Origin of the sequence: Fodinicola feengrottensis (assembly GCF_010993775.1) — a bacterium.
GTDB lineage: Bacteria > Actinomycetota > Actinomycetes > Mycobacteriales > HKI-0501 > Fodinicola > Fodinicola feengrottensis.
The window spans coordinates 54236-95379 of the sequence record NZ_WOTO01000036.1; the positions used below are offsets into that span (position 1 = coordinate 54236).

47 protein-coding genes, 2 rRNA genes and 3 pseudogenes (1 of these 52 cut by a window edge) are annotated in these 41144 nt (G+C 65.4%); 26 read left to right on the forward strand and 26 right to left on the reverse strand.

Translation table 11 applies throughout. The features are described from left to right. The 3 genes from GNX96_RS29605 to GNX96_RS29615 form a co-directional block, all read left to right on the forward strand. Window positions 1–191 carry the final stretch of a nuclear transport factor 2 family protein gene (locus GNX96_RS29605; protein WP_163571239.1) on the forward strand. Its footprint begins 244 nt before the window's first position, so only the last 191 of its 435 coding nucleotides appear in the window; the start codon falls outside the window, past its left edge; the stop codon is at window positions 189–191. A 105-nt stretch (window positions 192–296) separates the two neighbouring features. Next, window positions 297–854 carry a DinB family protein gene (locus GNX96_RS29610; RefSeq protein ID WP_163571240.1) on the forward strand — a complete coding sequence of 186 codons (558 nt, stop codon included), beginning with the start codon at window positions 297–299 and terminating at the stop codon, window positions 852–854. After that, window positions 854–1831 (forward strand): winged helix DNA-binding domain-containing protein, encoded by a 978-nt coding sequence (locus tag GNX96_RS29615; RefSeq protein WP_279581809.1) that lies wholly within the window; start codon window positions 854–856, stop codon window positions 1829–1831. The genes GNX96_RS29610 and GNX96_RS29615 overlap by 1 nt, the downstream gene beginning before the upstream one ends. 120 nt (window positions 1832–1951) lie before the next feature. On the opposite strand, the gene manD is transcribed toward GNX96_RS29615, so the two are convergent. Genes manD through GNX96_RS29625 form a run of 3 tightly spaced genes read right to left on the reverse strand, consistent with a single transcriptional unit; the run spans window position 1952 to window position 5537 of the window. After that, entirely contained in the window at window positions 1952–4504 is a 2553-nt protein-coding gene (manD, locus tag GNX96_RS29620; protein ID WP_163571241.1) for a D-mannonate dehydratase ManD, read from the reverse strand. Next, the gene (locus tag GNX96_RS56145) at window positions 4501–4629 is read right to left on the reverse strand and encodes a hypothetical protein (RefSeq protein ID WP_279581810.1); all 129 of its coding nucleotides are present in this window, start codon (window positions 4627–4629) and stop codon (window positions 4501–4503) included. The genes manD and GNX96_RS56145 overlap by 4 nt, the downstream gene beginning before the upstream one ends. Then, entirely contained in the window at window positions 4626–5537 is a 912-nt protein-coding gene (locus tag GNX96_RS29625; protein ID WP_279581811.1) for an alcohol dehydrogenase catalytic domain-containing protein, read from the reverse strand. Before GNX96_RS29625 ends, GNX96_RS56145 begins: the two co-directional genes overlap by 4 nt. Window positions 5538–5622: 85 nt before the next feature. Here GNX96_RS29625 and GNX96_RS29630 point away from each other — a divergent pair, with 85 nt between their 5' ends. The 7 genes from GNX96_RS29630 to GNX96_RS61540 all read left to right on the forward strand — a co-directional run bounded on the left by GNX96_RS29630 (window position 5623) and on the right by GNX96_RS61540 (window position 10137). Next, window positions 5623–5802, forward strand: coding sequence for a GntR family transcriptional regulator (locus tag GNX96_RS29630; protein WP_163571242.1), 180 nt, complete (start codon window positions 5623–5625; stop codon window positions 5800–5802). 1 nt (window position 5803) lies between these two features. Beyond that, window positions 5804–6337, forward strand: a complete 534-nt coding sequence (locus GNX96_RS29635) for a GntR family transcriptional regulator (RefSeq protein WP_279581812.1) — start codon at window positions 5804–5806, stop codon at window positions 6335–6337. A gap of 44 nt (window positions 6338–6381) precedes the next feature. Then, window positions 6382–7899 carry an MFS transporter gene (locus tag GNX96_RS29640; protein WP_163571244.1) on the forward strand — a complete coding sequence of 506 codons (1518 nt, stop codon included), beginning with the start codon at window positions 6382–6384 and terminating at the stop codon, window positions 7897–7899. Window positions 7900–7907: 8 nt separating this feature from the next. Further along, on the forward strand, window positions 7908–8264 hold the full coding sequence (locus GNX96_RS29645) for an MmcQ/YjbR family DNA-binding protein (protein WP_279581813.1): 357 nt from the start codon (window positions 7908–7910) through the stop codon (window positions 8262–8264). A gap of 67 nt (window positions 8265–8331) precedes the next feature. Further along, window positions 8332–8781: a DUF5709 domain-containing protein gene (locus GNX96_RS29650; protein ID WP_279581814.1), complete on the forward strand. Its 450-nt coding sequence runs from the start codon at window positions 8332–8334 to the stop codon at window positions 8779–8781. A gap of 29 nt (window positions 8782–8810) precedes the next feature. Continuing rightward, a complete protein-coding gene (locus GNX96_RS29655; RefSeq protein WP_279581815.1) occupies window positions 8811–9827 on the forward strand; it encodes a hydroxyacid-oxoacid transhydrogenase in 1017 nt (338 codons plus the stop codon). Next, window positions 9769–10137: an iron-containing alcohol dehydrogenase gene (locus tag GNX96_RS61540; RefSeq protein WP_313885814.1), complete on the forward strand. Its 369-nt coding sequence runs from the start codon at window positions 9769–9771 to the stop codon at window positions 10135–10137. Before GNX96_RS29655 ends, GNX96_RS61540 begins: the two co-directional genes overlap by 59 nt. Here GNX96_RS61540 and GNX96_RS29660 read toward each other — a convergent pair. After that, window positions 10099–10554, reverse strand: coding sequence for a MarR family winged helix-turn-helix transcriptional regulator (locus GNX96_RS29660; RefSeq protein WP_163571246.1), 456 nt, complete (start codon window positions 10552–10554; stop codon window positions 10099–10101). The genes GNX96_RS61540 and GNX96_RS29660 overlap by 39 nt on opposite strands. 101 nt (window positions 10555–10655) lie before the next feature. On the opposite strand from GNX96_RS29660, the gene GNX96_RS29665 reads away from it, so the two are divergent. Further along, window positions 10656–11108, forward strand: coding sequence for a MarR family winged helix-turn-helix transcriptional regulator (locus GNX96_RS29665; protein WP_163571248.1), 453 nt, complete (start codon window positions 10656–10658; stop codon window positions 11106–11108). Between the two features lie 26 nt (window positions 11109–11134). On the opposite strand, the gene GNX96_RS29670 is transcribed toward GNX96_RS29665, so the two are convergent. The 3 genes from GNX96_RS29670 to GNX96_RS56150 are packed head-to-tail and all read right to left on the reverse strand — an operon-like array spanning window position 11135 to window position 13022. Further along, window positions 11135–12094 (reverse strand): NAD(P)-dependent alcohol dehydrogenase, encoded by a 960-nt coding sequence (locus GNX96_RS29670; protein ID WP_279581834.1) that lies wholly within the window; start codon window positions 12092–12094, stop codon window positions 11135–11137. Between the two features lie 5 nt (window positions 12095–12099). Then, the gene (locus GNX96_RS29675; protein WP_163571251.1) at window positions 12100–12333 is read right to left on the reverse strand and encodes a helix-turn-helix transcriptional regulator; all 234 of its coding nucleotides are present in this window, start codon (window positions 12331–12333) and stop codon (window positions 12100–12102) included. A gap of 2 nt (window positions 12334–12335) precedes the next feature. After that, on the reverse strand, window positions 12336–13022 hold the full coding sequence (locus GNX96_RS56150) for a hypothetical protein (RefSeq protein ID WP_279581816.1): 687 nt from the start codon (window positions 13020–13022) through the stop codon (window positions 12336–12338). Window positions 13023–13121: 99 nt separating this feature from the next. Between GNX96_RS56150 and GNX96_RS29685 the strand changes: the two genes are divergently transcribed. Continuing rightward, window positions 13122–14954: an FG-GAP-like repeat-containing protein gene (locus tag GNX96_RS29685; RefSeq protein WP_163571252.1), complete on the forward strand. Its 1833-nt coding sequence runs from the start codon at window positions 13122–13124 to the stop codon at window positions 14952–14954. 606 nt (window positions 14955–15560) lie between these two features. Here GNX96_RS29685 and GNX96_RS65120 read toward each other — a convergent pair. After that, entirely contained in the window at window positions 15561–15752 is a 192-nt protein-coding gene (locus GNX96_RS65120; protein WP_163571253.1) for an HNH endonuclease, read from the reverse strand. Next, window positions 15677–16804 carry a DUF222 domain-containing protein gene (locus tag GNX96_RS29695; RefSeq protein ID WP_163571254.1) on the reverse strand — a complete coding sequence of 376 codons (1128 nt, stop codon included), beginning with the start codon at window positions 16802–16804 and terminating at the stop codon, window positions 15677–15679. Before GNX96_RS29695 ends, GNX96_RS65120 begins: the two co-directional genes overlap by 76 nt. Window positions 16805–17170: 366 nt before the next feature. On the opposite strand from GNX96_RS29695, the gene GNX96_RS29700 reads away from it, so the two are divergent. Further along, window positions 17171–17383 (forward strand): hypothetical protein, encoded by a 213-nt coding sequence (locus GNX96_RS29700; RefSeq protein ID WP_163571255.1) that lies wholly within the window; start codon window positions 17171–17173, stop codon window positions 17381–17383. Between the two features lie 152 nt (window positions 17384–17535). Here the strand turns inward: GNX96_RS29700 and GNX96_RS56155 are convergent, their stop codons facing one another. Both GNX96_RS56155 and GNX96_RS29705 read right to left on the reverse strand, forming a co-directional pair. Continuing rightward, window positions 17536–17667: a hypothetical protein gene (locus GNX96_RS56155; protein WP_279581817.1), complete on the reverse strand. Its 132-nt coding sequence runs from the start codon at window positions 17665–17667 to the stop codon at window positions 17536–17538. A 309-nt stretch (window positions 17668–17976) separates the two neighbouring features. Continuing rightward, entirely contained in the window at window positions 17977–19194 is a 1218-nt protein-coding gene (locus GNX96_RS29705; protein ID WP_279581818.1) for a cytochrome P450 family protein, read from the reverse strand. 81 nt (window positions 19195–19275) lie between these two features. Between GNX96_RS29705 and GNX96_RS29710 the strand changes: the two genes are divergently transcribed. From GNX96_RS29710 to GNX96_RS29720, 3 genes and pseudogenes are all read left to right on the forward strand, one after another. Beyond that, on the forward strand, window positions 19276–19878 hold the full coding sequence (locus GNX96_RS29710) for a TetR/AcrR family transcriptional regulator (protein ID WP_163571257.1): 603 nt from the start codon (window positions 19276–19278) through the stop codon (window positions 19876–19878). A gap of 73 nt (window positions 19879–19951) precedes the next feature. After that, a pseudogene (locus GNX96_RS29715) lies at window positions 19952–21569 on the forward strand (AMP-binding protein). Window positions 21570–21733: 164 nt separating this feature from the next. Continuing rightward, window positions 21734–23119, forward strand: coding sequence for an MFS transporter (locus GNX96_RS29720; RefSeq protein ID WP_279581819.1), 1386 nt, complete (start codon window positions 21734–21736; stop codon window positions 23117–23119). Window positions 23120–23135: 16 nt separating this feature from the next. On the opposite strand, the gene GNX96_RS29725 is transcribed toward GNX96_RS29720, so the two are convergent. Further along, window positions 23136–23759, reverse strand: coding sequence for a GTP cyclohydrolase II (locus GNX96_RS29725; protein WP_163571258.1), 624 nt, complete (start codon window positions 23757–23759; stop codon window positions 23136–23138). Window positions 23760–23852: 93 nt separating this feature from the next. Further along, window positions 23853–24167, reverse strand: coding sequence for a hypothetical protein (locus GNX96_RS29730; protein ID WP_163571260.1), 315 nt, complete (start codon window positions 24165–24167; stop codon window positions 23853–23855). A gap of 468 nt (window positions 24168–24635) precedes the next feature. Between GNX96_RS29730 and GNX96_RS56160 the strand changes: the two genes are divergently transcribed. After that, entirely contained in the window at window positions 24636–24851 is a 216-nt protein-coding gene (locus GNX96_RS56160; RefSeq protein ID WP_279581820.1) for a hypothetical protein, read from the forward strand. Here the strand turns inward: GNX96_RS56160 and GNX96_RS29735 are convergent. From GNX96_RS29735 to GNX96_RS29760, 9 genes are read right to left on the reverse strand one after another with little or no spacing between them, the layout of a single operon-like run. Further along, on the reverse strand, window positions 24812–25492 hold the full coding sequence (locus GNX96_RS29735) for a GntR family transcriptional regulator (RefSeq protein ID WP_279581821.1): 681 nt from the start codon (window positions 25490–25492) through the stop codon (window positions 24812–24814). The genes GNX96_RS56160 and GNX96_RS29735 overlap by 40 nt on opposite strands. Next, window positions 25489–25767 carry a proline racemase family protein gene (locus GNX96_RS56165; protein ID WP_279581822.1) on the reverse strand — a complete coding sequence of 93 codons (279 nt, stop codon included), beginning with the start codon at window positions 25765–25767 and terminating at the stop codon, window positions 25489–25491. Before GNX96_RS56165 ends, GNX96_RS29735 begins: the two co-directional genes overlap by 4 nt. Continuing rightward, the gene (locus tag GNX96_RS29740; RefSeq protein WP_279581823.1) at window positions 25761–26495 is read right to left on the reverse strand and encodes a proline racemase family protein; all 735 of its coding nucleotides are present in this window, start codon (window positions 26493–26495) and stop codon (window positions 25761–25763) included. Before GNX96_RS29740 ends, GNX96_RS56165 begins: the two co-directional genes overlap by 7 nt. 2 nt (window positions 26496–26497) lie before the next feature. Beyond that, complete coding sequence (locus GNX96_RS61545) at window positions 26498–26734, reverse strand: dihydrodipicolinate synthase family protein (RefSeq protein ID WP_313885816.1); 237 nt, start codon at window positions 26732–26734, stop codon at window positions 26498–26500. Beyond that, the gene (locus GNX96_RS29745) at window positions 26620–27393 is read right to left on the reverse strand and encodes a dihydrodipicolinate synthase family protein (RefSeq protein ID WP_313885815.1); all 774 of its coding nucleotides are present in this window, start codon (window positions 27391–27393) and stop codon (window positions 26620–26622) included. Before GNX96_RS29745 ends, GNX96_RS61545 begins: the two co-directional genes overlap by 115 nt. Next, window positions 27393–27902, reverse strand: a complete 510-nt coding sequence (locus GNX96_RS56170; protein WP_279581824.1) for a (2Fe-2S)-binding protein — start codon at window positions 27900–27902, stop codon at window positions 27393–27395. Before GNX96_RS56170 ends, GNX96_RS29745 begins: the two co-directional genes overlap by 1 nt. Further along, window positions 27886–28737, reverse strand: coding sequence for an NAD(P)/FAD-dependent oxidoreductase (locus GNX96_RS56175; protein ID WP_279581825.1), 852 nt, complete (start codon window positions 28735–28737; stop codon window positions 27886–27888). Before GNX96_RS56175 ends, GNX96_RS56170 begins: the two co-directional genes overlap by 17 nt. Beyond that, the gene (locus GNX96_RS29755) at window positions 28718–28987 is read right to left on the reverse strand and encodes a (2Fe-2S)-binding protein (RefSeq protein WP_163571262.1); all 270 of its coding nucleotides are present in this window, start codon (window positions 28985–28987) and stop codon (window positions 28718–28720) included. The genes GNX96_RS56175 and GNX96_RS29755 overlap by 20 nt, the downstream gene beginning before the upstream one ends. Then, window positions 28984–30126, reverse strand: a complete 1143-nt coding sequence (locus tag GNX96_RS29760) for an NAD(P)/FAD-dependent oxidoreductase (protein WP_279581826.1) — start codon at window positions 30124–30126, stop codon at window positions 28984–28986. The genes GNX96_RS29755 and GNX96_RS29760 overlap by 4 nt, the downstream gene beginning before the upstream one ends. A 587-nt stretch (window positions 30127–30713) precedes the next feature. Here GNX96_RS29760 and GNX96_RS29765 point away from each other — a divergent pair. Beyond that, on the forward strand, window positions 30714–31883 hold the full coding sequence (locus GNX96_RS29765; protein ID WP_163571266.1) for an MFS transporter: 1170 nt from the start codon (window positions 30714–30716) through the stop codon (window positions 31881–31883). A gap of 2 nt (window positions 31884–31885) precedes the next feature. Here GNX96_RS29765 and GNX96_RS29770 read toward each other — a convergent pair whose 3' ends face one another. Then, entirely contained in the window at window positions 31886–32131 is a 246-nt protein-coding gene (locus tag GNX96_RS29770; protein ID WP_279581827.1) for a GNAT family N-acetyltransferase, read from the reverse strand. Window positions 32132–32221: 90 nt separating this feature from the next. Between GNX96_RS29770 and GNX96_RS29775 the strand changes: the two genes are divergently transcribed. Genes GNX96_RS29775 through GNX96_RS29790 form a run of 4 tightly spaced genes read left to right on the forward strand, consistent with a single transcriptional unit; the run spans window position 32222 to window position 33872 of the window. Then, complete coding sequence (locus GNX96_RS29775) at window positions 32222–32383, forward strand: hypothetical protein (protein WP_279581828.1); 162 nt, start codon at window positions 32222–32224, stop codon at window positions 32381–32383. 54 nt (window positions 32384–32437) lie between these two features. After that, complete coding sequence (locus GNX96_RS29780) at window positions 32438–32842, forward strand: GntR family transcriptional regulator (protein ID WP_163571272.1); 405 nt, start codon at window positions 32438–32440, stop codon at window positions 32840–32842. Next, window positions 32839–33330, forward strand: a complete 492-nt coding sequence (locus GNX96_RS29785) for an aminotransferase class I/II-fold pyridoxal phosphate-dependent enzyme (RefSeq protein WP_163571274.1) — start codon at window positions 32839–32841, stop codon at window positions 33328–33330. Before GNX96_RS29780 ends, GNX96_RS29785 begins: the two co-directional genes overlap by 4 nt. Then, complete coding sequence (locus tag GNX96_RS29790; protein WP_163571276.1) at window positions 33270–33872, forward strand: aminotransferase class I/II-fold pyridoxal phosphate-dependent enzyme; 603 nt, start codon at window positions 33270–33272, stop codon at window positions 33870–33872. Before GNX96_RS29785 ends, GNX96_RS29790 begins: the two co-directional genes overlap by 61 nt. An 84-nt stretch (window positions 33873–33956) precedes the next feature. On the opposite strand, the pseudogene GNX96_RS29795 reads toward GNX96_RS29790, so the two are convergent. The 3 genes and pseudogenes from GNX96_RS29795 to GNX96_RS56180 all read right to left on the reverse strand — a co-directional run bounded on the left by GNX96_RS29795 (window position 33957) and on the right by GNX96_RS56180 (window position 36483). Beyond that, window positions 33957–35190 (reverse strand): annotated as a pseudogene (locus tag GNX96_RS29795) (NAD(P)/FAD-dependent oxidoreductase). 91 nt (window positions 35191–35281) lie between these two features. After that, entirely contained in the window at window positions 35282–36139 is an 858-nt protein-coding gene (locus GNX96_RS29800) for an FAD-dependent monooxygenase (protein WP_279581829.1), read from the reverse strand. Next, a complete protein-coding gene (locus GNX96_RS56180) occupies window positions 36082–36483 on the reverse strand; it encodes an FAD-dependent monooxygenase (protein ID WP_279581830.1) in 402 nt (133 codons plus the stop codon). Before GNX96_RS56180 ends, GNX96_RS29800 begins: the two co-directional genes overlap by 58 nt. Before the next feature lie 87 nt (window positions 36484–36570). Between GNX96_RS56180 and GNX96_RS29805 the strand changes: the two genes are divergently transcribed. The 4 genes and pseudogenes from GNX96_RS29805 to GNX96_RS29820 all read left to right on the forward strand — a co-directional run. Then, window positions 36571–37161 carry a TetR/AcrR family transcriptional regulator gene (locus GNX96_RS29805; RefSeq protein ID WP_279581831.1) on the forward strand — a complete coding sequence of 197 codons (591 nt, stop codon included), beginning with the start codon at window positions 36571–36573 and terminating at the stop codon, window positions 37159–37161. A gap of 33 nt (window positions 37162–37194) precedes the next feature. Next, a pseudogene (gene tyrS / locus GNX96_RS29810) lies at window positions 37195–38473 on the forward strand (tyrosine--tRNA ligase). A gap of 644 nt (window positions 38474–39117) precedes the next feature. Continuing rightward, window positions 39118–40633 (forward strand): 16S ribosomal RNA (locus GNX96_RS29815). Between the two features lie 357 nt (window positions 40634–40990). Continuing rightward, window positions 40991–41144 (forward strand): 23S ribosomal RNA (locus GNX96_RS29820); the annotation flags it as partial.

Below are 41144 nucleotides of genomic sequence, written 5' to 3' on the forward strand. Positions count from 1 at the left end.
AGGTGGTGGTGGCCGAGTTCAGCTACGAGTTCACCTATCCGGACGGGAAAGTCTTCCTGATGCCCGCGGTCATGGTGATGCGCGTACGAGACGGAAAGATCGTCGAGTCGCACGACTACTTCGACCCGATCCGCGGTGCGCGCGCCCGCGGTGCGCTACCCGATTTGGCCGCCGGCCTGGCAGTGAACTAATCCCGCGGTTTCCATTCGTACGAGAAGAGGACGCATGCTGACCGCTACTGCTGGGATGGTTGCCTCGTACCAGGAAATGCCCGCGACCAAAGGGGCCCGAACACCGTGACCACCACTACCGATGCCGAGCGGGTCGACCTGCTCGCCGCGCTCGCGACCGCCCGCGCCGCCCTGACCAGGACCATCGAAGGGATCAGCGACGAGCAGGCCGGCGAGCGCCCGACGGTCAGCGCTTTGTGTCTGGGCGGCCTGGTCAAACATGTGACGTCCACCGAGGCGCAGTGGCTTCGCTTCGTGGTCGAAGGGCCGTCGGCGATGAGCTATGACCTGCCCGACGGCGTCACCTGGGCGGACTTCGCGGCTGGTACGGCAAGCGAGTTCCCGCAGTGGGCCATCGACCGCGAGCAGGACTTCCAGATGCTGCCCGGTGAGACGGTGGGCGGGATTGTGCAGCGGTACGAACAAGTGGCCGCGACTACCGAAAAGATCATCGCGGGTGTTCCGGATCTGTCGGCGGGCCAGCCGTTGCCGGCGGCGCCGTGGCACCAGCCGGGCGCGACCTGGAGCGTGCGTACGGTCCTGATGCACGTCATCGCTGAGACCGCGCAGCACGCCGGCCATGCGGACATTCTGCGCGAGACACTCGACACCCCCAAGGCGTAATGACCACCCTCGACACTCGGGCGCTCAACCGTGCCACGCTCGCCCGACAGTTGCTCCTCGACCGCGCTGACCTGCCGGTTCTCGATGCCGTCGGGCACCTGTGCGGGCTGCAGGCCCAGCAGCCGCAGGAGCCTTTCGTCGGGTTGTGGTCACGGTTGAGCGCCTTCGACCCGGTGCTGCTATCGGACCTGGTGGTCCAGCGGCGGCTGGTGCGTACGCACCTGATGCGGCGCACTGTCCACCTCATGACCGCCGCCGACGTGCTGGCCTGGCGAGCCCGACACGACGCCATGCTGCGCCAGCGAGCACTCGGTGCGTACCGTCGCGAGTTCGCCGGGATCGATCTCGACGAGCTCGCGGCAGCCGCCCGGGCGGCGGTGGCCGACGGCGAGCCCCGTTCGATGGCCGAGGTGGCAGCGCTGCTGCTCGAGCAGCGCTGGCCGGCGCCGGGGCGGCGGGCGCTGGGCGAGGTGGTGGCCGCCGCGCTCGTCCCGATGGCGCAACTGCCCCCACGCGGGTTGTGGCGGCAGCAGGCCGGAGTGCGAAATGTGCCGCTTTCCCGCTGGTTGGGGCGCGAGATCGACCCGCTGGCCGCGGATGGCTCGGATCCGGTGGGGGAAGCGCTCGTACGACGTTATTTGGCCGCGTTTGGTCCAGCCACGACCACCGACCTGCGGGCCTGGTGCGGCCTCGCCGGGTTGCCCGCCGCGGTGGCCGCCGTACGTGCCGAGCTGGTCACCTTCCGGGACGAGCGCGGCCGCGAGTTGCTCGACTTGCCCGACGCGCCGCGCCCGGACCCCGACACTCCCGCTCCGGTGCGGTTCCTGCCGGCGTTCGACAACGCGCTCCTGGGCTATCAGGATCGTGGCCGGATCGTCGACGACGCGCACCGCGGCCTGTCGATCGCCGGCGCGCGCGCGTGGTGCTGGTCGACGGCCGAGTCGCCGCCACTTGGACAGTCGAGGCGGACACCGTGACAGTTACCGCGCTGCGCCGACTTTCTCCCGCTGACCGCACGCATGTTGTCGAAGAGGGCGGTGAAATCGCGCTCTTTTCTCTCCGGGCAGGAAAGCGACCGCGTATGTCTCGAGTGAGCACTACCAGTCGTGGATCGTGCCGTCGGCGAGGCGGTTGAAGGGCAGATAGGCCGGCGCGTACGGGTGGCGGGCGGCAGCTTCCTCGTCGAGGGTGACCCCGATGCCGGGTTGTTCGCCGGGATGAAGGTAGCCGTTCTGGAAAGTGAACGTCTGCTGGAAAACCTCGTTGGTCGCGGTGCCGTGCCGCATGTATTCCTGGATGCCGAAGTTGTGGATCGCGAGATCCAGGTGTAGTGCGGCGGCCATGCCGACCGGAGAAATGTCCGTGGGCCCGTGGATTCCTGACTTGATCTGGTATTGGGCCGCGAAATCCAGGATCTTGCGCATGGCGGTGATGCCGCCGGTGTGGGTGACCGCCGAGCGTACGTAGTCAATCAGCTGTTCCTGGATCAGCGTCTGGTAATCCCAGACGGTGTTGAAAATTTCACCGATCGCGAGCGGAGTGGTGGTGTGCTGGCGGACCAGCCGCAGCGCCGCCTGGTTTTCCGCCGGGGTGCAGTCTTCCAGCCAGAACAGGTCGTACGGCTCCAGTGCCTTGCCCAGTTTGGCCGCCTGAATAGGCGTCATGCGGTGGTGGCCGTCGTGCAGCAACGGCAGCTCGGGACCGAATTCGTTGCGTACGGACTCGAAAACCGTCGGCAGGTGGCGCAGATATGCGCGGGTGTCCCAGTCTTCCTCCGGCGGGAATGCCTGCCGCTGAGCCGGCTCATAGTCATATCGTTTGCCGTCGACGGAAGGCTGCGAGGCCACGCCATATACGGCTTTCAGACCTGGGACAGCGGTCTGGATCCGCATCGCGGTGTATCCCTGCTCGCGATGAGCCCGGATCGAGTCGAAAAGCTCCTCTGTCGTACGGCCGCTGGCATGTCCGTACGCCTGAATGCCGTTGCGGGATGCGCCGCCAAACAGTTGATAGAGCGGCATCCCGGCCATTTTCGCTTTGATGTCCCACAAAGCGACGTCCACAGCGGCGATGGCGGCCATCGTGACCGGGCCGCGCCGCCAATATGCCGAGCGGTAGAGGAACTGCCAGGTGTCCTCGATCCGGCCGGCGTCCCGGTCGATCAGCAGCGGTGCCACATGATCGGACAAGTAAGACGCGACCGACAGTTCGCGGCCGTTGAGGGTGGCGTCGCCGAGGCCGGTCACGCCGTCCTCGGTGGTCAGCTTGAGCGTGACGAAATTGCGGTCCGGGCTGGTGACAATCACGTCCGCGGCGCGGATTCTCATCGGTGATGACGCCTTTCCTCGATTTTCGGCGGCGGTGTGTGCGATAACCGCGGCGAGCGCACCCTGGTCGTCCCACTCCGGCACCACCTGGCGCAGCAGCACCGCGGCCGCCCCAGCCGGCAAGCTGCCGTCGGCGAGCCCGGCCGCGCCCGGATCTTGCCCGCCGGCCCGCAAATGGACCAGCCAGGCAGCGAGCAGCGTTGCCTGCCCGAGCGGTTGTTGACCGGCGTACGACCGTAAGACAGGAGCCATCCGTACGCGCAGTTTCTCTGAGCCATCCAGGGCGATCTTGGCCAGCTGGTGGTCGATGCGCGGATTTCCCCAACGTTCCAGCAGATCGGCCTTTGCTCGGCCGATTTCATCGCTGGTAAACGGCAAAAGCGGGCCGGCCTCGGTCCAGACCTGCTCGACCGCCTGTCGGCACACCGGATCGCCGATGGCATCGAAAACCGTCGCGTGCCCGCGAGCCAGGCCCAGGTAGGCCAGCATCGAGTGGGCGCCATTGAGAAGGAAAAGTTTGCGCATCTCGTACGGTCGCACATCGTCCACGAAACGCGCGCCGGCGAGCTCCCAAACCGGTCGGCCGGCCGGAAAGTCGCCGGCCAGCACCCAGTCGGTGAACGGCTCGGCGACCACTGGCACCCGGTCTGGCCGGCCGGTCAGCCGCTCGGCGGTGGCCAGGTCCGCCGGCTCGACTCCGGGCGTGATCCGGTCGACCATGGTGCAAACAAAGGAAATCTCGGCGGCGATCCAGCTGGCCAGGGTCGGATCGACGAGATCGGCGAATTCCAGCACCGCGCGCCGGGTCGTTTCTCCGTTGCCAGCGAGGTTGTCGCAGCTCACGATCGCAAGGGGACCGCAGCCGGCGCGCATCCTGGCGCGTAGGCCGGCGGCCAGTCGGGCGACCGCCGTACGCGGCTGTTCGCCGGCAAGGGTCGCTCGTACGTCCGCACGAATGTCGGCCGCCGCGGTGTCCAGACCGCCGTCCGAGCGCAACCGATAGCCCGCCTCGGTGACGGTCAACGTGACCAGGGCCGTCCGCGCATCCGCGAGATAGTGGTTCCACAGCTGGTGATTCGCGCCATCGGCTGCGACCGCGATGCTCGACACCGGCTCGGCCCGGTCTTCGTCGGCGGCCCGGATCAGCAAGGTGTACGCGCAGTCCTGCCGGGCGAGTTCGATGGCGGCATCGGGCCGGCGACCGGTGAAACTCGCGTAATGCCAAGGATCGCCGCCGGCCCTGTTCACCTGCTCGGTGTACCAGGCCTGGTGGGATCGGTGGAAAACTCCCAAACCCAGATGCACCAGCCGTGGCGCGGTCATAGGTGACCTGGTTCGCTGGTGAAGTCCAGGAGCACCTTGCCGGCTCCGCCGGCCCGGTCGCGAGCAACAGCGAAGGCCTCTTCTGCCTTGGCCACTTCGAAAACGTGAGTGATCAGGGGCGTCACGTCCAGGCCGGTAGCCAGAAAGTCAATCGCATCGGTGATCTCCCGGTCGAACCGGAATGAGCCGAGATAGCTGATTTCCTTACTGACCAGCGCGGAAAGGTCGACGGAGACCGCGCCAACCGGAAGATTTCCCACCTGCCGAGGGTCGCCCGCCGCGGCAGCCAGCGGACGACGTTGCTGAGCCCGGCCGGTGAACCGGACGCCTCGAAAGCGATTTCGGCCTCCGGCAACTCCGAAACAGTCGACGCGTCGATGGTTTCGTGTGCTCCCAAGGCTTTCGCGATCGCCAGCGGCGCCGATGCTATGTCCACCGCGTAAACCTGGGCCGCGCCCAGCCGCCGAGCGATAGCCACCACCAGTGCCCCGATCGGCCCGGTCCCGTTGACGAGTACGGTTTTGCCGGCCAGCTCGCCAGCCCGCCGGACGGCATGCAGCGCGACGCTCAACGGTTCGACCACCGCGGCCGACCGCAGATCGACCCAGGGTGGCAACGGCCGAATCTGGCTGGCCGGCACGACTTTGCGTCGTACGAAACCGCCGTCGGTGTGCGGATCGTGAGCGGCACTCCCGAAATAGCGCATCCGTACGCACAGATGGGCGAGTTGCCCCTGGCAATAGCGGCATTCTCCGCAGCCGGTGCCGGGATGGATGGTGACTGGCTGGCCAACACGTAAATCGAGGACATCGTCGGCGATTCGCGCTATTCGGCCGGAAAGTTCGTGACCCAGCACCAGCGGATGGCGCAGCACGCTGGTGCCGGCGCTGCCGTGCGAGACGTAATGCAGGTCAGAGCCGCAGATCCCGCCGTAGTCGACCTCGACGATCACCGATCCCGGCGGGCAGTGGGCGGGCTCGGGGACCTCGTCGATCCGCAGGTCCGCCACGCCGTGTACGACGACCGCTTTCACCGGCTCCCCTTCTCCATCCGTACGCCGTCATCGAACACTGCCATGGCAGTTGTGTCAACGGCGGCTCTCGGCCGATAATGCCCGGGTGACCAGAGCCGCGTCCGCCCGGGAAAGCGCCTATCAGGCGATCCGGCACGCGATCATCACCGGCGCGGACGCGCCCGGTGCGCTGCTGTCCGAGAACGAGCGCGCGGTGGCGCTGGGCCTCAGCCGTACGCCCGTCCGCGGGGCTGATGATGCTGCTCGCGCACGAAGGGCTGGTTGAGGTGCGGCCGCAGAGTGGGACGTATGTGAGCGCCATCGACCCGTCGCTGGTCCGGCAGGCGCAGTTCGTACGAGAGTCCATCGAAATCGCTTCATTGGCACAATGCGCGGCGAATTTCACCGCGAAGCATGAAAAGGAACTGCGCAGAATTCTTGCCGCGCAGGATCGTTGTCGGACCCGGGACGAATTCTATCCGTTGGATGAGGAGTTTCACCGTACGCTGCTGGATATCGCCGGCCACCAAACCGCCTGGGCCGCCGTGTCCGGTGCGAAGGCGCACCTGGACCGGGTGCGTTATATCGGACTGAAGGGCTACCGGCCCATTCGCGAGTATGCGGCCGATCACCGGCGGGTGGTGGACATGTTGGTGGCCGGCGATCTGGCCATGGCCCAGCAACGGTTGCGCGAGCATTTACGTTTCGTACTGACCGATTTCCAGCGCATCCAACGCGCTCTGCCGGAGCATTTCTTCACCGGCGACCAGACCACTGCTCGGCGGATCGCGCGCCCTCCCCGACAAAACAAGGCAAACTAGTGCTACCCGGACGTGGTTGACATCACTGCCATGGCAGTGCTTGGATGCCCGAAGTCTTTGTCCAGCAGTTGCGGGAGGCACCGATGGCCATGTCCCAAGGGGAGCTGCGCGCGCTCTCCGACGAGGCCGCGCAGCGAGTGATGAACCAGCCTGGTACGGCCAGCGGCAGTCGCGCTGGCTGGCTGATGATTTCCACGATTCTCATTGAGGCATGGGATCTCTATTCCATCTCCTTCCTGCTGATCTTCATCAAGAAGGATTTCGGCAGCGATCCGCTGCTGGTCGGCCTCGCCTCCGGTGCGGTTCAGTTGGGCGCGTTGATTGGCTGCTTCGCCGGCGGCTGGATCGCCGACAAGTTTGGCCGCAAGAAGGTCTTCATCACCACGATGATCCTGTTTGTGGTGCTGGCGCTCGCGCAAGGGTTCGTCACCAGCATGTGGGAGCTGATTTTCATCCGCTTCCTGCTCGGATTCCCGTTGGGCAGCGACATTTCCTCTGGGTACGCGTACATCATGGAGGCGATGCCCCGCGGCAAGCGGGAGGTGATGGGAAACCGCTGGCAGGGAATGTTCGCCATTGGCGAGATCGTCGCGATCGCTGTCATCACGGTGATGTTCTTCCTTGGCATCGACCACGAGACGCTGTGGCGCATCGGCCTCGCGCTCGGCGCGGTGCCGGCGCTGGCCCTGCTGCTGGGCCGGCTGAAGATCTCGGACACCGCGCTCTCGCTCATCCAGCGCGGAAAATTCACCAAGGCCAAGCAGGTGTCGCAGCAGATGTTCGGCGATTCGCTGGACATGTTGCCGGACGAGGACTTCCAGATCGATCGGCCGTCCACTCGCGACTTCCTGAAAAGCATCTGGGCCGACGAGACCCGCCGCGCGGGCCAGCATCTTCGCCTGGATCTCCAATGCCTGCCAAGGCGCGGAATTCGGTGCTTTCGGGTTCTACCTGCCGACCATTCTGGTGGTCGTCGGCATTTCCAAGAACAACGTGGTCGGCACCAACCTGCTGACGCTCGGGATCTACTGCATCGCCGCGGTCGCCGGTTTCGTCGGGCCGCTGATTACCCCGAAAATCGGCCATCGCGGGATCTCCCAGTGGGGGGATATGGCATCGCGTTCCTCTCGCTGCTGCTGGCCGCGGTGGCGATCTGGCTGGACCAGGGCATTTTGTTGCTGGTCGCGGCCGCCGCGCTGATGTGGGGCCACTACTGGGATGCGTCTAACGGCATGACCATTACGTCGATGGTCGCGCCGAGCCGGTACAAGGGGACCGCGTCCGGTTTCGGTTACATGTTCGTGAAACTCGCCGCGTTCGTCACGCTCGTACTCTTCCCGGTGCTGTTGGCCGCGGCCGGCACGGCTCTCGCGACCGCGATCGTTTCGGTCATCTCGCTGGTCGGTTTCCTCGCGGCCCGCTTCATCCTGCCGAGGTCTACGGGTACGTGGAGACCGAAGGCCCGGCGGCGGCCACCGCCGCTGCCTGATTCGGCGTTCGCCGCAACGCCCCGTTACTTGCGCCAGCCGCAAGCAGCGGGGCGTTGCGGACTTATACTGTGAGTGTGGCGGTGAGCAGTGACGAGTTCTTCCGAGTGTTGGGTGCGCTCGTCGACGTCCAGCGCGCCGAAGGCAGCCGGTACAGCTCTTTCAGCGTGAGAGGGAAGAAGTTCGGCTATTTCTGGCCACGTACGCAGACGGTCGGCCTGAAGCAGACGCTGTCCGAGCAGCGGGCGCTGGTGGCCGAGCGGCCGGCGGTTTTCGAAGAGCAGTTCAGCTCCGGCGGGTTCGGTTGGGTGGTGGTCTGTTTGGCCGGCGTCGAGCTGGACGAGCTGTCCGAGCTGGTCTTCGAGGCCTGGCGGCTCACCGCGCCAGCGGAGCTGCTCGCCACGGTGCCGGACCCGGCGCCCTCGGGGGAAGAGGTCTAGTCTCTGCGGGATGCCGGAACAAGCCCTAACATCCGCGGTAACCGCTTGATCGAAGGGATGTGACCAAGTGGCATCCGAGCAGAACGCGCTGCCGCCGGACGAGGACCCGGACTCGGGTCTGCTGTCGCCGCAGGAAAGCCTGGATGACGACGAGCTGGGCGGCGATGTCGACGACGGTTATTCGCCACCGGAGCGCCCTTCTGAGCTGACTGCCTGGGGGACCACCGCGAGGGAGGCCCGCGGGCACGAGGACGTTGGACGCCGGCTGGCCCGCGAGGTGCCGGACGTGAGCGACACAGATGACAGTGACGGACTGGGTGACAGCGCCGACACCGACGGTGAGCTCATCGACGACCAGGTCGGGGACGTACGCGCCGGCCGGCTGGCCTCGCCCGATGACGTCAGCGACGACGAGCCGGACTACTGGGCCCGCGATGTTGGCATCGACGGCGGCGGCGCCTCGGCGGAGGAAGCCGCCATGCACGTCATCCCGGAAAGCTACGAAGACCGCCGCTGATGGGAAGCATTACTGACGGAGGACAGCACGTGGCGCACAACCCGGAAAGCGTCTTCACGTACGGCGCGCCGCGGCTGAAGTTCGGAAGTGGGGCGGCCGACGAGATCGGCTACGACCTCAGCCTGACCGGCGCGAAGCGGGTGCTCATCGTCACCGACGCCGGTGTGGCCGCGTCCGGCAGTCCGCAGCGGGTCGCCGAGCGGATGAAGGAATTCGGCATCGAGGCGGTCATTTACCACCAGGTGCATATCGAGCCGACCGACGCCAGTCTGGAAGAGGCCGTTGCGTACGGGCGAGATTTGGGGCCCTGGGACGCGTTTGTCGCGGTCGGGGGCGGATCCAGCATCGACACCGCCAAGGCGATCAACCTGCTGACCACCAATCCCGGGACACTGCTGGACTACGTCAATGTTCCGGTGGGGCAGGGAAAGGCGCCGACCCAGCCGCTCATGCCGCTGGTCGCGGTGCCGACCACTACTACTGGCACGGGCAGTGAAAGCACCACTGTCTGCGTGCTGGACGTCCTTGATCTGAAGGTAAAAGCCGGCATCAGCCACGCATTGTTGCGGCCCACGCTGGCGGTCGTTGACCCGAGCCTGATGGTGAGTCAACCGGCCGGGGTGACCGCCTGCGCTGGCATGGACATTCTTTGCCACGCGCTGGAAAGCTACACGGCCCGGCCGTACACGACGTACGAGCGCAAGGCCGCCGACCAGCGGGTTCCTTACTGTGGTTCAAATCCGATCGCGGACATGTGGGCGGAGAAGGCACTTTCGTTGATGGCGACTTCCTTTCGGCGCGCGGTACGCGACGGTGGCGATGTCCAAGCGCGCGAGTCGATGGCACTGGCCGCGACTTTTGCCGGCATGGGCTTCGGAAACGCCGGTGTCCACATCCCGCACGCCAACGCGTACCCGATCGCCGGGCGTGTCAAGGACTTCCGTCCGAAGGACTACCCGAACGACGAGCCGATGAATCCCGCACGGCATGTCCGCGGCTTTGACCGCGCCGGAAGCCTTTCGCTTCACGTTCGATGCGGCCCCTGATCGTCATCTACGAGCCGCCACCTTACTGGCGCCCGATGCCGAACCGCCAGCGGACCCGGCTGCGTTCCTGCCCACTGTGTTGGCGGACCTGATGCATGACATCGGTATGCCCAATGGCATCGCCGAGGTCGGCTATCACGCCGGTGACATTGACGATCTGGTCGGCGGAGCGCTAAAAACAACAGCGCCTGCTCGCCATCGCACCGAAAGCCGTCACCGCCGAAGACCTCGCGGCGATCTTCAGCAGCTCCATGAACCTCTGGTAATCGGCTCAGTCTCGTACGGCTGCGGTGCCAATGACCCGGGTTAGCAGCGTGACGAGAGTCGTCCGTTCGTCGGGAGACAGCGCCGCCAGGAGCTGAGCCTGGGCGTCCGTCAGCAGCTTCCGCAGTGTCGCGAGGTGCTTTCTTCCGGCCGCTGTGATCGACACTATGTTGCGCCGGCGGTCGGCGGGGTCGGGCGTACGGGTGACGAAGCGTCGCTCGGCCAGGTCGTTGATCGTTTCGGTGACCTCGCTGCGATCGATGCGGGTGCAGCGACCCAGATCCGCCTGGCTCGACGGTCCGTTCTCGTCCAGGGTCGAGAGGAGGGTGTAGTGATACCGCCGAGAGCCGGTGTCCTTCAGTGCCAGATCAGTGATCCGGTTGGCGGAGATGGCCGCCAGGTTGAGCAGCCTGCTCGGCAGGGCGAGTCGCGTGGTGGGGGCGGCATCTTCGGCGAACTCCATGGCATCAAAGCTAACAGATAGTTGGCACCTCCAACAATCTCGGGTAGTGTTGGACACTCCAACGTTGGATGGTCCATCTAATCTCGTCCTGGAGGATTCACATGACCGAGCATCCCCTTCCTAGTTTTGGCCTGGCGCTCGGCGAGGCCGCCCGCAAAATCGGCAAGCTGCACCGTCGTGCCCTCGCCGAGGCCGGTTCCGACTTCCCGAGCTGGATGCTGTTGGTGCTGTTGAAAGAGAAGGTGACAGCGCTTGCTGTCGACGAGGTGGTCGCTGAGCTGGACCGACGCATGGATCTGGCCCGCCCAGCCGTGATCAACTTGCTGGAGCGTACCGCCGAATTGGGTTTTGTTGCCTATCATCCCGAAAATCCCACACCGATGGTGGCTCTCACTGAAGCTGGGGCAGCGCATTTCGAGAGTATGTACGCGTACGCCCGGAAAGCCACCGACGCGGCCATCGGCGGTATTGATCCGGAGATGGTGGAAACGGCGATACGCGTCCTTCTTGAAGTCGACAAGCGGGCAGCGTCACTGATGAGTGCCCCATTCTAGGAGATTCCTAGCTCAACAAATGGTGGTCAGAGGACGACGACTACTTTGCCGCTGGCATGTCCTTTGTGGACATAGCGAATCGCGTCCGGCGTTTCGGCTAGCGCGTACGTACGATCAATGACCGGGGTGATCTTGCGGTCCTCGATCAGCTCGCGCAGGATCATCAGGTCTTCCCTGTTCTCTTGCGGAAACACTCCACGCAGGTGTTGGCTGAGAAACATCGACAGGACGACCGCCCGGAGCAGGCGATCCATCCCGCCGAGCCAGCGCCGGCCCTCGCCGCCGACGATGACCAGAGTCCCGCGTGGTGCGAGGGAACGGCGGAGCCGGGACAGCGGCCGGTTGCCGGCGATGTCGAGGATGAGGTCGAAATGGCCGGTCCGATCGGTGAAGTCCTCGCGGGTGTAGTCGATGGTCTCGTCGGCGCCGAGCGAGCGGACCAGGTCGACTTTCGTCGTACTGCAGACGCCTGTGACGTGCGCTCCGAACGTTTTGGCAAGCTGTACGGCGAAAGTCCCGACGCCACCGGCGGCTCCGACGACCAGCACCCGTTGGCCGGCTCGCACCTGGCCGGCATCTCGGAGAGCTCGCAGCGCGGTGATGCCGGAGACCGGGACGGCGGCGGCCTGGTCGAAGCGAAGGCTCGCCGGCATCGGCGCGCATTTATCCGCTCGTACGCTCGCATACTCGGCGAATGAGCCTTCGCAGATCCCGAAGACCTCGGCACCGACGCGCAGATCGGTGACGTTTTCACCGACTGCCTCGACGGATCCGGCGACGTCTCGGCCGCGTACCCGCACTTTCGGCGCCCGCAAACCAAAGCCGATCACCCGCAACAGATACGGCTGGCCCGCCATCAGGTGCCACACGCCCGGGTCGACACCGGCGGCTCGTACCCGTACGAGCACCTCATCGGCACCTATAGGGGGCTTGTCGATGTCCCTGAACTCCAACACATCGGGGGAGCCGTACGTGTCCTGAACCATGGCTTTCACGATGTTTCTCCTGAGTTCTGCGGATAGTGGAAAACGTCGTCCAGCGGGACGTGGAAAACGTGCGCGATCTGGAAGGCCATCTCAAGGGACGGCGAATAGCGGCCCTGCTCGATCGCGATGACAGTTTGCCGCGTCACGCCGATGCGGTCGGCGAGCTCGGCCTGGGTCATCTGGCCGTGCGCCAAGCGCAGCGAGCGAATGATGTTCGTGACTCGGGTCGGCTTCACCATCTTCAGAAACCTCTGCGGTAGGCGAAAATCCGAGCCACTGAGCCAAGGATGGACGACAGCGCGAAGGCCAGGTAAACGGCGTTCGCGATCCAGAAATAGCTCACCTGGGTGATGCAGCAGCAGCAGCGCCGCGCCGCGACCGCGCCGATCACCACGAACGACTGACCGACGTGTTCGCCAAACCTGCCGATTTCCCGGTCACGTCGGTCCTTTTTGTTGGCATCTTGAGGAAAGATGACCGCCGTTGCGATGGTGAAGGCAACTGTCACGACAATGGCGCCGCCGATGGTCCATAGCATGGGTGCCACATAGGGCACCGCGGTGAGTGGGACCGTTCTGGTTTGCCCGAGAATCAGCACAAGATAGGTCGCGTATCCACAGATCGTGACCACGAGCATGATCCAGGCCCGTTTCTCCTCGTACGCCACGACGACCACTCCCGATGTTAAGAAACTTTGACAACACCCAAGGTAAGGCGACAGTGACGAGATGTCAAAGATTCTTAACATCGTCGGCAGATTCCGACTGGGCGGCGATACGGCCTTGACCGTCGCCATCCGCTGCCGTACGGTCCCGTCGGCCCACCGCCTTTCCGGGGAGAATCTGGTGAAACCTCTCAGCGTCGTACTGGCGGCAGTGCTGGTCATCGCCGGCCTGGGGTGGGCGCCGCCGGCGGCGACCGCGTCCACCGGGGCCAGTGCGGCGGGCTATGTGTCCCAACTGCCGGACCCGATCTTTTACCCGCGGCTCATTCGGCTGCTGCCCACAACGGCGCCGCGAACGGCACTTTGGTCGCATCCGCGACGCGAGGGTGGGGCGCGAGCGGCGACGGCGTCGGTCGCATCTTCAGCAGTACCGATGACGGCCGGACGTGGACGCGGACCGCCACCATCGCCGACCCAGCCTCGGCTGGCGGCGCGTTGTGCTGCACGACTTTGTACGAGTTGCCGGCCGCGGTGGGCGCGTACCCGGCGGGGACCCTGCTGTGGGCGACCTCGACCGGTTCGAGCCGCGGCACCGCGGAGCTGCGGCTGTGGACCAGCACGAATCAGGGCGGAACGTGGTCGTTCGCCGGCTCGATCGTCAGCGCGCCGAGCACGGCGGCCAGCAACCGCGCTTTCTGGGAGCCGGAGTTCGCCGTCACCAAGAATGCCGAACTCGCGGTCTATTACTCCGACGACCTCACCGCGCAGGCCCAGCACGACCAGAAACTCGCTGAGGCGCGGACCAGTGATCTCCATGACTGGTCCGAAAAACGCGATGTGGTGGCGAGCGCGACCCGGGCCAACCGGCCGGGCATGGCCGTCGTACGTAAGATCGGCGACGGCTCGTACGTGATGACCTACGAGTTCTGTGGCAGCTGGCAGGGAAACTGCGAGGTCCGCATGCGTACGTCGGCGGACGGCTGGGACTGGGGCGATCCCGCCACTGTTGGTTCGGTGCTCGGTGCCGACGGCGAGTACGCCGGGCACGCGCCGACGGTCGAGTGGCTGAATTCCGGAATTCCGGGCGGAACCTTGGTGGTGGTCGGCCAGTTCATGTACAACTCCAACGGTACGGTCGCCGCGGACAGCGGCCAGGTCATGTTGGTCAACGAATATGGCAGCTGGCGGCGAGCGCCCGCGCCCGTACGAGTGTCGAATGCCGCGGATGCCTGCGACAACTACAGTTCCCCGCTGCTGGCCTCGGCAGACGGGCAGCGCGTCGAGCAGCTCGCGGAAGCTGGTTGCACCGCGTATTTCGGCGTCGCGAACACCACCGTGGCCACGTCCGTACGAGCATCCCTTTCTGGCGACGGAAAAGCCGACATCGCCGGTATCGACACGGCCGGTGCCATTCGGGCGTGGATTAACGTCAAGGGATTCGACACCATGCCTTGGGGCGCCAGTCTGGCCGTCGCGTCGATGAGTACGGATCCGCGACGAACCAGGTTCGCGGACCTGGACGGCGACGGCAAAAAGGACATCATCTCGATCGAACCTGACCCGACCAACCCGAATGCGAGCCGGGTTTACGCGTGGCACAACGGACGTGGGTTTGCCTCGCCGCCCTGGGACGGCGCGAAAACCCTGATCGCCGAGATGGACGCCGACCCGGCGCGAACACAGTTCGCGGACCTCGACGGCGATGGCAAGGCCGACATCATCGCGATTGGCGCGGACGGCAACGTTACCGGGTGGCGCAACATCCGCGGGTTCGCCGAAAACCCGTGGGGCGGCAGCCAAACCCACTTGGCCGCACTCGACCCCGATCCGACCCGGATCAAGTTCGCCGATCTCGATGGCGACGGCAAGGCGGACCTGATTTCGGTGGGCCCGGACGGAAAGGTGCTCGCCTGGCACAATGTCCTGGGTTTCGCGCCGAATCCGTGGGCCGGCGGCCCGACCCAGATCGCCGCGATGGATCCGAACCCGGACCGGACCCAGTTTCGCCGATCTCGACGGCGACGGCAAAGCCGACATCGTCGGGATCGGCGCGGACGGGACCGTCACCGGATGGCGCAATGTCCTGGGTTTCGCGCCGAATCCGTGGGGCGCCAGCAGGCAGATCGCCCAGATGGACCTGGACCCGACCCGGACCTATCTTATTTAGTACCTCGTCAAGCAACGTTGGGTAGGTAATCGGGTCGGCGGATTTTGGAACCGCTCACAGGCTTCGTGAGCCACTCTCGACACGATCAGCCTTGACCCAGTTTCCCGCGTCTGAGTCACAATCCCCAGGTCCCGAGCCACCTGCGCGACCGTCTTGTCCGTCTCACGCACAATCCACACCGCTCCCGCACGGAACGCCGAATCGTACTTCCGCCGCATTTCCGGCATCCCTGGTGCCTGATCCTGAGGTTCCGGCGAAGGCGCGGTCGCGACAGTATTCCGTGTCTTGCAAGGTAAAGACTCTGGCTGAGTACGAGGAGTTGGATGAAGCGGACAGGGTGCCCTGCTGCGACGGGAAGGCTCGTATACGTCGCTGATCTTGGCGTGGCGGACTTAGCGGGACCAAGGAGCGCTGGCGGGGGGGCTGGTCGATCCCGCGGGGCGGCCTGCGGCCGACCCGCGGGATCGGGAGAACGTCCAGCTGCACAAGGAAAAAGAGCGCCTGGTCGGCGAGCTGGGCAAGGCTCGGCAGGTGATCGATATCCAGGGAAAACTCTCCGCACTGATGGAGCAACTCGCACATAGCAGGGTTGTGGGCCGCCGGGCGTGATAGTGCCCGGCGGCCGGGTGGATGTTCTATGTGGCGAGCTGGTTAATCCCGCGGATGGGTCTTCGTTCGCGGTCAACGTACGCGGGCGGTAGGAATTCAACGATTCCGTTGACGATGCGTACGTCCCAGCCGCCGTGGTGCACTAATCGATGGCAGCGGTCGCACAGGAGTACGCAATTGTCAAGGCAGGTATGCCCACCATCGGCCCAGTGCTGCACGTGGTGCCCTCTGTCCAGCGGGGTGGTCGGCCGCATCTGGCGCAGCCTTTGTCTCGCGCTATCAAGGCTTTGCGTAGGGCTGGTGTGATGAGTCGTTCGTTGCGTCCGACATCCAGGGGCACGCTGTCGCTGCCCAGCACCATCGGGATAATGTCCGCGTCACACGCGAGCCGGCGGACGCCTTCGGGGGAAATCGGTGCGCCGCTGTGTGGGTAGGCGACTCCGAGGCGGTCTCGGAGCGTGTCCCAGCTGATGGTGATGGTGAGATGCGGCCGCTCGGCGCCCTGGATGGGGAGTTTCCCGGAGTCCGCGATCAGATTCAGGGCTTCCGCGAGCGCGTCCCCGTTGCGCTCGGACACTGACCGCTGATCAGGGGTGCCATTCTCAGCCGGGCGGGGTTTAGTCAGGGGGCTCAGAATTTCACTGAACAAAGTGCCGGTTTCCCCGTCGAACGAGCCACTGAAGTTCAGGCGCCCGTCTGTCCCGGTGTGCAGGGACAGTTCGCGGCGTGGTGTCTCGTTTTCGTGTTCGGACGGCGCCGGTCCGTCAGGGTCCAGGTGATCATGGATCCGTCGGCCAACTTTGGCTAGGCCGGGTGCGGTGTACCGTTTCGCGTGCTCCACCAGCGACGCTTCGGCTTCCTCACGATCCTGGATGGTCACCCTGGCCGGGAGCCTGGTCACGACCCCAACAATCGTGTCGATCTGGGAGTCGGCGAGTTCCCCGCGGCGCATCGCCTCACTCGCTATGCTGAGTGTGGGTGCGAGTGTTTCCCCGGTCAGGGCTTGGCTGGGGCACAGGTTCAGGGCTCGTTTGTAGCGTCGGGATGCCTCTGTGGGGGACAGTCGCAGGAGGTCTTGCAGCATGCCCAGGGTGTTGCGGTGTCCGAGCGTCTTGCCGACGTTTCCTCGGTGGATCGCCGCGACAATGTCCAGCACTTCGACCTGCAGTAGCCGGACCGCTTTTTCTTTTGCCTGCAGCAGCTCACCGAGCTCGTCCGGGTCACACCTCCAGAGAGTTCTGGAGTGGTGGTCGTCGTCGCCGGCGGCCATGACATTAATTCTACCGCCGGCACCGACAATATGGCCGCGTATGGGTAATCAGGAATTGCATACTTTCACAATAACCTCAACGAAACATAGAGAGCGCGCGCGTTCAATTGAGGTTCTGGGGGAACCTCAGTTGGCGACGTTGGCCGGCTACGCCGCCTTGGCCGAGGACACTTGCGCCCTCATCCCACCCCCAAGTACTCAGGTCATCCCAACCATCAATTGGCACCGGATAAATCGACATAGTGCAGATATCGTTCCTTGACGTGCTCGACGTGTTCACCTTGCCAACGACCTCCAGGTCTGCTGCTACTTTAATGGTGCGGGCAGCCTTGTGTCCGCTCTGGCGCCGGACGAACGGATGAATGGATGACTTCGGCTGTTCCCCCGTATGTCATGAGCGTCGGCTGCGTCTTCCTGGCTGGCCTGAACGCTTACCAGGCCATTACGGGTCGGCGGCTGAGCAAGGCGCCGAGTGGGCGCGATCAGCAGACGATGAGGCGTCAGTCATCAATCGCGGCGGTCGTACTCGGCCTCGTTGCTGTCGTTGGTTTCGCCGTTGCGGCCGTGATGGGAAGCTGACCACGACCTGTTTCGTGAGTGTTGGGAGTCCTCTCGCGAGCCTGCTTCTGCCTTCGTCCTCTTGATCGACTTCGTGCAGGCCGACAGCCAGATCAGCACATCGACCCGAGCAGATGTCCCGCAGTGACAGAGTCGGCGTTAGCTCACAGTGCTCAAGGCGGTCTGTACGAGCGTGCCAGCGCGGCTTTCTGGACGATGAAGCTGGCTTCGTACACCGTTTCCTGGGCTGCCTCGTCGGGGTCGGGGTCCAGCGCGTAGTAGGCGAGGATGTGGGCTCGCGCCACTGGCGCCGTTCGTGATCCGGTTCGGTGGTGTCGGTGCCCTGCTGCTGGGCCTGTTGGATGCCCTCTTCGTGCATCAGGCGCTCACTCTCAGCTGGTCGCCGTTGGCCTCAGCCACTGCCGTAGCGGCGAGCCCCCGTACTGACCGGCGTGTAGTGCGGTCACCGTTTCTTGTGCACCGGCAATCGGGACTACGCCCAACACGTGAGTGGTGACGGCGGCGACCACCCGCCGTTGCGCGACCGGTCAGCGCCACCGAGATCGGGCGATGTCACGCGTCAGGCGGCGTAAATTACAACAAATCTACCTACACTAGTACCGAATCGGGAGCTCTTCGAGACCGCGGATGATGCTGGTGATTCCGTTGTCACGCCACCGCAACTTCTCGGGCGAGACGGCAAGGGCCAGGTCCGGGAAGCGGCGTACGAGCGTACCGATCGCGATCTGACCTTCGAGCCGGGCGAGCGGGGCACCGAGGCAGAAGTGCAGGCCGTGGCCGAAAGCGAGGTGGGATGGGGTGGCCCGGGTGATGTCGAGTTGGTCGCCTTGCGGCGCGTGCGCAGGGTCGTGGTCGGCGGCGGCCAGTACGACCGACACCATGCTGTTGGCCGGGATCGTCACGCCGGCGATTTCCACGTCCTGGACCGTGTAGCGCGGCGTGGCCCGCTCGACAGGACCGTCGAAGCGGAGCAGTTCCTCGATTGCCGGCACCACCAGCTCGGGTCGCTCGCGAAGCAGTTTCAGCTGGTCAGGGTGGCACAACAGGGCGAGCATGCCGTTCCCGATCAGGTTGACGGTGGTCTCGTGGCCGGCCACCAGCAGCAGCTGGATCATGCCGACCAGCTCGTCCTCGGACAGCCCGTCCCGTTCGTCCGCGGCCACCACCAGAGCGCTGACCAGATCGGGCAGCTCGTCCGGCGGCAGCGTCGGGTCCACTCGTACGCGAGCATTCGCCACCAGACCCGTCATGTAGTCGCGCATCCACCGACGGGCCTCGCGTTGTGCGGCTAATCCCTCGGGCGTCAACTCCGGCGAAATGCTCGCCCTGGTGTTCCGGTGAAAGTCGTGCCGATCGGCGAAGGGCACGCCCAGCAGCTCGCAGATAACCGTTACTGGCAACGGAAAAGCCAGCGCGGCGAGCAGATCCGCCTCGGTCCCGCCGGCCATTTCATCCAGCAGTGCGTCGGTGATTTGTTGGACTCGCGGCCGGAGCGCCTCCATCCGTCGCCGGGTGAAGGCGCTGGTGACCAGCCGGCGCAGCCGGGTGTGGTCCGGCGGGTCGGTGGACAGCAGGTTGACGCCGAGTGGGTTCTCGCTTTCGGTGACCAGGCCCAGGTCGCGCACCCACTGCGGCGCGTGCCGCGGATGCTTGGAAAGCCGCGGGTCGCTCAGCGCCGCGCGGGCGTCCTCGTACCGGCTGACCAGCCAGATCTCGGCGCCCATCGGCCCCTCGATCCGGTGCACCGGCGCTTGTTCACGCAATCGCTTGTACGCCTCGTACGGATCGGCCCGGTCAATGGCGACGGTCATCTCGACCTCCAGAATAGATACGGCTCCGTTGCTTATCGAGCCTATTGTCGTTCCCATAAGAAACGCAAGGGTTTCTTATTGGTGAGTAGAGTGCAGTGGGTGACATCGAGCCAGACAACTCGTACCCGCCGTCGCGGGCAGGCGTTGGAGGACGCGATCTTCCAGGCCGTCCTCGACGAACTCTCGACGGTCGGTTACGGCCGGATGACCATGGAAGGCGTAGCGGTCCGCGCTGGTACGGCCAAGTCCTCGCTTTATCGGCGCTGGGCCACCCTCGAGGACCTGGTCATCACGGCGGTGAACGAGTGGCTGCCGAACCCGCCGCCGCTGGCCGAGACCGGAGACCTGCGCGCCGACCTGGTCACCGCGATGACCAGGATGGCCGACACGCTGGCCGGCCCGATCGGGCGCGCGATCGGCAGCATCCTCGGTGACCTGCGCAAATCGCCCAGCCTGCAGGCTGCCGCCCGGGAGAAGGTGATCGAGCCACGGCAACGCGGTCTGCGGGCCATCTTCGAGAGCGCGGCGGCCCGCGGCGAGATCCGGGCCGGCGCGATCACCCCGATCGTGCTCAACGTCGGGCCGGCGATGGTGATGAGCCGTGGTCTGGTGCAGGGACTTCCGTTGTCCCGACGCGATATCGAGGACATCGTCGACCAGTTGATCCTGCCCGCCGTACGGTAACTACCGGGCAGCGGTCAGCTCCAGGTGCACGCCGGTCTTGAATTCCCGCCGGCGAGGTGGCCAGGATGTGCCCATGGCCGACGACACCTGGTTCACCCCGCTGACCCCGCTCGCCTTTCTGGACCGCTCGGCGCGGGTTTTCCCCGACAGGACGGCCATCGCGTACGGCGACCGACGGATCAGCTACGCCGATTTCGCGGCCGAGGCGACCCGGCTCGCGCACGCCCTGCGGGCCAGCGGCGTCAAGCCCGGCGACCGGGTGGCGTATCTGCTGCCCAACATCCCCGAGATGCTGGTCGCGCACTTCGGCGTACCGCTGGCCGAAGCCGTGCTGGTCGCGGTCAACACCCGGCTGGCCGGCCCCGAGGTCCGCCATATTTGCCAGCAATTCCGGCGCGAAACTGCTGTGGTGGTGGACGCGGGCCTGCATCCGACAATCGCGCCGGTGGCGGCCGAGTTGGGGATCGCGATCGTGACGGTCACCGACCCGGCGTCCGGGGCGGCCGCGGACCCGGCGGTCGGTGGCATGTCGTACGAGGAACTGCTGGCGCGCGGTGCGGACACGCCGTTGCCGTGGGCGGTGCGGGACGAGCGGGACACGATCTCGATCAACTACACGTCCGGGACCACCGGCCAGCCCAAGGGCGTGATGTATCACCACCGCGGCGCCTATTTGAACTCCCTGGCCGAAATCGTGCATTCGCAGCACACGCCGGAGTCGCGTTATCTTTGGACACTCCCGATGTTCCACTGCAACGGCTGGTGTACGACGTGGGCGGTCACCGCGATCGGTGGTACGCACGTGTGCCTGCGTTCCATAGACGCCAACGAAATCTGGCGGTTGCTCGACGAGGAAGGCATCACCCACCTCAATGGCGCCCCGACGGTCGGGTCACCATCGCCAACGCCCAGCCGGCCCACCAGCTCGACCGCGAAATCATCGTCACCACCGCTGGCGCGCCACCGAGCCCGACCGTCATCGGCCAACTGACGGAGTTGGGCGCCCGGCTGGTGCACGTGTACGGACTGACTGAGACCTACGGCCCGTACACCGTGTGCGAGGTGCAGGACGGCTGGCTGAAGCTGGATCCGCAGGCCCGCAACAAAATGCTGGCCCGGCAGGGCGTCGGGATGGTCGTCACTGACGGGGTACGGGTGGTCGCTCCGGATCTGACCGACGTGCCGCGCGACGGCGCGACCATGGGCGAGGTGGTGATGCGTGGCAACAACGTGATGTCCGGCTACTTCGCGGATCCGGCCGCCACCGAGCGGGCTTTTGCGGGCGGCTGGTTCCATTCCGGTGATCTCGGGGTGTGGCATCCGGACGGCTATATCGAGCTGCGCGACCGGGCCAAGGACATCATCATCGTGTCCGGCGGCGAGAACATCTCGACCATCGAGGTGGAGGCCACCATCGACTCGCATCCGGCCGTCCTGGAAGTGGCCGTTGTGGGCGTACCGCACGAAAAATGGGGGGAGAGCGGCCGAAAGCCTTCGTGGTGCTGCGTTCCGGTGCCACCGCGACAGCTGAGGAGATCGCCGCGCACGTACGCGCCCGGATCGCGCGTTTCAAGGTGCCGGACACCATCGACTTCGTCGCCGAACTGCCGAAAACTTCCACCGGAAAGATTCAGAAGTTCCAACTGCGCGAACGCGAGTGGAAGGACCGCGAATCCCGGATCCAAGGTTAAACGGACTAGACCAGACTTTCTGGTAAAACATCATAAGAATGGCGATTCGCTGTTGACGGATCGTGTCGGTCACTGGCTAACATTGTGACCCGCTCCCCGAGCCGCAGGGACTCACATGAGACCGTCCCCGATTTACCGGCCGATCGCCAGCCAGGAGGAGTTGCTTGGCGCTGTCGGATCTCGCGGTGCGTCGGGTGATGAACCAGCGCGGCACCAAGATCGGCCGGCGGGCCGGCTGGCTGATGATCTCGACGATTCTGATCGAGGCGTGGGATCTGTGGGCGATTTCTTTCCTGCTCATCTTCATCAAGGCCGAGTTCCACCCGAATCCGTTCATGGTCGGGCTCGCGGCCGGCGCGGTCAACGCCGGTGCCCTGCTGGGGTCGCTGTGCGGTGGCTGGGTGGCCGACCGGCTCGGCCGGCGCCGGGTATTCCTGGGCACCATGGTGCTTTTTGTGGTGCTGGCGCTCGCGCAGGGTTTCGTGACGAACATGTGGGACCTGGTTTTGTTGCGGTTCCTGCTCGGATTCCCGCTGGGCAGCGACATCGCCTGCGGGTACGCGTACATCATGGAGGCGATGCCCAGGGGCAAGCGGGAGGTGATGGGAAACCGCTGGCAGGCCATGTTCGCCATTGGTGAGGTTTTCGCGATCGCCGCCGTCACGGTGATGTTCCTCGCCGGCATCCAACCGCACCTGTTGTTGTGGCGCCTCGGCCTCGCGCTTGGTTCGATTCCGGCGTTGGCCTTGCTGCTGGTCCGGCTGAAGCTGCCGGACACCGCGATGTCGCTCATTCAACGCGGCCGTTTCCGGGAAGCCAAACGGGTCTCGATGCGGATGTTCGGTGACCCGCTGGAAATGCTGCCCAACCAGGACTTCCCGATCAACCGCCCCAGCACTCGGGACTTCCTGCGCAACATCTGGGCCGATCCGGTGCGCAAACGTGCCACTATCTTCGCCTGGATCTCCAATGGCGCGCAGGGCGCCGAATTCGCCGCTTTCGGGTTCTACTTGCCGGTGATTTTGGTGCTGACCGGGGTGACCGGGATCGCCGCGACCAATTTCGTGACCGGAGCGATCTATCTCATCGCGGTGGTCAGTGGTTTCGTCGGACCGGCGATCACGCCGTGGATCGGGCACCGCGGCATCGCCCAGTGGGGGTTCGGCACCGCCTTCGTCTCCCTGCTCGCCGCCGCCGCCGCATTTCTCGCGCTGGACTGGAAAATCCTGGTCCCGGTAGCCGCAGCCACCCTGATGTGGGGCCATTACTGGGATGCTTCCAACGGCATGACGATCACCGCGATGATCGCCCCCAGCCGCTACAAGGCCACCGCCGCTGGATTCGGCTATATCTTCTGCAAACTCGCCCAGTTCGTCACGCTGATTCTGTTCCCGGTGATGTTCGCCGCCATCGGCATCCCACTGGCCACGGTTGTCGTCTCGCTCATCTCCCTCGGCGGTTTCCTGGCCGCCCGTTACATTCTCCCCGAGGTCTACGGCTACGTAGAACAAGAGGACACCCACCGCACTTTGGCCGCCGTACGCGCCTAAAGCCGCAAAGCCGCGGTCAGCTCGCGAGGGTGATCTGGTGGCCTTGCTTGTCGACTTTTGCCTGCAGATAGCGGATGTTGGTGCTGTTGGCGAAAACGCCCGTACGCAGCCGATGGCGGATCTGGATGTGGTGGGCGATCAACTGCTCAGCCTTGTCGGGATTATTGGACAGCAGGTCGATCGTGCCCACGCCCAGCGCGGTCAGCATTTGCGCGGCCGCCGTGTAGTCACGACCGTCTTCGGGCAGCCCCAGAGCGGTGTTGGCGGCGAAGGTGTCCAGGCCGGTGTCCTGCAATGCGTACGCGTCGAGCTTGCTGTAGAGGCCGATCCCGCGACCTTCCTGGCGCAGGTAGAGCAAGTAGCCGCCAACGCCGGCGATCCGCTCGGTCGCCTCCCGGAGCTGCGGCCCGCAGTCACAGCGGGCCGAGCCGAACACGTCACCGGTCAGGCACTCGGAGTGCAGTCGTACGAGCGGGACCTCCGCGCCGGCTGGGTCGCCCAGCACCAGCGCCAGGTGTTCGAGGCCGTCGACCAGACCGGTGAAGGTCACCGCCTCGGCGTCCACCGCGTAGCCGTCGTCGAACCGGAGCGGGATCCGCAGGCGGGTACGGACCGTGGTCGGCGCAACGTTGGAGCCCATGACACGCCCTTCACCGACGACAGGTAGGTCAAGAATCCCGCTGGCCCGGGCTTTATTCCGGCCGCGCCGGCCGGTGGTGATCACGGCCACACGTCACAGCTGGGTATATCCGTAAACAGCCTGCGTGACGGCGGTGATCTTGCTGGCCGCGGTGGGCCAGTCGACGCTCGTCGGATAGAGGCTCAGCACGATCAGGATGCGGCTGTCGTGGTCGACGAGGCCAGTCGTGTGCAGCAGGTGACTGGTCAGATCGACGCCGTCGGCGGGGATCTTCGCGGCGACGCCGGCCGGTGCCTCCTCGCCGGAGCTGGCTGGGCTGTCCGCGGAACTCGTCGGGCACTGCGGTGTGCGTACGACGTCAGGGAAACCAGACCAACCTTGTTTGATCCGGAACGGCGCCGGCGCCACGCTCGGGATGCCGAAATACTGGTCGCTGCCGTCCTTCGCGCACTGGGTGGACTGCCCGAGATTGGCCAGGATGAACTGACCGAACGCATCCTGTTGTTGGTCAGCCAGCAGATACTGGTACGTGCGCAGGATGTCCGACGCGCTGATCGCGGTGTATCCCCAGTAATTCCGATCGGCCGGCGGCTCGGTGTGCTGCAGACCAAGTTTTTTTCCACCATTCTGGTGATGACTTCGGTGTAGCCGTCCCCGCGATAGAAGTACTTCGCGGCGGCGTCATCGCTGGAGCGCAACATCGACTGCAGTTTGGGAAGATCATCGGCCGGAATATTGTCCACTGAGCCCTTGATGGTCAGGTAGTCCAGTGCGATGAGGATTTTCACCACGGACGCGGACCTGAACTGCTTGTCCGGGTCACGGCTGGCCAGGATGTGGTTTGTCGGACGATCAAACAGCAGGTAGCTGGTGGTCATGTCCGAGGGGATCGGCACTGGGGGAGCCTCCGTCCGGGCGCTGGCCGCGGCCGGGCCGAAGCCGGCCGCGATGATGGCGACCGATGCCGCCGTGGCACACAGCAATCTCTTCACGAATACTCCGATCAAGGACAAAGCGGGCAGCAAAATCCTGCCATGCCCTGATCTGTACGGTCATACCGGTGGGTCTGCCGCCCAGATGCCGCGGACGTGACCCAGGTGCTGGCGCATCAGCCGCTCGGCGCCGTCCGCGTCCCGGGCCTGGATGAGGTCGAGCAGCTCGGCGTGCTCGTGCGAGGAATCGAAAAGCGCGCTGCCCTCGGTCAGTGCTTTCAAGCCGTACAAGCGAGAGCTGGTACGCAACGACCGGACGATCTCGACGAGCCGCGGATTTCCGGCCTGGGCCAGCAAAGTCAGGTGGAAGTCCAGGTCGATCGTGACGTGTGCGATGAAATCACGGCGGCTGGCCGCTGCCTCGATGCCGGCGGCCAGCGGACGCAGCCGTTCGATCACCGCCGGGTCCACCCCCGCCTGCGCGATCCGCCGGATCACCGGGATCTCGATCAGGGCGCGCAACTCGGTGAGGTCGTCGAGCTCGGCGGCGGACAGTTCGGTGACCCGGAAACCCTTGTTCCGGGCGATTTCCACCAGACCCTCTTTGGCCAGGTCCAGCATCGCCTCCCGGACCGGGGTAGCCGAGACGCCGAACTGCTCGGCGAGGCTCGGCGCGGAGTAGACGACTCCGGGCGCCAGCTCACCGGAGATCACCGCGCCCCGCAGGGTTTCGGTGATCTCCTCGCGCAGGCTCCGGCGACCGCTCAGTGGCGCGAGGCGTACGGCCGCATCATCGATCACAGTTCGAACCCCTCGGGAAACGGATCGTCCGGATCACGCAGATATTGTGCCGTACCAGTGATCCAGGCCCGGCCGGTGACGGTCGGGACCACCGCGGACCGGCCGCCGACGGTGGTTCGCTCCACCAACCGGCCAGTGAATTCGGTGCCGATGAACGACTCGTTACGAAAGTCGGTGTGCAGCGGCAGCAGTCCGCGGCTGTGCAGCTGGGCCATCCGGGCGCTGGTGCCGGTCCCACAGGGCGAGCGGTCGAACCAGCCGGGATGGATCACCATCGCATCGCATGCCGGGAATGTCTGGCGGTCGATCCCGGTGCGGCCAGGTAAACATGATGGCAGCCAGCGATCTCCGGGTTCTCCGGATGCTCCGGTCGCTCGCTCTGGTTGACAGCCGCCATAATGGCCAGCCCCGCGTCCAGCATCCGCTGTTTGTTCGTACGCTCAAAGGCGATCCCGAGGCTCTCCAGCTCCACGATGGCGTAGAAGTTGCCGCCGAAAGCGACGTCGTACGAGATTTCCCCAAAATCCGCCGTCTTGACCGTACGATCCAGGCCCAAGGTGAAAGACGGCACGTTTCGCAGGGTGACCGCGCGAGCGGCGCGTTGCTCGACTTTCACGTCCACCACGACCAAACCTGCCGGAGTGTCCAACCGGATGGTGGTGACCGGCTCTTGGACCTCGACCATGCCGGCCTCCACCAGCACGGTAGCGACTCCGATCGTGCCGTGCCCGCACATCGGCAGGCAGCCGGACACCTCGATGAAAAGCACTCCCCAGTCGGCGTCCGGACGCGTCGGCGGCTGCAGGATCGCGCCGCTCATCGCGGCGTGGCCGCGCGGCTCGTTCATCAGGAACTTCCGGATGTGGTCGAGGTTTTCGAGGAAATACCGGCGGCGGTCGAACATCGTGTCGCCCGGGATGACCGGCACCCCGCCGGTGATGACGCGGGTCGGCATTCCCTCGGTGTGCGAGTCGACGGCATGGAGGACCCGGTCGCTGCGCATAGTCAGGAAAGCCCTTCTGCGAGCGCCTTTTCGGTGGCCTGGCGAACGGTTTGCTCATGCTCGGCGCTCAGCGGCACGCGCGGCTGTCGGGACGGCCCGCCATAGCGGCCGGCGAGGTCCATGCTCAGCTTGATCGCCTGGACGAACTCGGTTTTGGAGTCCCAGCGCAACAACGGATGCAGCGCCCGGTAGAGCGGCAGCGCGGTGCCGAGATCGCCGCCGGTAGCGGCTTTCCACAGCTCGACGCAGGCGTGTGGGAAAGCGTTGGATAGCCGGAAATCCAGCCCACCGCGCCGGCGATCGCCAGTTCCAGCGCGAGATCGTCACTGCCGCACAGCACTTCGAGGTCGGGCGCCAACTCGTGCACCTGGTAGATCCGCCTTACGTCTCCGGAAAACTCCTTCACGCCGACGATCAGCCCCTCGCCGTGGATCTCCGCGAGCAGCTCCGGAACCAGGTCGACCTTGGTGTCGAAGGGATTGTTGTACGCCACGATCGGCACGCCCACCTTGGCGACTTCTCGATAGTGGGCGACCACGGCCCGTCGATCGGCGCGATAAGTGTTGGGAGGCAACAACATCACTGCCGGCGCGCCGGCCTCCGCCGCCTGCTCGGCCCATCGGCGAGCCTCATCGGCGCCGTACGCGGCAACGCCTGGCATCACCGAGAAACCCGGCGGCGCGGCCGCGACCGCGGTGGTGACAACCTGCGCCCGCTCCTGCGCTGAAAGCGTTTGGTATTCGCCAAGCGAACCGTTCGGGGTGACGCCGTCGTCGCAGCCGTTCGCGGCCAGCCAACCGACATGCTCGGCATAGCCGTCGAAGTCGACTTTCCCTTCGCGCAACGGAAGCGCCGTCGCGACCAGCACGCCGTGCCATGCCTTTTCCGGTTCGTTCATCAGTTCTCCAGTCTCGACAGCACTCCCAGCGGCACCGGCTGGCCGATGGGTCGTTCGGCCAGCCCGCGCAAATCCTGTTCGGTCACCGCTCGGCCAAGCTCGCCGGCCACCAGAGCGGCGGTGGGGTAGCCGCAGACGCGGCCCTGGCACAGCCCCATCCCGGGCCGCGCGTACGACTTGACCGCCCGCGGGTCGGTGGCGCCGAGCTCGGTGACCGCATGGCGGATCGTGCCGACAGTGATTTCCTCGCAGCGGCAGGCAATTGTGTCCGTACGTACCCAGCTCTGCCAACCCGGCAACACTGGATAAGTCTGGTGCATCGCCTCCGCGAAAATCCGCAAGGCCGCTCGCCGCCTCAACAACCGGCTGGGCGGACGTGCATTCGCCGCGAAGAGGCCGGCAATTTCACCTTCCACGAGCGAGAGTTGAGCGCCACCGACTCCGCAGGCCTCGCCCGCAACGTAAACTCCGGTAACCGTGCTGCGCTGCTGGTCATCGACCTTGACCACACAGGCTGCCGTCGGCGTCGACGACCATTTCGCAGCCCAGCTGTCGCGGAATTTCGGTCTGTGGCGTGAAACCGTAGCCGACCGCGACCGTGTCGCAGTCGATCCGGCGCTTGCTGACTATTGTCCAGTTCGAGTCCAAACGCGCGACGGTGACTCCGGTGACGCTTTCCGTGCCATGCGCCTGGACCACAGTCGTACGCGTGCTGAACGGAATTCGATATCGTCTCAGCCTCCGCAAATAGCCAGCACCTTCGAAGATCTTGCTGACATTGCGAGAAAGGGCCAACGGATGTCGTAAGAAAGCGGTGGGTCGGCCGGCCTCGAAAACCCCGACCACCTGGCCGCCAGCCTCGGCCAGGCCAGCGGCCACTGGCAGCAGAAAAGGGCCGGTGCCCGCGACCGCGATCCGGTTACCAGCCACCACGCCCTGGCCTTTCAACAAAGCCTGCACTCCGCCGGCGGTGAAAACGCCCGGCAATGTCCAGCCCGGGAAGGGCAGCTGCCGGTCGTACGCGCCGGTGGCCACGACAACCGTACGACAGTCGATTTCCCGATCCGGGAGAGCATGGATGGTGAAGCCGCTGTCGGTACGCTCGATGTGCCAGATCGCGTGTGACGGCAGGAAAGTGACGGCCTCCAAGGCCGCGCGCAGGGGTGCGGGGAGGCGGTCCTCGCCGGCGCGATGCCGCCAATACTGCCCGCCCGGCCGCGGCGCCGCGTCAATCAGCACGACCCGGCTGCCCTGTGCCGCTGCGGCGGCCGCCGCCGAGAGGCCAGCCGGACCGGCGCCCAGCACGGCGATGTCGTACGAGCCGTCAGCAGGCGAGATCGCCATGTCCGGCCCCTTCCTGTGTTTCCACGACATCCCCCGGCCGCACCTCGGTGAGACAGGCGCGCTGGTTGGGTCCGCCGCTAATTGTTGCCAGACAGTCAAAACACACGCCGATGCCACAGAAAATGCCGCGTGCCTTGCCATCTTTTCGGGTGAGTCGCCAGGACCGGTGCCCGGCAGCGATGAGCGCAGCGCCGACGGTCTGCCCGGGCTCGGCTTCGATGTGTTTTCCGTCGAAGGAAAAGGTGATCATCTGGCGGCTTCTTCGAATCGATGCGGGCGCAGCGGGGTTAGGTCGACAGCAGGCCTCTGGTCAGTCAACAACTGGGCGATCACATGCCCGGTCGCGGCCGCCAGCCCGATGCCGGCACCCTCGTGGCCGCAGGCGTGCACCAGGCCGGGCACCCGTGGATCCGGCCCGATCACCGGCAGGTGGTCTGGGCAGTACGGCCGAAAGCCCAAGTAGCTTCGCAGCAGTGAAACCTTTTCCAGGAAAGGGAAAACCCCGATCGCCTGGGTGGCCAGTCTACGCAGCACAGGCAGCGAGAACGTGCGATCGAAACCTACCCGCTCACGGCTCGCTCCAATAAGGACGGTCCCACTTTTGGTTCCCTCGACCACCACGGATGTTTCCAGCCCGGCGTCATCGCTGGCGACGTTCGCGAGGTATTCGGCGGTGTAGACCTTGTGTCGTACCACCCGAGGCAACGGCTCGGTGACCAGAACGAATCCGCGCCGAGGCAACACCGGCACCGGCGCGCCGGCCAGCTCGGCCACCTGGCCGGCCCACGTACCAGCCGCGTTTATCACCCACCGGGCATAAAACTCGTCCGCCGGGTCGGTCTTCACCCCGATCACAGCGCCCTGCCGGTCGCGCAGGAATGCCACCACGGTGGTGCCGGTGCGTACGACCGCACCTGCCTGGCGAGCGCGGCGCAACAGGTGAACAGTCGCGAGCATGGGGTGGACCTGCGCGTCCTGCCGATAGAGCGCACCGCCCACCACATCGCGGGAAATATTGGGCTCCAACTGGAAAAGCTCGTCCTGGTCAAGGTCGACCGCGTCGACCCCAACGGCCCGCTGCCCAGCCGTGAGCGCCCGCAGCCCGGTCGCGGTCGCCGCCGATCCAGCCACCACCACGCCACCTTTTGACTCGTATTCCAGGCATCGCGCGTCAAGGTCCGCGCTTATGTCCTGCCAGAGCCGCGAAGAGAGCAGTGCGAGATCCAGCTCCGGTCCGGGTTCCTTGTCCGAGACCAGAATATTGCCCTCGCCGGCGCTGGTCGTGCCACCCGCGATCGCGCCACGATCGACGACGGTGACGGTCAGCCCAGCGGCCGTGCACGCGTACGCACAAGCCGCCCCCACCACCCCAGCCCCAATCACCAGCACATCAGTTCCCGCCACACCAGTAGCATGTCATATTGCACTCTCCCTGACCAGTAACCCCCGGCTCGCTCAGTGGAGGAGGTCGCCCGTCCCACGCCACGCGCACTCGCGCACGGCCGTACTCACTCAGCCAAGTGAACCCAGCCACACTGGCCTTCAACCCAGCCCCCGCCCGCGCGGCGGCCGGAGGCCGCCCAGGTTCGTGGCGGTGGGGTGCCCGGTTTTGGGGCGCCCCGGCGATGCGAACCGGATGCGCCACCGCAGGTACTGCGGCCATCAACACTGCCCCCCGCCCGCGCGGCGGCCGGAGGCCGCCCAGGTTCGTGGCGGTGGGGTGCCCGGTTTTTGGGCGCCCTGGCGACGCGGACCGGATGCGCCGCCGCAGGAACTGCGGCCAACAACTCAGCCGCCCAGGGTTCGTGGCGGTGGGGGTGCCCGGGTTTTGGGTGCCCCGGCGATGCGAACCGGATGCGCGCCGCCGCAGGTACTGCGGCCAACAACACTGCGGCCATATACTTGTCCGATTTTTTCGCTACTAGCGGGCTGACTGGCGCTAACCGGCAACGGCTCGATGGGCAAGGCTGAACAGCATGACCATCGCAACGCAGGCCCAGACGCGCTATCGGGGGAAAGCGGACCGGCCGGCGGTGGCGCTGATGGCGGTTGGGCATGCGGTGGACGACCTCTATCAGGGGGCCGTGCCGGCGCTGATCCCGTTCTTCGTGGCCGCGCATCACTGGAGTTATGCGGCGGCGAGCGGGATCACGTTGGCCGCGACCCTGCTGTCGTCGGTGATTCAGCCGGTTTTCGGAGTGCTGGTTGACCGGTGGGCGCTGTCCTGGCTGGTGCCGGCCGGGATGAGCGTCGCCGGGCTGGGCGTCGGGCTGTCCGGGCTGAGCGCGAACTACTGGGTGACCTGGCTGGCGATCGCGCTTTCCGGGCTGGGCGTCGCCGCGTACCACCCGGGCGCCGCACGGTTGGCCCGGGCCGCGAGCCGCGGCGGCCACACCGGGATGAGCTGGTTCTCGCTCGGCGGCAACGTTGGTTTCGCGCTGGCTCCGGTGCTGGTGGCACCCTTGTTGGAGACGTACGGTGTGACCGCCACGCTGCCGTTGCTGGTGCCGGCGCTGGTTTTCGCGGCGGTCAGTACGGTGCTGATCCGCCGACTGGGGTCGGCCGGCACGACCAGCGGCCCTCGTGAGGTGCCCGCGACCGATGACTGGCCGAACTTCGGCAAGCTGACGTTCGTGCTGGTCGTACGCTCAATTCAGACCTTCGGTCTGGGCACTTTTCTGGCGCTCTACGTGCAACGTCGAGTGGGCGTCGGGGTAGCCGCGGGCGACGCGGCGCTGACGTTGTTCTACGGCGTCGGAGCGTGCGGCACGCTGCTTGGTGGTTGGCTCGCCGGCCGGTGGGGGCGGATGCGGACCGTTCGGATCGGTTACGCACTCAGCATTCCGGGTGCGGTCGGGATGGCGGTGGCCAGCGGGCCGCTGTTGTACGTCTTTATCGCCATCACCGCACTCGCGCTTTATGTCCCGTTCTCATTGCACGTGACGCTCGGCCAGGACTACCTGCCGAACCGGATCGGCACCGCGAGCGGCGTCACTCTCGGCCTCGCGGTCAGCGTCGGCGGCCTCGCCGTACCACTGCTCGGCAAGCTGGCCGACGCAACAAATCTGCAGGTCGCGGTGGCCGTGCTGGCTGTGCTCCCGATCCTCGCGTTCGCCGTCACCCTCCGGCTGTCCGAACCGCGCTGACTTCACAGCGGGAGGCGGTAGTTGGTGGCGGGCTGGAAGCCGACCGATTCATAGAGTGGCGCGCCCATCGACGTGGCGTGCAGCTCGGCGATCCCGATGCCCTTCGTACGGGACCAGTCCAGGACCGCGGCCAGCAACTGGCGGGCGACGCCCTGGCCACGGGCGGAGGGATAGACGTACATCCCCCGCCGACGTACGCGCGCAGGCCCGACGGGTTGCCGGTACGCGGGAGCCCGTCCAACAGCCACACCGAGCAGCCGCCGGCCACGGTGTTTTCTTGCTGTGCAACGAAGGCGGCAAAGGAGTCGGTGCGGAGCTTTCGGTCGTACCAGTCGGACATGCCGCGCATCCAGTCCGCGGTCGGGTCGCTGATGTCGTGGCCCATCGACTCGAACATCAGGATCGCCATCCTGGCCAGTGCGGCGGCGTCCGCGCTGGTCGCCGGCCGGATCATCGCCGCGGTCTGCTGCAAGGTCACGCTGAGTTCCTTTGGTCTGTGAATTGACTACCAATACACTCAGGAAACCGAGAAAGCGGCAGGAGAACCAGAGCCAATGACAGCCAATGTGGACCGCTCCGCCGAGCAGCTGGCGGTGTTGTTGCTGGCCGGCTGGCACCAGGGCCGCGGCCCGGCGTATTTGCGGCTGGCCCAGTCGCTGGCCACCCAGATCCGCACCGGCCGGCTGCCGGCCGGGAGCCGCTTACCCACAGAGCGCGCGCTAGCGCGCGCATTGGCCATCAGTCGTACGAGCGTCGTCTCCGCCTACAGTGCCCTGCGCGAAGAAGGCGTGATCGTCAGCCGGCAAGGCGCCGGAACCTGGGTCGCCGGGGAGGTGCGGGCCAAGCCGATGGACCGGCCGGGGCCACCGTTCGTACGCGAAGCCTCGCCGCCGACCCGGCAGCGCTGTGCGACTTCGCGTCCGGCATCGGGACGGCCGACCCGTACGCGGTCGAAGTGATCACAGGTGGTGACTGGCTCGGCGACCTGGCCGCCGAGACCGCCACTCGCGGTTACCTTGCGCTTGGCCTGCCGGCGCTGCGGGACGCGATCGCTGAGCAATACCGGCACGCCGGCCTGCCAACCAGCGCTGAGCAGATCGTGATCACCGGTGGCGCGCAGCAGGCGCTGAGCCTGATCGCCGCCGCGGTCGCCGAGCCGGGCGGCCTCGCCGGCGTACAGAATCCGACGTATTCGGGAGCGCTGGACGCCTTTTCCTCGGCCGGCCTGATGCCGGTGCCACTGGCCGCCGGACCGGAAGTCGACGGCAGGTCATTGGCGGAAGCGCTGCATCGGCATCGGCTGCGGTTGTGCTATCTGATCCCGACTTGCCACAGCCCGACCGGGTCGGTGATGCCGGCGGCGTCGACGCGCGCCGAGATCGCGCGGTGGCCGCCGCGAACGATGTTCCGACAGTGGACGACACCACCCTCGCCGGTCTGCTGCTGACCGGTGACCCGCCGCCGGTGTTGGCGAGTTTTGCCCCGGACGCACCGATCCTGACGGTCGGATCACTGAGCAAGCTGACCTGGCCGGGCCTGCGGATCGGCTGGATCCGGGCGCCGGCCGCCCGGCTGGCCGCCATCGCGGCCGCCAAGAAGGCGGTCGACCTGGGCACCTCGGTGGTGTCGCAGACAATCGCGGTCCGGCTGGTCGCCGGCTTGGCGCAGGCCACCGCCCGCCGCCGGCAGTCCCTGCTGGAATCCCTGGACTGTACGGAAAAACTGCTCCGCGAGCAGTTGCCGCAGTGGCAGTGGCATCGCCCGGACGGCGGTTACCTGCTGTGGATCAGCCTGCCGGCCGGTGACGGCACCGGTTTCGCGACCACCGCCCGACAACACGGCGTGCCAGTGATGCCCGGCTGGCAGTCATCCCCGAACAACACCCACACCGACCGGATTCGGCTCTGCTACGGCCATCCGCCGGACCTGCTCCGCCATGCGATTCCCCGTCTCGCGCAGGCCTGGCACTCCTACCTCGGCGAAATCTGACGGGTCCAGAGAAAAGAAAGCAGACCGGCGGCGAGAGCGTACGACGGGTCACGTGAACAGCGTTCACATGGCGGCCGTTCGGTGTCAAGCGACAAGCTGGTCCAGCGGCTTGTCGGGATCGGCGAGGGCCTCCGGGTCGACCTGCTGGCCGCCGAGGATGAGCGCCTTGATCGGGTCGACGACATCCCAGACGTTCACCGCCATGCCGGCCAGCACCCGGTTTTCCTTGAGCCAGAAGGCAATGAACTCCAGGCCCGGCACGTCCCCGCGGAACACCACCTGGTCGTAGCCGTCGGGATCGGCGTAGCCGACATATTCCATCCCGAGGTTGTACTGGTCGGTGTAGAAGTACGGCAGGTCCTGGTAGCTGGACTCGTTCCCGAGCATCGACGGATCGCCGTGACCGGCTGCCGACGGGCGTTGTTCCAGTGCTCGACCCGAATCTGTTTGCCCAGCACGGGATGGAAAGCGTTGGCGGCGTCGCCGGCCGCGAAGATGTCCGGGTCGCTGGTACGCAGCGCCGCGTCCACCACGATCCCGTTGTCCACGGTCAGCCCGGCCTGCTCGGCGAGCTGGGTGTTCGGGGCCGCGCCAACAGCGATGAGGACGGCGTCGGCCGGCAGCTCGGTGCCGTCCGCGAGCTTCACGCCGGTCACCCCGTCGGCGTCCGTGGTGATCTCGGAAACCTGTTCGTGGAAACGGAAATCGACCTCATGTGCGCGGTGCAGATCGGCGTACACCTGGGCGACCTCCGGCCCGAGCACGCGCAGCAACGGCAGGTCGGCGGTTTCCACCACGGTGACCGCGACTCCGGCCTTGCGGGCCGCCGCGGTCGCCTCCAGGCCGATCCAGCCGGCGCCGATCACCACCAGCCGGGAGATGCCGGCGAAGAAGACGTTTTTTTCAGCGCCTCGGAATCGGAAAGCCGACGCAGGTAGTGCACACCGTTGGCGTCCGCGCCGGGCACCGGCAACGGCCGCGGGCTGGCGCCGGTGGCGAGCAGCAGCTTGTCGTACCCGATCTCGGAACCGTCCGCCAGCCGCACCTGGTGGCTCTCCCGGTCGATGGCGCTGACCGCGACACCGAGCCGCAACTCGATGTTGTGCTCGGCGTACCACTCCTGCGGATGTACGTACACGGTGTCCGGTTTCGCCTTGCCGATCAGCACTTCCTTGGACAATGGCGGTCGCTCGTACGGGCGCAGGGTCTCGTCGCCGACGATCACGACCGGCCCCTCGAAGCCCTGCTTACGGGCCTGTTCGGCGGCTTTCGCCGCGGCCAGCCCGCCACCGACGATCACGAACCCCTGCGCTGTCATCCCGGTCTGCCTCTCGTCTGCCGTCTTTGGTTTTATTGGTGAATCCTGGTCCTCTCTCAGTTACCGAGGCAAGTGGGGTGCCAAGCGCAGGTCACTCGCCGACGTACGGTTTGAGGGCGATCCCGTTGGCGGCGTCGTGGACGATCTGGGTGACTTTGCGCATGATCGCCTTGCTGCCGGGCAGTTTGGGCATCACCCGGAGCATCAGGGTCTGCATGCGGATCGCGGCCTTGGAGGGCGCCACCATCTGCTTCACCGTCTGCAGCCCGAGTTTCTGGTTCTGTTCCACGAAAGCGCGCATCTCCTTTTCGTAGTTGGCAAATCCGACCACGTGATCGCCGCCGGCCGCGGCCAGCTCGCCGGCCAGCACGTACGCGCCGATCAACGCGAGCCCGGTGCCCTGCCCGGAGGCCAAAGACGGTCCGTAGCCGGCGTCGCCAACGAGGGTGACCCGGCCGCGGGACCAGCTGTCCAGCCGGATTTGGCTGAGGCTGTCGAAATAGAAGTCGGGAGCGGTCCGCATCGACTCCAGTAGCCGTGGCACTTCCCAGCCGATGCCGGCGGCAAAGGCGTCGGCGACGATTTTCTTCTGAGCCGCGACATCCCGGTGGTCGTACGACAGTTTTGGTGACGAGAAGAGGAAGAGCGCCTTCGCGTCGGTCATTTGGCTGGTGCTGTAGACGTTGGTCGTACGGCCTGGCTCGACGTAGAGCCGCTCGGACCGGTCCAGCCCGAGGTGGTTCGGGGTGGAGAAGATGCAGGCGTAGTAACCCATCTCGTGGAGGAACCGCGACTCGTCGCCAAAGGCCAGCGTGCGTACGTTCGAGTGCAGGCCGTCGGCGCCCACGACCAGGTCGAAGTGGCGCGTACCAGCCTTCTCGAAGGTCACCTTCACGCCGTCCGCGCCATCGACGAGCTCGGTGAGCGAGTCGTCGAACAGGTATTCCACGTCGTCCTTGGTGCGGTCGTAAAGGATCCGACTGAGGTCGCCGCGCATGATCTCGTCGTCGCCCTCGGTGCGCCCGGCGAAGAAGTCGGCGGGCATGGTGACCAGCGGTTTGTTGTTCTTGTCGAGAAAGTTTCGTCCTGCATGTCGGTGCTGTGCGCTCGTACGTCGGCCATGATGCCCATCCGGCTGGCCACCTCGACGGTCGCGCCACGCAGATCGACCTTGTAGCCGCCAGGCCGCAGCTCGGAGGCCCGCTCGACGACGGTCACCTGGTAGCCGTAGCGGTTGAGCCAGTAGGCCAGCGCCGGTCCGCCGATGCTCGCTCCCGAGATCAAAACGTTCATGTTCAGCTCCTTCGTCGGTGTGCTGAGAAGGACCGTACATACGTCTAAGACATACGTCTAGTACAAATGTGCAAGACGTTTGTTCGGATGTTCGGTACGCTGGCGGTCATGGGAAATCGCGAGGATCTGCTGGAAGGCGCGAAGCGCTGCCTCTACGAGAAGGGTTATGCGCGTACGACCGCACGGGACATCGCCACCGCGGCTGGTACGAGCCTCGCCGCGATCGGCTATCACTACAAGACGACCGAGGCGCTGCTCAACCAGGCGTTGATCGAGGTGATGGGCGATTTCGGAGACAAGCTCGCGGCCGCGTTGTCGCCGGACAACCCGGACGCCGGGACGCTGGAGAAGTTCGAGGCGATGTGGACCGGCGTGCTCAACTCTTTCAAGGAGGACCGCGCTGTCTACGCCGCCAGCCTGGAGATTTTCGGCCAGATGGACCGGGTGGCCGAGGCCAAGCAGGCATTCGCCGACGGCATCGACGAAACCCGCTTCTGGTGGGCCAAAACCCTGCACGGCACCGATCCGGGCGACGAGAAGACCGCGAGAATCCTCGGCTCCTTCTACCAGGCGCTGATGAGCGGCGTGATCGTCCAGTGGCTGATCGACCCGGAGCGGGCGCCTTCGGCGCAGGACCTGGCGACGGCGTTGCGGCTGGTGGGTGCGCAAACTCGGTGACACCCGAGGTCGGTCGTACGGGATACTCGCGGGGTGACTTCGACCGACCCGCACATTCTCGATGACCTGGCCTGGCGCGGCCTGATCGCGCAGTCCACCGACTGGACGCGCTTCGCGCCGCGATGGACGCCGGCCCGATCACCTTCTACGTCGGCTTCGACCCGACCGCGCCGAGCCTGCACTTTGGCAACCTCATGCAGATCATCACCGCGGCCCGCTTCCAACGCGCCGGGCACCGCGCGTTGGCGCTGGTCGGTGGCGCGACCGGGCTGATTGGCGACCCCAAGGCAAGTTCCGAGCGCAGCCTGAACCCGCCGGAAGTGGTGGCGAGTTGGGTGGCGAAGATCCGCGCGCAGATCCAGCCGTACTTGAACTTCGACGATCCCAACCCCGCGACGATGGTGAACAACCTGGACTGGACCGCGCCGATGTCGGCGATCGAGCTGCTCAGGGACATCGGCAAGCACTTCCGGGTGAGCAAGATGCTGGCCAAGGAGGCGGTCTCGGCCCGGCTGCAGTCCGAGGCGGGCATCAGCTACACCGAGTTCAGCTACCAGATCCTGCAGGGGATGGATTTCCTGGAGCTTTACCGGCGGCACGGCTGCACGCTGCAGACCGGCGGCTCCGACCAGTGGGGCAACCTGACCGCCGGCATCGACCTGATCCACCGGGTCGAGGGGGTCGGGGTGCATGCGCTTGCGACGCCGTTGCTGGTGAAGGCGGACGGCACGAAGTTTGGCAAGACCGAGACCGGGACGGTCTGGCTGGATCCGGACCTCACCAGTCCGTACGCGTTCTACCAGGTGTTCTTCAACTCCGACGACAGCAAAGTCGTGGAGTACCTGAAGTTGCTGTCGGCCCGGCCGCGAGCCGAGATCGAGGCGCTCGCCGAGGCGGTCGCGACTCGGCCAGGTGCTCGCGAAGCGCAACGGGCGTTGGCGGAGGAGCTGACAACTCTCGTACACGGGGAGTCGGCGTGCGGTCAGGTGCTCACGGCCAGCCAGGCGCTGTTCGGTCGCGGCGAGTTGGCCGACCTGGATGAGTCGACGCTGGCCGCCGCGCTCACCGAGGCCGGGCTGGTGGAGGTCGCCGATCCGGTGCCGACCCCCTCGCTGAGCTGCTGCGGGACACCGGTCTGTGCAAGAGCTTGTCGGATGCGCGGCGGACCGTCGACGAAGGTGGTGCTTACGTGAACAACGTAAGAGCCGCTGACGCTGACCAGCCGCCGGCGTCGGACTCGCTGCTTTTTGGCGGCTGGCTGGTGGTGCGGCGCGGCCGCAAGTCGGTCGCCGGCGTACGCGTCAAACGCTGACGTCCGCGATGTTGATCTTGTCCGGAGACGCCCGGACAAGATCAACACCTCGCATGCCGTACGTGCCGGCGTCAAGCGATGTCGCCGGATCGAGACCGTGACGGGCGGCACCGTTAACCGATTTGACGCGGCCGTCCACGACGCCGTAACTTCGTGGTCGCTGACGGGATACCGGACAGAAACCAAGGTGCTTGGTCTTGATGACGAGCAGCGGGTTGGCCGGCCAGAAGCACTCAGACCCCCGGTGAGACGGTGAAAATCCAGTCCGCTAGGGTTTGGAACAAGCCAGTCAGGCGAAGCCGAGATGAACTTCAAGTTCCGGAAACGGAACGAAGTTGACAAGGCGAGAACGACAGACTAGGCTGGAGAAGTTGCCCCGAACATGGCTGAGAGGCCGGACGCGGTGGCGGTTGTTCTTTGAGAACTCAACAGCGTGTTGGATTGTCAGTGCCAATTATATCCCGCACTTGGGGTGTGATGGCAAGACCATCAGGGTCTTGTTGTCCAGTCCAGGTCGGATTCCTTTGGTATGAAAACAAGTGTCAGCTTGTTTGAATGCCAGGTTTCATCGACAGGGGCCTTCGCCGGTTCTTGTCGCTCTGTTATGTCGATGCACCTGCCTCGGTGGGGAATTCATATATACATCAATGGAGAGTTTGATCCTGGCTCAGGACGAACGCTGGCGGCGTGCTTAACACATGCAAGTCGAGCGGAAAGGCCCTTCGGGGTACTCGAGCGGCGAACGGGTGAGTAACACGTGGGCAACCTGCCCCCAACTCTGGGATAAGCCTGGGAAACTAGGTCTAATACCGGATATGACCTCCTTGGGCATCCTTGGTGGTGGAAAGTTTTTCGGTTGGGGATGGGCCCGCGGCCTATCAGCTTGTTGGTGGGGTAGTGGCCCACCAAGGCGACGACGGGTAGCCGGCCTGAGAGGGCGACCGGCCACACTGGGACTGAGACACGGCCCAGACTCCTACGGGAGGCAGCAGTGGGGAATATTGCGCAATGGGCGAAAGCCTGACGCAGCGACGCCGCGTGAGGGATGAAGGCCTTCGGGTCGTAAACCTCTTTCAGCAGGGACGAAGCGCAAGTGACGGTACCTGCAGAAGAAGCACCGGCTAACTACGTGCCAGCAGCCGCGGTAATACGTAGGGTGCAAGCGTTGTCCGGAATTATTGGGCGTAAAGAGCTCGTAGGCGGCTTGTCACGTCGATTGTGAAATCCCGGGGCTCAACCCCGGGTCTGCAGTCGATACGGGCTGGCTAGAGTGCGGTAGGGGAGACTGGAATTCCTGGTGTAGCGGTGAAATGCGCAGATATCAGGAGGAACACCGGTGGCGAAGGCGGGTCTCTGGGCCGTAACTGACGCTGAGGAGCGAAAGCGTGGGGAGCGAACAGGATTAGATACCCTGGTAGTCCACGCCGTAAACGTTGGGCGCTAGGTGTGGGTTCCCTTCCACGGGATCCGTGCCGCAGCTAACGCATTAAGCGCCCCGCCTGGGGAGTACGGCCGCAAGGCTAAAACTCAAAGGAATTGACGGGGGCCCGCACAAGCGGCGGAGCATGCGGCTTAATTCGACGCAACGCGAAGAACCTTACCAAGGCTTGACATGGGCCGAAAACTCGTAGAGATACGGGGTCCGCAAGGGCGGTTCACAGGTGGTGCATGGCTGTCGTCAGCTCGTGTCGTGAGATGTTGGGTTAAGTCCCGCAACGAGCGCAACCCTCGTTCTATGTTGCCAGCGGGTAATGCCGGGGACTCATAGGAGACTGCCGGGGTCAACTCGGAGGAAGGTGGGGACGACGTCAAGTCATCATGCCCCTTATGTCTTGGGCTGCACGCATGCTACAATGGCCGGTACAAAGGGCTGCGAAACCGCAAGGTGGAGCGAATCTCAAAAAGCCGGTCTCAGTTCGGATTGGGGTCTGCAACTCGACCCCATGAAGTCGGAGTCGCTAGTAATCGCAGATCAGCAACGCTGCGGTGAATACGTTCCCGGGCCTTGTACACACCGCCCGTCAAGTCATGAAAGTCGGTAACACCCGAAGCCAGTGGCTCAACCCGCAAGGGAGGGAGCTGTCGAAGGTGGGATCGGCGATTAGGACTAAGTCGTAACAAGGTAGCCGTACCGGAAGGTGCGGCTGGATCACCTCCTTTCTAAGGAGCAACCGGCAACCTTCGGGTTGTCCAGGTAGCCACTCCGGAATGTTCATGTCCGGGTGGTGCTCATGGGTGGAACGCTGACAACGCAACCGGTTCGTATCGGACGGTTTCCTAGTGCTCTTCCTCGGAAGGGTGTGGAACAGTCACCGAAACGGCGGAGCGGTTCTTCAACACGCTGTTGGGTCCTGAGGGAACAACCGGCAACGGTTGTTTTGCTCTTAAGGGTCACTTCCACACCGAACAGCACGATCGCCGGTCAAGGCCGGCGATTATGCATGCGGTGAGCATGGTGGGGATTCGGGCGTACCTTGAGAACTGTATAGTGGACGTAGAGCATCTTTGAATTTTTGTGGCCAAGTTATTAAGGGCACACGGTGGATGCCTTGGCACCAGGAGCCGATGAAGGACGTTGGAGGGTGCGATAAGCCTCGGGGAGTTCCCAACCTAGCTTTGATCCGAGGATGTCCGAATGGGGAAACCCGGCTGGAGTTATGTTCAGTCACCC

What these genes read in the sequence shown, in the direction of transcription:
- GNX96_RS29740 (WP_279581823.1), bottom strand. Translation starts at nt 26,495, where the DNA reads ATGCGCAGCGACCGGGTCCTCCATGCCGTCGACTCGCACACCGAGGGA.
- GNX96_RS29665 (WP_163571248.1), top strand. Translation starts at nt 10,656, where the DNA reads ATGACCGAGCATCCCCTTCCTAGTTTTGGCCTGGCGCTCGGCGAGGCC.
- GNX96_RS29615 (WP_279581809.1), top strand. Translation starts at nt 854, where the DNA reads ATGACCACCCTCGACACTCGGGCGCTCAACCGTGCCACGCTCGCCCGA.
- GNX96_RS29705 (WP_279581818.1), bottom strand. Translation starts at nt 19,194, where the DNA reads ATGACCGTCGCCATTGACCGGGCCGATCCGTACGAGGCGTACAAGCGA.
- GNX96_RS29805 (WP_279581831.1), top strand. Translation starts at nt 36,571, where the DNA reads ATGTTCGGTACGCTGGCGGTCATGGGAAATCGCGAGGATCTGCTGGAA.
- GNX96_RS29745 (WP_313885815.1), bottom strand. Translation starts at nt 27,393, where the DNA reads ATGAACGAACCGGAAAAGGCATGGCACGGCGTGCTGGTCGCGACGGCG.
- GNX96_RS61540 (WP_313885814.1), top strand. Translation starts at nt 9,769, where the DNA reads ATGTCCGCGGCTTTGACCGCGCCGGAAGCCTTTCGCTTCACGTTCGAT.
- GNX96_RS29775 (WP_279581828.1), top strand. Translation starts at nt 32,222, where the DNA reads ATGCCGCGCATCCAGTCCGCGGTCGGGTCGCTGATGTCGTGGCCCATC.
- GNX96_RS56160 (WP_279581820.1), top strand. Translation starts at nt 24,636, where the DNA reads ATGTCCGAGGGGATCGGCACTGGGGGAGCCTCCGTCCGGGCGCTGGCC.
- GNX96_RS29755 (WP_163571262.1), bottom strand. Translation starts at nt 28,987, where the DNA reads ATGATCACCTTTTCCTTCGACGGAAAACACATCGAAGCCGAGCCCGGG.
- GNX96_RS56180 (WP_279581830.1), bottom strand. Translation starts at nt 36,483, where the DNA reads ATGAACGTTTTGATCTCGGGAGCGAGCATCGGCGGACCGGCGCTGGCC.
- GNX96_RS29725 (WP_163571258.1), bottom strand. Translation starts at nt 23,759, where the DNA reads ATGGGCTCCAACGTTGCGCCGACCACGGTCCGTACCCGCCTGCGGATC.
- GNX96_RS56165 (WP_279581822.1), bottom strand. Translation starts at nt 25,767, where the DNA reads ATGGTGATCCATCCCGGCTGGTTCGACCGCTCGCCCTGTGGGACCGGC.
- GNX96_RS29640 (WP_163571244.1), top strand. Translation starts at nt 6,382, where the DNA reads ATGCCCGAAGTCTTTGTCCAGCAGTTGCGGGAGGCACCGATGGCCATG.
- GNX96_RS29660 (WP_163571246.1), bottom strand. Translation starts at nt 10,554, where the DNA reads ATGGAGTTCGCCGAAGATGCCGCCCCCACCACGCGACTCGCCCTGCCG.
- GNX96_RS29780 (WP_163571272.1), top strand. Translation starts at nt 32,438, where the DNA reads ATGACAGCCAATGTGGACCGCTCCGCCGAGCAGCTGGCGGTGTTGTTG.
- GNX96_RS29700 (WP_163571255.1), top strand. Translation starts at nt 17,171, where the DNA reads ATGACTTCGGCTGTTCCCCCGTATGTCATGAGCGTCGGCTGCGTCTTC.
- GNX96_RS29670 (WP_279581834.1), bottom strand. Translation starts at nt 12,094, where the DNA reads ATGGTTCAGGACACGTACGGCTCCCCCGATGTGTTGGAGTTCAGGGAC.
- manD (WP_163571241.1), bottom strand. Translation starts at nt 4,504, where the DNA reads ATGACCGCGCCACGGCTGGTGCATCTGGGTTTGGGAGTTTTCCACCGA.
- GNX96_RS29695 (WP_163571254.1), bottom strand. Translation starts at nt 16,804, where the DNA reads ATGGCCGCCGGCGACGACGACCACCACTCCAGAACTCTCTGGAGGTGT.
- GNX96_RS29765 (WP_163571266.1), top strand. Translation starts at nt 30,714, where the DNA reads ATGACCATCGCAACGCAGGCCCAGACGCGCTATCGGGGGAAAGCGGAC.
- GNX96_RS56175 (WP_279581825.1), bottom strand. Translation starts at nt 28,737, where the DNA reads ATGGCGATCTCGCCTGCTGACGGCTCGTACGACATCGCCGTGCTGGGC.
- GNX96_RS29675 (WP_163571251.1), bottom strand. Translation starts at nt 12,333, where the DNA reads ATGGTGAAGCCGACCCGAGTCACGAACATCATTCGCTCGCTGCGCTTG.